The organism is Pseudomonas sp. LBUM920 (assembly GCF_003852315.1).
Taxonomy (GTDB): Bacteria; Pseudomonadota; Gammaproteobacteria; order Pseudomonadales; family Pseudomonadaceae; genus Aquipseudomonas.
This window is the reverse complement of the sequence record NZ_CP027762.1, coordinates 2,554,619-2,612,151: the sequence shown is the minus strand read 5'-3', so window position 1 is coordinate 2,612,151 and position 57,533 is coordinate 2,554,619. Positions and strand designations below refer to the sequence as shown.

At 61.3% G+C, this 57,533-nt stretch carries 51 protein-coding genes and 4 pseudogenes (1 of these 55 cut by a window edge); 28 read left to right on the top strand and 27 right to left on the bottom strand.

The window, feature by feature from the left end; translation table 11 throughout:
- Positions 1-458, top strand: the 3' portion of a protein-coding gene (locus C4J83_RS12255) for a DUF934 domain-containing protein (protein ID WP_106578725.1). It extends 37 nt beyond the left edge of the window; 458 of the gene's 495 nt are visible here — the last part of the coding sequence; its start codon lies off the left edge, out of view; it ends in the stop codon at positions 456-458.
- 215 nt (positions 459-673) lie between these two features.
- Positions 674-2,398, top strand: coding sequence for a ubiquinone-dependent pyruvate dehydrogenase (poxB, locus tag C4J83_RS12250; RefSeq protein ID WP_124417148.1), 1,725 nt, complete (start codon positions 674-676; stop codon positions 2,396-2,398).
- 19 nt (positions 2,399-2,417) lie between these two features.
- Here poxB and C4J83_RS12245 read toward each other — a convergent pair whose 3' ends face one another.
- Positions 2,418-3,272 carry a LysR substrate-binding domain-containing protein gene (locus tag C4J83_RS12245; protein WP_106578742.1) on the bottom strand — a complete coding sequence of 285 codons (855 nt, stop codon included), beginning with the start codon at positions 3,270-3,272 and terminating at the stop codon, positions 2,418-2,420.
- Between the two features lie 94 nt (positions 3,273-3,366).
- Between C4J83_RS12245 and C4J83_RS12240 the strand changes: the two genes are divergently transcribed.
- Complete coding sequence (locus tag C4J83_RS12240; protein WP_119741608.1) at positions 3,367-3,996, top strand: FMN-dependent NADH-azoreductase; 630 nt, start codon at positions 3,367-3,369, stop codon at positions 3,994-3,996.
- Positions 3,997-4,095: 99 nt separating this feature from the next.
- On the opposite strand, the gene C4J83_RS12235 is transcribed toward C4J83_RS12240, so the two are convergent.
- Entirely contained in the window at positions 4,096-4,653 is a 558-nt protein-coding gene (locus C4J83_RS12235; protein ID WP_119741607.1) for an NADPH-dependent FMN reductase, read from the bottom strand.
- Positions 4,654-4,880: 227 nt separating this feature from the next.
- Between C4J83_RS12235 and C4J83_RS12230 the strand changes: the two genes are divergently transcribed.
- A complete protein-coding gene (locus C4J83_RS12230; RefSeq protein WP_106578721.1) occupies positions 4,881-5,117 on the top strand; it encodes a hypothetical protein in 237 nt (78 codons plus the stop codon).
- Positions 5,118-5,177: 60 nt separating this feature from the next.
- Here C4J83_RS12230 and C4J83_RS12225 read toward each other — a convergent pair whose 3' ends face one another.
- Positions 5,178-5,522 carry a hypothetical protein gene (locus tag C4J83_RS12225; RefSeq protein ID WP_124417147.1) on the bottom strand — a complete coding sequence of 115 codons (345 nt, stop codon included), beginning with the start codon at positions 5,520-5,522 and terminating at the stop codon, positions 5,178-5,180.
- A gap of 85 nt (positions 5,523-5,607) precedes the next feature.
- Entirely contained in the window at positions 5,608-6,057 is a 450-nt protein-coding gene (gene gspG / locus C4J83_RS12220; RefSeq protein WP_119741605.1) for a type II secretion system major pseudopilin GspG, read from the bottom strand.
- A 156-nt stretch (positions 6,058-6,213) separates the two neighbouring features.
- On the opposite strand from gspG, the gene C4J83_RS12215 reads away from it, so the two are divergent.
- Entirely contained in the window at positions 6,214-7,107 is an 894-nt protein-coding gene (locus C4J83_RS12215) for a LysR substrate-binding domain-containing protein (protein ID WP_119741604.1), read from the top strand.
- On the opposite strand, the gene C4J83_RS12210 is transcribed toward C4J83_RS12215, so the two are convergent.
- From C4J83_RS12210 to C4J83_RS12190, 5 genes are all read right to left on the bottom strand, one after another.
- Positions 7,104-7,685, bottom strand: coding sequence for a GNAT family N-acetyltransferase (locus C4J83_RS12210; RefSeq protein WP_119741603.1), 582 nt, complete (start codon positions 7,683-7,685; stop codon positions 7,104-7,106). The genes C4J83_RS12215 and C4J83_RS12210 overlap by 4 nt on opposite strands.
- A 9-nt stretch (positions 7,686-7,694) precedes the next feature.
- Positions 7,695-9,950, bottom strand: coding sequence for an Orn/Lys/Arg family decarboxylase (locus C4J83_RS12205; protein WP_124417146.1), 2,256 nt, complete (start codon positions 9,948-9,950; stop codon positions 7,695-7,697).
- Positions 9,951-10,153: 203 nt separating this feature from the next.
- Positions 10,154-10,894 carry a DNA polymerase III subunit epsilon gene (dnaQ, locus tag C4J83_RS12200; protein ID WP_164487980.1) on the bottom strand — a complete coding sequence of 247 codons (741 nt, stop codon included), beginning with the start codon at positions 10,892-10,894 and terminating at the stop codon, positions 10,154-10,156.
- A gap of 79 nt (positions 10,895-10,973) precedes the next feature.
- Complete coding sequence (gene rnhA, locus C4J83_RS12195; RefSeq protein ID WP_029291380.1) at positions 10,974-11,426, bottom strand: ribonuclease HI; 453 nt, start codon at positions 11,424-11,426, stop codon at positions 10,974-10,976.
- Positions 11,427-11,511: 85 nt separating this feature from the next.
- Complete coding sequence (locus C4J83_RS12190) at positions 11,512-12,270, bottom strand: class I SAM-dependent methyltransferase (protein WP_106578714.1); 759 nt, start codon at positions 12,268-12,270, stop codon at positions 11,512-11,514.
- A 65-nt stretch (positions 12,271-12,335) separates the two neighbouring features.
- Here C4J83_RS12190 and gloB point away from each other — a divergent pair, with 65 nt between their 5' ends.
- The 18 genes from gloB to C4J83_RS12095 all read left to right on the top strand — a co-directional run bounded on the left by gloB (position 12,336) and on the right by C4J83_RS12095 (position 38,384).
- Positions 12,336-13,103: a hydroxyacylglutathione hydrolase gene (gene gloB, locus C4J83_RS12185; protein WP_124417145.1), complete on the top strand. Its 768-nt coding sequence runs from the start codon at positions 12,336-12,338 to the stop codon at positions 13,101-13,103.
- Positions 13,104-13,201: 98 nt separating this feature from the next.
- The gene (locus C4J83_RS12180) at positions 13,202-14,614 is read left to right on the top strand and encodes a transglycosylase SLT domain-containing protein (RefSeq protein ID WP_106578712.1); all 1,413 of its coding nucleotides are present in this window, start codon (positions 13,202-13,204) and stop codon (positions 14,612-14,614) included.
- A gap of 237 nt (positions 14,615-14,851) precedes the next feature.
- Positions 14,852-16,681: an extracellular solute-binding protein gene (locus C4J83_RS12175; protein ID WP_124417144.1), complete on the top strand. Its 1,830-nt coding sequence runs from the start codon at positions 14,852-14,854 to the stop codon at positions 16,679-16,681.
- Entirely contained in the window at positions 16,678-18,510 is a 1,833-nt protein-coding gene (locus C4J83_RS12170; protein ID WP_124417143.1) for an extracellular solute-binding protein, read from the top strand. The genes C4J83_RS12175 and C4J83_RS12170 overlap by 4 nt, the downstream gene beginning before the upstream one ends.
- Complete coding sequence (locus tag C4J83_RS12165; RefSeq protein ID WP_119741592.1) at positions 18,511-19,584, top strand: microcin C ABC transporter permease YejB; 1,074 nt, start codon at positions 18,511-18,513, stop codon at positions 19,582-19,584.
- A gap of 1 nt (position 19,585) precedes the next feature.
- Positions 19,586-20,605, top strand: a complete 1,020-nt coding sequence (locus C4J83_RS12160) for an ABC transporter permease (protein WP_106578708.1) — start codon at positions 19,586-19,588, stop codon at positions 20,603-20,605.
- A 1-nt stretch (position 20,606) separates the two neighbouring features.
- Entirely contained in the window at positions 20,607-22,220 is a 1,614-nt protein-coding gene (locus C4J83_RS12155) for an ABC transporter ATP-binding protein (protein WP_119741590.1), read from the top strand.
- 1,091 nt (positions 22,221-23,311) lie between these two features.
- Positions 23,312-23,593: a peptidylprolyl isomerase gene (locus tag C4J83_RS12145; protein WP_010210937.1), complete on the top strand. Its 282-nt coding sequence runs from the start codon at positions 23,312-23,314 to the stop codon at positions 23,591-23,593.
- A 130-nt stretch (positions 23,594-23,723) separates the two neighbouring features.
- On the top strand, positions 23,724-25,586 hold the full coding sequence (locus C4J83_RS12140) for an extracellular solute-binding protein (RefSeq protein ID WP_119735356.1): 1,863 nt from the start codon (positions 23,724-23,726) through the stop codon (positions 25,584-25,586).
- On the top strand, positions 25,586-26,644 hold the full coding sequence (locus tag C4J83_RS12135; RefSeq protein WP_106580113.1) for a microcin C ABC transporter permease YejB: 1,059 nt from the start codon (positions 25,586-25,588) through the stop codon (positions 26,642-26,644). Before C4J83_RS12140 ends, C4J83_RS12135 begins: the two co-directional genes overlap by 1 nt.
- Positions 26,644-27,666 carry an ABC transporter permease gene (locus tag C4J83_RS12130; RefSeq protein WP_164487925.1) on the top strand — a complete coding sequence of 341 codons (1,023 nt, stop codon included), beginning with the start codon at positions 26,644-26,646 and terminating at the stop codon, positions 27,664-27,666. The genes C4J83_RS12135 and C4J83_RS12130 overlap by 1 nt, the downstream gene beginning before the upstream one ends.
- Before the next feature lie 10 nt (positions 27,667-27,676).
- Positions 27,677-29,248 (top strand): ABC transporter ATP-binding protein, encoded by a 1,572-nt coding sequence (locus tag C4J83_RS12125; protein ID WP_124417142.1) that lies wholly within the window; start codon positions 27,677-27,679, stop codon positions 29,246-29,248.
- Between the two features lie 147 nt (positions 29,249-29,395).
- Positions 29,396-30,802, top strand: a complete 1,407-nt coding sequence (locus tag C4J83_RS12120) for a sigma-54 interaction domain-containing protein (protein ID WP_119735359.1) — start codon at positions 29,396-29,398, stop codon at positions 30,800-30,802.
- Positions 30,803-31,090: 288 nt separating this feature from the next.
- A complete protein-coding gene (locus C4J83_RS12115; protein WP_124417141.1) occupies positions 31,091-32,482 on the top strand; it encodes a GntP family permease in 1,392 nt (463 codons plus the stop codon).
- Between the two features lie 7 nt (positions 32,483-32,489).
- On the top strand, positions 32,490-33,263 hold the full coding sequence (locus tag C4J83_RS12110) for a 3-hydroxybutyrate dehydrogenase (RefSeq protein WP_119735360.1): 774 nt from the start codon (positions 32,490-32,492) through the stop codon (positions 33,261-33,263).
- A 161-nt stretch (positions 33,264-33,424) separates the two neighbouring features.
- The gene (locus C4J83_RS12105; RefSeq protein ID WP_124417140.1) at positions 33,425-35,380 is read left to right on the top strand and encodes an acetoacetate--CoA ligase; all 1,956 of its coding nucleotides are present in this window, start codon (positions 33,425-33,427) and stop codon (positions 35,378-35,380) included.
- Between the two features lie 140 nt (positions 35,381-35,520).
- Positions 35,521-38,058 (top strand): PAS domain-containing sensor histidine kinase, encoded by a 2,538-nt coding sequence (locus tag C4J83_RS12100; RefSeq protein ID WP_124417139.1) that lies wholly within the window; start codon positions 35,521-35,523, stop codon positions 38,056-38,058.
- 50 nt (positions 38,059-38,108) lie between these two features.
- Positions 38,109-38,384 carry a peptidylprolyl isomerase gene (locus C4J83_RS12095; RefSeq protein ID WP_003174397.1) on the top strand — a complete coding sequence of 92 codons (276 nt, stop codon included), beginning with the start codon at positions 38,109-38,111 and terminating at the stop codon, positions 38,382-38,384.
- A gap of 163 nt (positions 38,385-38,547) precedes the next feature.
- Here C4J83_RS12095 and C4J83_RS12090 read toward each other — a convergent pair.
- The 11 genes and pseudogenes from C4J83_RS12090 to C4J83_RS12035 all read right to left on the bottom strand — a co-directional run.
- Positions 38,548-38,652, bottom strand: a pseudogene (locus tag C4J83_RS12090) (sugar kinase); the annotation flags it as partial.
- A 125-nt stretch (positions 38,653-38,777) separates the two neighbouring features.
- Positions 38,778-38,882, bottom strand: a pseudogene (locus C4J83_RS12085) (sugar kinase); the annotation flags it as partial.
- 125 nt (positions 38,883-39,007) lie between these two features.
- Positions 39,008-39,112: pseudogene (locus tag C4J83_RS12080) on the bottom strand (sugar kinase); the annotation flags it as partial.
- A 355-nt stretch (positions 39,113-39,467) separates the two neighbouring features.
- Positions 39,468-40,373 (bottom strand): sugar kinase, encoded by a 906-nt coding sequence (locus tag C4J83_RS12070; RefSeq protein ID WP_124417138.1) that lies wholly within the window; start codon positions 40,371-40,373, stop codon positions 39,468-39,470.
- Positions 40,374-40,488: 115 nt separating this feature from the next.
- Entirely contained in the window at positions 40,489-41,697 is a 1,209-nt protein-coding gene (locus C4J83_RS12065; RefSeq protein ID WP_124417137.1) for an amino acid deaminase, read from the bottom strand.
- Between the two features lie 8 nt (positions 41,698-41,705).
- Entirely contained in the window at positions 41,706-42,470 is a 765-nt protein-coding gene (locus tag C4J83_RS12060; protein WP_106580124.1) for an IclR family transcriptional regulator, read from the bottom strand.
- 167 nt (positions 42,471-42,637) lie between these two features.
- The gene (locus C4J83_RS12055; RefSeq protein ID WP_106580125.1) at positions 42,638-43,027 is read right to left on the bottom strand and encodes a RidA family protein; all 390 of its coding nucleotides are present in this window, start codon (positions 43,025-43,027) and stop codon (positions 42,638-42,640) included.
- Positions 43,028-43,042: 15 nt separating this feature from the next.
- Complete coding sequence (locus C4J83_RS12050) at positions 43,043-43,825, bottom strand: amino acid ABC transporter ATP-binding protein (RefSeq protein WP_119735365.1); 783 nt, start codon at positions 43,823-43,825, stop codon at positions 43,043-43,045.
- Positions 43,822-44,484: an amino acid ABC transporter permease gene (locus tag C4J83_RS12045; RefSeq protein WP_025857548.1), complete on the bottom strand. Its 663-nt coding sequence runs from the start codon at positions 44,482-44,484 to the stop codon at positions 43,822-43,824. Before C4J83_RS12045 ends, C4J83_RS12050 begins: the two co-directional genes overlap by 4 nt.
- Positions 44,485-44,496: 12 nt before the next feature.
- Positions 44,497-45,159: an amino acid ABC transporter permease gene (locus C4J83_RS12040; protein ID WP_106580127.1), complete on the bottom strand. Its 663-nt coding sequence runs from the start codon at positions 45,157-45,159 to the stop codon at positions 44,497-44,499.
- A 52-nt stretch (positions 45,160-45,211) separates the two neighbouring features.
- A complete protein-coding gene (locus tag C4J83_RS12035) occupies positions 45,212-46,060 on the bottom strand; it encodes a transporter substrate-binding protein (protein ID WP_065929539.1) in 849 nt (282 codons plus the stop codon).
- A 694-nt stretch (positions 46,061-46,754) separates the two neighbouring features.
- On the opposite strand from C4J83_RS12035, the gene C4J83_RS12030 reads away from it, so the two are divergent.
- A complete protein-coding gene (locus C4J83_RS12030) occupies positions 46,755-47,003 on the top strand; it encodes a hypothetical protein (protein WP_106580129.1) in 249 nt (82 codons plus the stop codon).
- Between the two features lie 96 nt (positions 47,004-47,099).
- The gene (locus C4J83_RS12025) at positions 47,100-47,432 is read left to right on the top strand and encodes a thioredoxin family protein (RefSeq protein ID WP_106580130.1); all 333 of its coding nucleotides are present in this window, start codon (positions 47,100-47,102) and stop codon (positions 47,430-47,432) included.
- On the opposite strand, the gene C4J83_RS12020 is transcribed toward C4J83_RS12025, so the two are convergent.
- From C4J83_RS12020 to C4J83_RS12010, 3 genes and pseudogenes are all read right to left on the bottom strand, one after another.
- Positions 47,413-48,978, bottom strand: coding sequence for a TerC family protein (locus C4J83_RS12020; protein WP_124417136.1), 1,566 nt, complete (start codon positions 48,976-48,978; stop codon positions 47,413-47,415). The genes C4J83_RS12025 and C4J83_RS12020 overlap by 20 nt on opposite strands.
- Positions 48,979-49,361: 383 nt before the next feature.
- A pseudogene (locus C4J83_RS12015) lies at positions 49,362-49,631 on the bottom strand (sugar-binding domain-containing protein); the annotation flags it as partial.
- A gap of 31 nt (positions 49,632-49,662) precedes the next feature.
- On the bottom strand, positions 49,663-50,544 hold the full coding sequence (locus C4J83_RS12010) for a LysR family transcriptional regulator (RefSeq protein ID WP_124417135.1): 882 nt from the start codon (positions 50,542-50,544) through the stop codon (positions 49,663-49,665).
- Between the two features lie 150 nt (positions 50,545-50,694).
- Between C4J83_RS12010 and C4J83_RS12005 the strand changes: the two genes are divergently transcribed.
- Positions 50,695-52,212 (top strand): MFS transporter, encoded by a 1,518-nt coding sequence (locus tag C4J83_RS12005; protein WP_124417134.1) that lies wholly within the window; start codon positions 50,695-50,697, stop codon positions 52,210-52,212.
- Positions 52,213-52,324: 112 nt separating this feature from the next.
- Here C4J83_RS12005 and sohB read toward each other — a convergent pair whose 3' ends face one another.
- Positions 52,325-53,350, bottom strand: a complete 1,026-nt coding sequence (sohB, locus tag C4J83_RS12000) for a protease SohB (RefSeq protein WP_124417133.1) — start codon at positions 53,348-53,350, stop codon at positions 52,325-52,327.
- A 193-nt stretch (positions 53,351-53,543) separates the two neighbouring features.
- Between sohB and C4J83_RS11995 the strand changes: the two genes are divergently transcribed.
- Both C4J83_RS11995 and C4J83_RS11990 read left to right on the top strand, forming a co-directional pair.
- The gene (locus tag C4J83_RS11995) at positions 53,544-54,254 is read left to right on the top strand and encodes a histidine phosphatase family protein (protein ID WP_124417132.1); all 711 of its coding nucleotides are present in this window, start codon (positions 53,544-53,546) and stop codon (positions 54,252-54,254) included.
- Between the two features lie 56 nt (positions 54,255-54,310).
- A complete protein-coding gene (locus C4J83_RS11990; RefSeq protein WP_016969749.1) occupies positions 54,311-54,625 on the top strand; it encodes an SCP2 sterol-binding domain-containing protein in 315 nt (104 codons plus the stop codon).
- A 103-nt stretch (positions 54,626-54,728) separates the two neighbouring features.
- Here the strand turns inward: C4J83_RS11990 and C4J83_RS11985 are convergent, their stop codons facing one another.
- The 3 genes from C4J83_RS11985 to C4J83_RS11975 all read right to left on the bottom strand — a co-directional run bounded on the left by C4J83_RS11985 (position 54,729) and on the right by C4J83_RS11975 (position 57,451).
- Positions 54,729-55,892: an alpha/beta hydrolase gene (locus C4J83_RS11985; protein ID WP_124417131.1), complete on the bottom strand. Its 1,164-nt coding sequence runs from the start codon at positions 55,890-55,892 to the stop codon at positions 54,729-54,731.
- 6 nt (positions 55,893-55,898) lie between these two features.
- Entirely contained in the window at positions 55,899-56,486 is a 588-nt protein-coding gene (locus C4J83_RS11980; RefSeq protein ID WP_119735374.1) for an NUDIX domain-containing protein, read from the bottom strand.
- 95 nt (positions 56,487-56,581) lie between these two features.
- A complete protein-coding gene (locus C4J83_RS11975) occupies positions 56,582-57,451 on the bottom strand; it encodes an SDR family NAD(P)-dependent oxidoreductase (RefSeq protein WP_124417130.1) in 870 nt (289 codons plus the stop codon).
- Between the last annotated feature and the right edge of the window lie 82 nt (positions 57,452-57,533).

The following is a 57,533-nucleotide window of genomic DNA, read 5'->3' as shown; positions in this document are numbered from 1 at the left end:
AAACCTGGCACCTGCTGCCCAAGGACGCGAGCTTCGACGGCATTTCCAACTGCGACGACCTGATCGTGCCGCTGGCCCTGTGGCGCGAGCACGGCCATGCCCTCAAGGCCCGCGACGGCGGCCTGGGTGTATGGCTGGACGCCGATGAAGAAGCCGAAGAGATCGGCGACGACGTGGAGCACTTCCAGGTCATCGCCCTCAACTTCCCGGCCTTCACCGACGGGCGCAACTACTCCAACGCACGCCTGCTGCGTGACCGCTACGGTTTCAAAGGCGAGCTGCGCGCGATTGGCGACGTGCTGCGCGACCAGCTGTTTTATCTGCACCGTTGCGGGTTCGACGCCTTTGCCTTGCGTGCCGACAAAGACCCGTACGAAGCGCTGGAAAGCCTCAAGGATTTCTCGGTGACGTACCAGGCTGCCACGGATGAGCCGTTGCCGCTGTTTCGTCGCCGTTAAGTTTTCGCGACTGAAAAAGCCCTGGCCTGCCAGGGCTTTTTTTATGGCTTGAGTTTGCTCGGTGCCCGCACCGCCTCAATGACGCCGAGCCACGCCAGGGCGGATATTGCCAGTACCGATGACGTAATCTTCACACTCGCAGGTGAACATCCGCCGTGATCGAGCTGTCCTCTACTGATCAGCAGCTTTTAACTCACTGACGATTGGAGTTCTTCATGGCGAAAATCAACCTGGCCCAGCAATTGGCGACCACCCTTGAACAGGCGGGCATCAAGCGCATCTGGGGCCTGACCGGCGACAGCCTCAATGGCTTGACCGACGCCTTGCGCACCATGGACAGCATCGAGTGGATGCACGTGCGCCACGAAGAGGTGGCTGCGTTTGCCGCCGGTGCCGAAGCCGCCGCCACCGGCGAATTGACGGTGTGCGCCGGCAGCTGCGGGCCGGGCAACCTGCACTTGATCAATGGCCTGTTCGACTGCCATCGCAACCACGTGCCAGTGCTGGCCATTGCTGCGCAAATCCCCTCCTCCGAAATCGGCTTGAACTACTTTCAGGAAACCCATCCCCAGGAACTGTTCAAGGAGTGCAGCCACTTTATCGAGTTGGTGACCAACCCTGCGCAAATGCCTCAAGTGCTGCACCGCGCCATGCGCTCGGCGATTCTTAACCGTGGCGTGGCGGTGGTCGTCATTCCAGGCGACGTGTCGTTGCTGGAAGTGGAGAACACCCTCAAGCCGTGGCCGGCCCTGCATGCGCCGCGCACCTTGCCGGCCGAACAGGACCTGCAACGCCTCAGCGAAATCCTGCAGAGCAGCGAGAAAGTCACCCTGCTGTGCGGCAGCGGCTGCGCCGGTGCCCATGATCAGGTCGTGGCCCTGGCCGATGCCCTTGGCGCGCCGGTGGTGCACGCCTTGCGCGGCAAAGAGCACGTGGAATGGGACAACCCGTTTGACGTGGGCATGACTGGCCTGATCGGGTTCAGCTCGGGTTACCACGCCATGCTCAACTGCGACACGCTGATCATGCTCGGCACCGACTTCCCCTACCGCCAGTTCTACCCGACCGACGCAAAAATCATCCAGGTCGACCGCAATCCGCAGGCGCTCGGGCGTCGGGCCACGCTGGACCTGGGCATTGCCGCCGACGTCAGCGAAACCATCAACGCGCTGCTGCCACGCCTGACGCGCAAAGCCGATCGCAGTTTCCTCGAGACTTCGCTGAAGCATTACGAAAAAGCCCGCCAGGGCCTGGACGACCTGGCAGAACCTTCGAAGGCCGACCGGCCGATCCACCCACAGTACGTCGCACGCTTGCTCAGTGAATTGGCCGACGACGATGCCATCTTCACGGCCGACGTCGGCTCGCCCACCGTGTGGGCCGCGCGCTACCTGAAGATGAACGGCAAACGCCGCTTGATCGGCTCGTTCAATCACGGCTCGATGGCGAATGCGATGCCTCAGGCCATCGGCGCTCAGGCGGCCTTTCCCGGACGCCAGGTGATTTCGATGTCCGGCGACGGCGGCTTCGCCATGCTGATGGGCGATTTCATCTCGTTGGCGCAACTGAAACTGCCGGTCAAAGTCATTGTGTTCGATAACTCATCACTGGGTTTCGTCGCCATGGAAATGAAAGCCGCAGGCTACCTCGACACCGGCACCGAGCTGAAAAACCCGGACTTTGCGGCCATGTCCAACGCCATGGGCATCCTGGGCATCCGCGTGGAGCAGTCCGAAGACCTCGAGCCGGCCTTGCGTCGCGCCCTGGCCCATGACGGCCCGGTGCTGGTGGACGTGGTCACGGCCACGCAGGAGCTGGTCATGCCGCCGAGCATCAAGCTGGAACAGGCCAAGGGTTTCAGCCTGTACATGCTCAAGGCTGTGATGAGCGGGCGTGGCGACGAGGTGATCGAGCTGGCGCGTACCAACTGGTTGCGCTGAGCTTCCGTCGCAAGGTGTTTCAGTGGCGCCGGGCCGCGCCATAGCGGACCACCACCTGGGTGACGACCTCGACCATGCGCGGGTCGGCATCCGGCGCGCTGAACAGGCGAAACTCGGCATCGGGCAACGCGGGCAACCCGTGCTCGGCGCCGAGGACCGCCAAGCCTGGGCCCACTTGGCTTTGCGCCATCGGGGCCACGGCAAAACCGGCCGATGCCGCGGCGTGCAACGCCGCATAGCTGGCGCACTGCATGGCGGTACGCTGAGCAATTCCAGCTTGGGCAAGCCGTGACAGCGCCGCCTCGCGGTACGGACAGGGCTCGGGGAACAAGGCCAGTGGCAACGGCGTCGGCAATGCCGCCAGCGGTTGCGCCGACCAGGCCCACACCAACGGCTCGCGCCATAACGCCAGGCCCGGTTCGCTGGACTCGCACAACGAACCCACCACCACATCCAGCTCGCCTTGTTTCATCAAACTCAGCAACGAACCGGGAATGCCCACTTGCACGCTGATATGCAGGCCAGGGTACTGCGCGGCAACGTCCTGTAGCTCGCGCAGCAAACGCGCCTCTGCGAACTCCTCCGACACGCCTACACGTAGGCTTCCTTCAAACGCCGAACGCGTCAGTTCTGCCCAGGCATCACGATGCAGCGCCAGGATGCCGCGCGCGTAGGCGATCAATCGCTGACCGTCCGGCGTCAACTGTTGGGAACGCGTGGTGCGCGTCAGCAGTGGCTTGCCGACCTGTTCTTCGAGGCGGCGCAAATGCCCGCTGACGGCCGACTGCGTCAGGTGCAGGCGCTCACCGGCGCGACTGAAGCCGCCTTCGTCCACGACCGCGACGAAGGTCTTGAGTAGCAAGGCGTCAAACATATTCTGATAGGTGATCAATAGGCGATGGAAATACGATTTATATTTCATCGAGCGCTATGTTGCAATGTTCAGGTCATCATTCCTGAGGCCTGCCATGACCACTCTTCTGCATATTGAATGCTCGCCGCGCAAACAGCGCTCTGCGTCGCTGGAAATCGCCCGACAATTTATCGCGCGTTATCAGCACAACGCCCCGGACACCCGCGTGGTGACGCTGGACCTTTGGGCTCTGGACCTGCCGGAGTTTGATGGCCCGATCATGGAGGCCAAATACGCCGGCCTCAGCGGCACGGCATTGACCGAGGAACAGGCGGCGGCCTGGGACTCACTGAGGTCGCTGGCGACCCATCTGCACCAGGCTGATCTGCTGGTGTTCTCGGTGCCGCTGTGGAATTTCGCGCTGCCCTACAAGCTCAAGCACTTTATCGACGTAGTCTCGCAGAAGGGCGTGCTGTTCGAGTTCAGCCCGGAGCATGGTTTGCGCGGGTTGCTGCATGACAAGACGGCGGTCAATGTGTACGCGCGGGGCATGGATTTTTCAGCGCCCGACGCACAGGCGATGGACTTTCAGAAGCCGTACATGGAAGCCTGGCTGGGCTTTATCGGCGTGACCGATGTGCACTCGCTGTCTGTGGAAAAAACTATCCTGGGGCCAGAGGTGGATCAGGCATCTCGCCAGGCAGCCACCGAGCAGGCCCTGGCGCTGGCGGACCGCCTCGCTTGACTGCGGCAGGCGCCAGCTTGCCGGCGAAGGCGATGTGATGAGCAGCGCCAGGCGTGAGGGCCACTCGCCGGCAGGCAGGTTCCTACACAGGCAGACGCATCAGGCGGACAGCTTTTCTACCCACTTGCCGTAGGCGTCGATAAACGCCTGCAGGAACGGCCTGGTCTTTTCCGAAAGTTTTCCTGCGTCATCAAACACGCTGCCCGCGCCCCCCAGGTACGCTTCCGGTTGCTGCATGCACGGCACATCAAGGAATACCAGCGACTGGCGCAGGTGGTGGTTGGCACCAAAGCCGCCAATCGCTCCGGGCGACACGCTAATGACCGCACCCGGCTTGCCGCCCCAGACACTTTGCCCGTAAGGACGAGACCCTACGTCAATGGCATTCTTCAACGGTGCGGGCACGGAACGGTTGTATTCGGGCGTCACAAACAACACCGCGTCGGATGAACGTACTTGCTGACGGAAACTACTGTAGGCTGCGGGCGGCGATGCTCCCTCGAGGTCTTCGTTGTAGAGCGGTAAATCGCCAATTTCCACAATGTTCAATTTGAGAGTGGCAGGGGCCAGTTCGGCCAGTGCCAGGGCGACCTTGCGGTTGATCGACTCTTTTCTCAAGCTGCCAACCAGGACGGCAATCGTGTAGACCTTGCTCATTGAGGTTTTCCCGACGTTTGACTAAGGAGCTTGCAGTTATAAAGTCTTCGCGGCAGGTTCACCAGAAGGTTTTGATAAATCCGCAGACGTTTGCCGAGCAGTGACTTGCGTGGGAAGACTCTGAAAATATCAACGAATAGTATTTTTTTTCCATAGGTAAACTACCCCGCTCCATGACGGTCTACAGAACCGCAAATCGAGTGTTTATCTCCAGAGGTTCTAAACAGATGGCTGCAGTACTTGTCGGACAGTTCCATGCCAGAGACGCGGAAGGACGCGTGTATTCGGTGCATGAGTTCCAGGAATCCAACCCGGTGCAAGGCGACCTGGCTGGCTCGGCGCCTACCACTACCTACAAGCTGGCCATTGGCGATCGTGTAGAGAAACTGGAAGGCGATGAATTCAAATTGATCCAGTCGGGGACCATTATCGTCCGCGAATCGCAAACGACCCTCGCGTCATAAGATCCCGGCTTATCGACCTGCTCAGTCCTGGCCATTGATGGCATTGACTGGGCTGGGTGATCACGGCCGGCGTATCTGCGTCACTTCCACGCCCTGCTCGCCCTCCATCTGCTTGAGCGTTACCATCAAACGCCCCCGCTCGCCTTCAACCGCAAACAACGAACGCTTGTAACCTGGCGCGCCGTTAGCGGAATAGGCCACCACCTGCCTGACCAACACCACCTCCAGCACTGCCCCCACCTGCGCATCCACCTGTTCCTGGGAACGGATAAACGCCTCGAGTGCGCGGCTTTCCGGTGTGTGTTCATCGTGATTATCGAAGAGATAAGCAGCCACGCACCCCACGGTCACCAGCACCAGGAGTTGCTTGGCCGTTACCCCAAAGAAACGTGAGGGAATAGGCATTCGAGACCAGACCTGTTTTTGTTGTATTGGTCGTTATTGATCAGCGCAGCCATTCTAATCAGCTCGATGGCTAATGCCAGATGAATCAGTTGTCGCCGTAGGTAATGTCCTTGTTATCGCCGACCCCGCCCAGCGTACGGTCCTTGCCGAACGAAAACAGGTCGAACGCCGTGTTGGGCTGGGTTGCCGGGTAGTGGTACTGATAGGCAACGCCCCACGGGTCGGTCAACAACTCGTCACTGACATAGGGCCCTTTCCACTGGGCGTCCTGCGCAGGTCGCGTGGTCAGCGCCTCCAGACCTTCCTCATCGGTGGGGTAGCGACCCGTGTCTTGGTGAAACTGCTCAACCGCCTTGCCCAACTCGGCCACCTGGGCCTTGGCCGTCGCGATCTCTGCCAGCGTTACATCACCAAACAAGCGCGGCCCCACCGCCAGGGCCAGCAAGCCAATGATGACCAGTACCACCAGCACCGCCCAGCGTGTAAAACCTTGCTGGGGTTGCGGTTTGCCTGTGACTGCGGTGTATCCGGGCATTGGAAGGGCTCCCTGTTGAACCTCGGTTGATACGCTCTTTATATGACCCGCTCGTTGCAGCGCACGCAAGGTGAACGTTAGACGACGCGCATCAAGGCCCGCGCTGTTTTTTTCCCAGCCATTGAATCCACGCCCCACTGACCCTAGACTCCGGCGATGCGTTTACGTCATATCGAAGTGATTCAGGCCATCTTGCAGACCGGACACCTCGGCACGGCCGCCGAGTGGTTGCAACTTCCCGTGGGCGATGTAGACGCAACGCTCAAGGATGCCGAGCAGCAACTGGGCTTCATGCTGTTTGCCAGTGTGCGCGGGCGTTTGCAAGCGACGCGCGAAACACTCGAACTGCAGGCACACATCAGTCACCTCTATGAGGCGCTGGAGCCGGTGCAACGCCTGGCCAGCCGCTTGAAACTCCACCATGCTCCGGCCTTGCGCGCGCTGTGCACCCCGCCGCTGGCCAATCAGTTGCTGCCGCAAAGCATCGCCGTACTGCGCCGGCGCTTCCAGGACACGCCGTGCAACCTGTCGAGCCAGCCGACCCGCGAGATTGTCAGAAGCCTGCTGCTGCACGAAGCCGATGTGGGCCTGAGCCTGCATGACCCGCAGCACCCGCAAATCCAGAGCAGCGTGTTGGCCGAGGGCAAGTTGCAATTGCTCGCGCCCCATGGCTGGCTGAAACCCAAACAAAAGTACATCGCCCTGCAGGACCTGGCCGGGCAATCGCTGATCGGGCTTGAAGGGCATGACCCCTTGAGCCGCGTGCTGGACGCCAAGCTGCAGGCCCTGCGCCCGCTGCCGGTGGTACAGACGCGGGTGCAGACCTACCAGATGATGCGCAGCATGGTGGAAGCCGGCGAAGGCCTGGCGATTGTCGACCCGTTCACCGCGTCCGGTGCACGCGAGGCTGGGCTGGATGCATGCCCGGTGTCGCCGCCGATCATGGTCAGCCTGTACGCACTGACTCTCAGGGACGCCCAGACGTCACCGGCACTCAATGCGTTGCTGGACATTGTCACGCAGAAGGCCGATAGCCTGCTGGCGAGTTAAACCTGTTCGAGTTCAGTCTTGAACAACCGGTACCAGAAAATCGCCACTTCACGCGTCTGCGGGTCAATACCGCGATAACGCAGCTGATCAATCCCACCCATCACATAGCCGCAACGCTCATACAGACGGCAGGCGCCGAGGTTGTTGTTCTGGGTTTCCAGCATCATGCCCGGCAGGTTTTTCTTGCGACTCCAGAACTGCGCCACGTCCAGCAAGGCCTTGGCCACCCCATGACGGCGCGCAGGCAAGGCCACCGCCAGCTCATCGACGTGGGCAAAGCCATTCCAGTTGGTGCTGACCACGATATGACCCACCGCACGGTCATCCAGATACGCCATGAAGATCGCGCTGTCGGGCGCATCGCGAAAACTGGCGAATTCCTCCGGGTCGATGCCATAACATTTGCGGTACGGCAGGATGCGCTCAACGGCCCACTGGTCGACGCGTTTGCCCATCTCCGGCACGCCGTAGGCACTGACTTCAAAACTGAAATCATTGCCCCACACGTAGGCATCAAAACCTTCGTCGGCGACCCGTACGCTGAGCCCCGGGTACTTCGGGTTCATTACAGCTTGCATAAACATCCTTTACCCTTTGATGCAATCGACGGTGTAACAACGACCACTGCCGTCGTCTTCGTGTTGCAATCCATGAACATCGGCGACAAAACCGGGAAAGCTGCTATCGAACGTCCTCGCGAACGCCAGGTAGTCAATGATCGATCGGGTCGACTCGGTAAAGCGCTCACCCGGCATGATCAACGGAATGCCCGGCGGATAGGGCACCAGCATCACGGCTGCGATGCGACCTGGCAAGGCGTCAATCGACACCGCCTCCACTTCACCCCTGACCAACTGGTCGTAGGCGTCAGCCGGTTTCATCGCGATTTCCGGCAACACCGTGTACATGCGCTTGAGGTGTTTGGCCGTGGCATTGCTGCGATAACAGCCGTGAAGCTGATCACACAGGTCGCGCAAACCGAGGTTCTGATAGCGCGCCGGCCCTTGTTTAAACACCGAGGGCAAGCAACTGGCCAGGCTGACATTGGCGTCGTAATTGCGCTTGAACTCCAGCAGTTCGGTGAGCAAGGTACTCCATTTGCCTTTGGTGATGCCCATGGAAAACAGCACTAGGAAGGAATACAGGCCGGTTTTTTCCACCACCAGCCCACGCTCCCAGAGGAACTTGCTGACCACTGCAGCGGGAATCCCGCAGTCGCTCAAGGCGCCGCCGGCGTTCAGGCCGGGCATCACCAGGGTCACTTTGATCGGGTCAAGCAGCACATAATCTCCGGCCACATCGCCAAAACCGTGCCAGTCGTCCTGCGGATGCAACAGCCAGTCCGCGGTGACAACCCGGTCGATACCCGCTACCGAAGGCGGCTGCCAGATGGAGAACCACCAGTCCTCGGCAGCGATGTGCTGGCGCAGGTTGGCCAGGGCGCGCCGAAAACTCAACGCCTCATCAAACATTTCCTGCAGCAGTGAACGCCCGGCGGGGCCCTCCATCATCGCCGAGGCTACGTCCAGCGATGCGATGATGCTGTACTGCGGCGAGGTCGAGATATGCATCATGAATGCTTCGTTGAAACGGTCACGGTCCAGCTGCCGCGCGCCGCCGTCCTGCACATGAATCATCGAGGCCTGGCTGAAGGCCGCCAGCAGCTTATGGGTTGAGTGCGTGGTAAACACCAGAGGGCTGTCGGGCGTGCGTGAAGTGCCCATGCCGTAACGCCCGGCAAAGAACTCGTGAAACGCCGCGTAGGCGTACCAGGCCTCGTCAAAATGCAACACCTCGACACTGTTGCCCAATTGTTGCTTGATCAGCTCGGCGTTGTAGCACAGGCCGTCATAGGTAGAGTTGGTGACCACCGCCATCTTCACTTTCGGTGGCCGGCCACGCGTCAAAGGGCTGGCTGCGATTTTGGCGCGGATCGACTCGGGGCTGAACTCGCTCAAGGGGATCGGGCCGATGATCCCCAGTTCGTTACGTTCCGGGCACAGGTACAGCGGGATCGCACCGGTCATGATGATCGAGTGCAGCACCGACTTGTGGCAGTTGCGGTCCACCAGCACCAGGTCGTCACGACCGACCATGGAGTGCCAGACGATCTTGTTCGCCGTGGAGGTGCCGTTGATCACAAAGAACGTATGATCGGCGCCAAAGTTACGCGCGGCGCGGGCCTCGGCTTCGGCCAACGGCCCGGTGTGATCGAGCAGCGAGCCGAGTTCCGGCACCGACACGGACAAGTCCGAGCGCAGCGTGTTTTCGCCGAAGAACTGATGAAACGCCTGCCCCACCGGGCTTTTACGATACGCCACGCCGCCGCCATGGCCGGGCGTGTGCCAGGAGTAATTGGAGTCGGCGGTGTGTTGCACCAGGGCTTTGAAGAAAGGCGGCAACAAGCCATCCAGGTAAGCGCGCGCCGCGCGAGCCACTTGTCGGGCCAGAAACGGCACGGTGTCTTCAAACAGATAAAGAATGCCGCGCAACTGGTTGAGCTCACTCATGGCATCGGCGGGCGCGTTTTCCAGCGTGACTTGCTCGCCCAGGGCAAAGATCGGCAGGTTGGGCGCCCGCACCCGCGCCAGGCGGATCAGTTCGACCATGTTTTGCAACAGGTGGGTATTTTCCCCGGCACCTTCAGCGGCGATCAACATACACGCCAGCCCGTGATGGGTAGAAGCCACCAGGCGGCCTTCGGCGTAATCCACTGCAGAAAAAATACTGAAGCCTTCTTGTTCCAGTTCGTGGGCGATACCTCGAACCCGGTCACCGGCAACGGTGTCGGCCTTGATATCACGGTGCACAATCAGAACAGGAAACTTCAGGTCTTTGTACATGAGTGCGGGCAGTCCCCAGGGCTATGTACTCAGGGTAGAAGCTGGGAGCGGATGTGGCGAATGAAGATTTCCAAGGCGCTGCAAATCAACCGTGGGAACTGGCTTGCCTGCGATGGCGATGGCTCAGTCACAGATAGGTTGGCTGGCCTGCCGATATCGCAGGCAAGCCAGCTCCCACATTTTTTAACCGTGTTCGACCGAGGCTATTGCTGGGTCAGCTGCGACCACAACGCCGGCGCACCCGCCGACTTGGCAATCGCTTCCAGACGCGCCGCGTGCTCAGCCAGATCCTGCTCACTGGCACGGATGATGGTGGTCGGCTTGCGATCAGCCGGCAGGCGGCGGATTTCTGAAGGGCGATTACCCGAACCTTCTGCCGAGCCTGTGCCGTCGGAGGCATTACCGGCCAGGGACAGGCTGGTTTGCCCGCCGGTCATGGTCAGGTAAACGTCGGCCAGAATCTCGGAGTCGAGCAAGGCGCCGTGGAGTTCACGGCCGGAGTTGTCGACGCCGTAGCGTTTGCACAAGGCATCCAGGCTGTTGCGCTGGCCTGGGTGACGCTCGCGCGCCATCATCAAGGTGTCGAGGATCGAGCAATGCTGGGAAATATCCGCACGCTCGGTCTGCCCCATCAGGGCAAATTCGTTATTGATGAAGCCGACGTCGAACGCCGCGTTGTGGATGATCAGTTGGGCGCCGTTGATGAATTCGAAAAACTCGTCGGCCACTTCGGCGAAGCGCGGCTTGCCCTTGAGGAACTCATCGGTGATGCCGTGGACGCCGATCGCGCCCTCGTCACTGTCACGGTCCGGTTGCAGGTAGACGTGGAAGTGACGCCCGGTAAGACGGCGACCTATCAATTCGACACAGCCGATTTCGATGATCCGGTGACCATCGGTCACCGGCATGCCGGTGGTTTCGGTATCGAGTACAACAGATCGGATGGCCATCAGGGTTCAGCTCTCAACGGTGGTATGCAGTGTGGTGTGCGTCAAAGGGCGCGATGTTAACACGTCAGTCGGCTCAGCTCTGTTTGTAGCCGCGCACTTCATCCACACCCCGATTGGCCAGCTGGTCGGCGCGCTCGTTGCCGGGGTGACCGATGTGCCCACGCACCCATTTCCAGGTGATGTTATGGCGATTGCATTGCTCATCGAGCAACTGCCAGAGGTCGGCATTCTTCACCGGTTCCTTGGCCGCGGTTTTCCAGCCGCGCTTTTTCCAGTTGACCATCCACTCGTTGATGCCCTTCATCACGTACTGGGAGTCGGTCACCAACAGCACGTCGCAACGGCGCTTGAGCTCTTCCAGGCCACGAATGGCACCCATCAGCTCCATGCGGTTGTTGGTGGTGTTGGCTTCGCCGCCCCACAATTCCTTCTCCACGCCCTTGCACACCAGCAAGGCGCCCCAGCCGCCGGGGCCGGGGTTGCCTTTGCAGGCGCCATCGGTGAAGAGTTCTACGCTATCGGTCATCGGTTGCATCCATCAAAACGGGCTGGCGATCATCGACCGACAGTATCCCGAGGCCGAAAAATTCGGCAGGTCATCAAAAAGAGGTTTACGGTTCGCTTTGCTTGCGATTGACCTTGGCCATCGGCATCGGCACCAGCTTGCCCATGGGCTGGCGCAGCACCTGACGCACCGGCCGCAGCCCGACCACGATCTTGCGCGCGACCAATAAATAGAAGCCGCCACCCGACAATTGCCAGGCGCCCGCCCGGCGCTCCCAGCCCGCCAGACGGCCTTGCCACTTGGCCGACGCAAGCGGCGGACGATAGCACCCGAAGCGGCGTTTCTCCAGCGCAAAGCCCAGCAGGTTCAGCCAATCGCCCACCCGCGACGGCGAGATGCAGCGTGCCTGGCGCAGGCCATCATGGGCAAACACATGGCGAAGGCCCCAGCTGCTCCAGGGGTTGATGCCGACAATCAGCAAATGGCCCCCAGGGCGCACACTGCTCGCGGCTTCGCGCAACAAACCATGGGGCGACAGGCAAAAATCCAGGCCATGCTGCAACACCACGACGTCGGCGGCATGCTCGCTCAAAGGCCAGGCCTGCTCCTCGCAGACGATCTCCACACCCGGCAACGGCGCACCGAGGCGCACATTGCGCTGCACCTGCGGCGCAGAAGGCGGCGTCTGCGCAGACGGGCCGTAATGCACCAGATAGCCACCAAAGAAGCGGCCCAGCTCGTCTTCGAGCATGCGCCGTTCTTCATCCAGCAAAAATTGCCCGATCGGCCCGGACAGCCATTCACGAGCTGCGCCGATCAGGGCCAGCCACTCAGGATCGGCCTGGGCGAACGCTTTATCAGTCATTGCATTCTCCAACTCGCCTAGACGTTCTAAGATGCACCAATGTGTTCAGCTTGGCGAATCGAAGAATGATACAGATCAGTGCCCTACCCGCCTTCACCGACAACTACATCTGGTTGTTACAAGACCCGCACACCCAGCGCTGCGCCGTGGTCGACCCCGGCGATGCCACGCCGGTACTGGCCTGGCTCAAGCAAAATCCGCAGTGGGCCCTCAGCGACATCCTGATCACCCACCATCACCATGATCATGTCGGCGGCGTCGAGCAACTCAAACGTGTGACAAACGCCAAGGTCTACGGCCCGGCAAACGAGAACATCCCGGCGCGGGACGTCGCATTGCAGGACAACGACCGCATCAGCGTACTGGGCCTGGACTTCGACGTTTATAGCGTGCCGGGCCATACCCTCGGCCATATCGCCTTTTACCATCAAGGCCTGCTGTTTTGTGGCGACACGCTGTTTGCCGCCGGTTGCGGCCGTCTGTTCGAAGGCACGCCGCAACAGATGTACACCTCGCTGGAACGCCTCGCCGCCCTGCCAGCCGAGACCCTGGTGTACTGCACCCACGAATACACACAAAGTAACCTCAAATTTGCCCAGGCGGTGGAGCCTGACAACGGCGATATCGCCGAACGGGTCGAACAGGTCAAGCATTTGCGGGCCCGCGGCGAGATGACGCTGCCGTCCAATCTCGCCCTGGAAAAACGTACTAACCCTTTTCTTCGTACCGCCGAAACATCCGTTAAACAAAAAGCGGACGAACGGAATAGGCGCGATAACCGCGCTGGGGCCGAGGTGTTTGCTAGCTTGAGGGCGTGGAAAGATAAGTTCTAAGCGGATGCAATCTGATACGGATTTTCTGAATGGTTGACCGGAACCAAAGCGCTTTCTAGAATCGCCCGACATTTTTGCCCGGAACTTACTTCCAGCCAATGTCGTCATCTATTCGTAAATCCATTTCTTCAGACGCATTGACCCGCCTGGCTCAAGCCGTGGCGGTGGCTGTGTCCGCTACTCTGGCGGGCTGCCAATCGACTCATTTCGCTGCACAATCCACCGTGCAACCCAAACCCAATCTTGCCGCCAAGATCAAGCAAAAACCTATTTGGCTCTCAGAGAAGCCCAGCCCCGAAGTCCCCCAGGATGTCTGGGAACGCATGCGACGGGGCTTTCAATTGCAGGACGGCCTGGGCGTCAACCCGCGCATTGAGCAACAGCGTTTGTGGTTCGCCAGCAACCCGTCCTTTTTGGAGAACGCCGGAGAACGCGGCAGCCTCTACATTCATTACATCGTCGAACGCCTTGAAGAACGCAACATGCCCCTGGAGCTGGCGCTGCTGCCAGTGATTGAAAGTGCCTACAACCCAATGGCCTACTCGCGCAGCGATGCAGTCGGCTTGTGGCAGTTCATTCCCTCCACCGGGCGCTACTTCAACCTGCGCCAGACCCGCGCCTACGACGGGCGCCGCGACATCACCGCCTCCACCACCGCCGCCCTGGACTACCTGACACGCCTGCATGACATGTTCAACGGCGACTGGTTGCTGGCCCTGGCGGCGTACAACGCCGGTGAAGGCACGGTCAGCCGGGCCATCGAGCGTAACGAAAAGCTCGGCCTGCCGACCGACTACTGGAACCTGCCCCTGCCCCAGGAAACCAAGGACTACGTGCCCAAGTTCCTGGCATTGTCCCAGGTGGTGCTGGCCCCCGAGGCCTATGGCGTCAACCTGAACCCGATCGCCAACACCCCGTACTTCGAAGTGGTTGAAGTCAAGCAAAGCATGGACCTGTCACGGGTTGCCGCGCTGGCTGAAATCGATGAAGACGAACTGTTTCAGCTCAACCCTGCCCTGAAACAACGCACCACCCTCGACGGCCCCCAGCACTTGCTGGTGCCGAGCTCCAAGGCGCATCTGCTCACCAGCACGCTTTCGACGATGAAGCCCGAAGAACTGCTGGCCATGCGCCCGAAAAAGCAGGTGTTCGACGAAGTCGAGACCGCGCGCGTAGCCGGGCGCAGCCGCAGCTACAAAGTGCGCAATGGCGACAACCTCACGCTGATCGCCAAGGCGAACAGGGTCGATGTGCATGACCTGCAGCGCTGGAACAAGCTCAACGGCCAGGCCCTCAAGGTCGGCCAGACCCTGGTGATGCAGGACACGCGCAAGCTGGTGGCCAAGGCTGACAGCAAGAAGCCGGTGCAGTACAAGGTCAAAAAAGGCGACTCGCTGTACATCGTCGCCAAGCGCTTCAACGTTGAGATGCAACATCTCAAGCGTTGGAACCCGCGCACGGGCCAGGCACTCAAGCCAGGCCAGATGCTGGTGGTTTCCGGGCCAAGGTAAACCTGCGTAAGCGCTGGCCTGTGTGGGAGCTGGCTTGCCTGCGATGCAAACACCTCGGTGCATCCGTTGCACCGCGTTGATGGCATCGCGGGCAAGCCCGCTCCCACATTTGCTCTGCACACCGTTCAAACCCTTATCGGCCCCTGACCGGGGGCTTTCCAACAGCCTTTTTCCAGCCGGAACAAGCTGTTACTGTACCGATCATAAAGCCCAAGCCGCCTGGATCGGATCTCTGACTTGAAGCGTCCCCTCCTTCTACTAATAAGTCTGGCCTTGAGCTTTGCGGCGAACGCGACAATTACCGAGAGCCACGGTTATACGCAGTTCGGCACGCTCAAGTACCCGGCCAAATTCACCCACTTCGATTGGGTAAACCCTGCAGCGCCAAAAGGCGGGACACTGCGGGTCATGGCATTTGGCACCTTCGATACGCTCAACCCCTACACCTTCAAGGGCTCCAGCCCGGTTTCCACGCCCAATTTCCTGCAATACGGCGTCAATGAGCTGAACGAGCCGTTGATGGTTGGCACCGGCCAGTACGCGCCGTCCGGCGATGAGCCCACCTCCAGCTACGGGCTGATCGCCCAGTCGGTGGAGTACAGCGAGGACCGCAGTTGGGTGGTGTTCAACCTGCGTCCCGAAGCACGTTTCCACGATGGCAAGCCGATCACCGCCTATGACGTGGCGTTTTCCTATCGCACCCTGCTGACCGAAGGCCACCCGCAATACCGTACCAACCTGCAGGAAGTGGCGCGGGTCGATATCCTCAACCGTCATCGCATTCGTTTTGTGTTCAAGCGCGCCGGCAACCCGCTGCTGATCCTGCGCCTGGGCGAACTGCCGGTATTGCCCCAGCACTACTGGAAAAACCACGACTTCAAGGCCACGACCTTCGAGCCACCGTTGGGCAGCGGGCCCTACCGCATCACCAAGGTCACACCTGGCCGGCAGCTGGTGTTCGAACGGGTCAAGGATTACTGGGGCAAAGACCTGCCGGTGAACCAGGGTTTCTACAACTACGATAACGTCGAGGTGGAGTTCTACCGCGACAGCGACGTGGCCTTTGAAGCCTTCAAGGCCGGCGAATTCGATATCTATATCGAGCACCAGGCCAAGAACTGGGCCACCGGCTATAACTTCCCGGCGGTCAACCGCGGCGACGTGATCAAGGCGCAGATCGCCCACCAGATCCCGACCCAGAGCCAGGGTCTGTTCATGAACACACGGCGGCCGACCTTCGCCCAGACCAAGGTGCGCGAGGCCCTGGGGTTGATGTTCGACTTTGAATGGACCAACCGCACCCTGTTCAGCAGCGCCTATAAACGCACCCTGAGTTACTACCCCAACAGCGAGTTTTCCGCGACTGGCGTACCGGTGGGCCATGAGTGGCTGATGCTCTCGCCGTACCGCGACCAGTTGCCGCCCAACCTGTTTACGCAAGCCTTCAGCCTGCCGCAGACCGACGGCCGCGGCATTCCGCGCCAAACCATGCGCCGCGCCCTGGCCTTGCTGGGTGAAGCCGGCTGGAAGCTGTCGGGACAGCGCCTGCTCAACAGTGACGGGCAGCCGCTGCGCTTCGAGATTCTGTTGGTCAACCCGAACCTGGAGCGCATCCTGCAGCCGTATGTCGAGAACCTCATCAGCATCGGCATCGACGCACGCCTGCGTACCGTTGACCGGGCGCAATACAAACAGCGCCTGGATCAGTTCGACTTCGACATGATCCTGATCACCCTCAACCAGACCTTGAGCCCAGGCCTTGAGCAGTGGCAGTACTTCCACTCCAGCCAGGCCAGTATCAAGGGCAGCAAGAACTACGCCGGCATCGCCAACCCGGTGGTCGACCGCCTGCTGGAACAACTGCTGGCGGCGCAGACCCGCGAAGAACAACTGGCCGCCGGCCGCGCCCTTGACCGGGTGCTGCTGTGGCAGCACTACAGCATTCCCAATTGGTACCTCAACTATCATCGCTTGGCGTACCGCAACCGGTTCGCCTTTGTCACCACGCCGCCTTACAGCCTGGGCCTGAGCGCGTGGTGGCTGAAAGCTTCGGAGAAAGCCCAATGATGAAATTGCGCACCGCATTCCTGAGCAGCCTGTTGCTGTGCAGCGCGGTCAACGCCGCGCCGCAACACGCGTTGACCCTCTACAACGAGCCTCCCAAGTACCCCGCCGACTTCAAGCACTTCGACTACGTAAACCCCGAGGCGCCCAAGGGCGGCACCTTTCGCGAATCGAGCATGGGCGGCTTCGACAGCCTCAACCCCTACATCAGCAAGGGCGTGCCCGCAGACAACCTGCCGTTGATCTACGACACCCTGGCCATGCAAAGCCTGGACGAGCCTGTGACTGAATACGGGCTGGTGGCCGGCAAGATCGAAAAGGCCCCGGACAACAGCTGGGTACGGTTCTACCTGCGCCCCGAAGCGCGCTTTCACGATGGGCACCCGATCCGCGCCGAAGACGTCGTCTTCACTTTCCAGACCTTGCTAAAGGACGGCTCGCCGCTCTACCGCACCTACTACGCCGACGTTGATGAAGTGGTGGCCGAAGACCCGCTGCGCGTGCTGTTTAAGTTCAAGCGCACCAACAACCGTGAGTTGCCACTGATCCTCGGCCAGTTGCCGGTATTGCCCAAGCATTTTTGGGCCACCCGTGACTTTGCCAAGGGCAACCTGGAAATACCGCTGGGCAGCGGGCCGTACAAGGTGGCGCAGGTCAAGGCCGGGCGCATGGTTCGCTATGAACGCGTCAAGGATTACTGGGCCAAGGACCTGCCGGTCACCCAGGGTTTCTACAATTTCGATAACCGCATCACTGACTATTACCGCGACAGCACCGTGGCGCTCGAAGCCTTGAAAGCCGGGCAATTCGACTACTGGCTGGAATTCAGCGCGAAGAACTGGGCCAACGCCTACAACATCCCGGCCGTCACCGAAGGAAGGCTGATCAAGGAAGAAATCCCCAACGGCAACCCCACCGGCATGCAGGGTTTTGTGTTCAACACACGCAAGCCGATGTTTCAGGATGTGCGGGTGCGCAAGGCGATCAGCCTGCTGCTGGATTTCGAGTGGAGCAACAAACAGCTGTTCAACGGCGCCTACACGCGTACCCGCAGTTACTTTGAAAACTCGGAAATGGCCGCCACCGGCCTGCCCGGGCCGGATGAAACGGCAATCCTGGAACCGTTTCGCGACAAGCTCCCCGCCGAAGTCTTCACCCAGGCGTTCGCGCCTGCCAAAACCGACGGCAGCGGCATGATCCGAACCCAGCAGCGCGAGGCTTACCAGTTGCTGCAAGAAGCCGGCTGGAAGATCGTCGACGACAAGATGGTCGACACCACCGGCACACCGGTGACCATCGAGTTTCTGCTGACCCAGACCGACTTCGAACGCGTATTGCTGCCGTTCAAACGCAACCTGGCGGACCTGGGCATCAATCTGGTGATCCGCCGCGTTGACGTCTCGCAGTACATCAACCGCTTGCGCTCACGCGACTTCGACATGCTGGTGGGCAGCTTCCCGCAGTCGACCTCACCGGGTAACGAACAACGCGAATTCTGGGCGTCTTCCAGTGCCGACAAACCCGGAAGCCGCAATTACATGGGCCTCAAGGACCCGGTCATCGACCAACTGGTCGAAGAGCTGATCGATGCAGACTCGCGTAAAAGTCTGGTGGCCCACGCCAAAGCCCTCGACCGGGTATTGCAGTTCGGCTACTACGTGATCCCCGACTGGCACATCAAAACCTTCCGTGTGGCCTATTGGGATCACCTGGGCCACCCCAAAGTCTCGCCACGCTACGACGTCGGCACCGCGACCTGGTGGGCCAAACCTGACGTAAAACCAGCCGTAACCCTGGACACAAGCGCCGATCCGGCGAGCGGAGGCGATTAAATGCTGGCTTATATTGTTCGCCGTCTGTTGCTGATCATCCCCACGCTGTTCGGGATTTTGCTGATCAACTTCATCATCATCCAGGCCGCTCCCGGGGGGCCGGTGGAACAGATGATCGCCAAACTCGAAGGGTTTGAAGGCGCCACCAGCCGCATCGCCGGCGGCGGTGCCGAAGTGTCGGTGGCCGGTTCCAGCTACCGCGGCGCCCAGGGCCTGGACCCGGCGCTGATCAAGGAAATCGAGAAGATGTACGGCTTCGACAAATCGGCGCCGGAACGGTTGTGGATCATGGTCAAAAACTACGCCCGACTGGATTTCGGCGACAGCTTTTTTCGTGACGCCAAAGTCATCGACCTGATCAAGGAAAAGATGCCGGTGTCCATTTCCCTCGGGTTATGGAGCACGCTGATCATGTACCTGGTGTCGATTCCGCTGGGGATCGCCAAGGCCACGCGCCACGGCAGTCACTTCGACGTGTGGACCAGTTCGGCGATCATCGTCGGTTATGCGATCCCGGCGTTCCTGTTTGCGATCCTGCTGATCGTGGTGTTTGCCGGCGGCAGTTACCTGGACTGGTTCCCCTTGCGCGGGCTCACCTCGAACAATTTCGACGAACTGAGCTGGAGCGGCAAGATCCTCGATTACTTCTGGCATTTGGCCCTGCCCGTCACAGCGCTGGTGATCGGCAACTTTGCGACCATGACGCTACTGACCAAAAACAGCTTCCTTGACGAGATCAACAAACAGTACGTGGTGACCGCCAAGGCCAAAGGCCTGACTCACCACCGCGTGCTCTACGGCCACGTGTTTCGCAACGCGATGCTGTTGGTGATTGCCGGTTTCCCGTCCGCCTTTATCGGCATCTTCTTCACCGGCTCGTTGCTGGTGGAAGTGATCTTCTCCCTCGACGGCCTGGGCCTGATGAGCTTTGAAGCAGCGATCAACCGCGACTACCCGGTGGTGTTCGGCACGCTGTTTATCTTCACCTTGCTGGGGCTGGTGGTGAAACTGATCGGCGACCTCACTTACACCCTGGTCGATCCGCGTATCGACTTTGCCAGCCGGGAGCATTGAGATGAACCTGTCCCCCCTCAATCGCCGTCGGTTCGAGCGTTTCAAGGCCAACAAGCGTGGCTGGTGGTCGCTGTGGCTGTTCCTGATCCTCTTCGTACTGAGCCTGGGCGCGGAGTTGATCGCCAACGACAAGCCATTGGCCGTGCACTTCGACGGTGACTGGTACTTCCCGGCACTCAAGCGCTACCCGGAAACCGCCTTTGGCGGCGAATTCCCGCTGGAGGCCAACTACAAGAGCCCGTACATCCAGGAACTGCTCAAGGCCAAGGACGCCTGGACGCTGTGGGCGCCGATCCCGTTCAGCTACCAGAGCATCAACTACGACCTGAAAGTGCCGGCCCCCGCCCCGCCCTCTTCGGTCAACCTGCTGGGCACCGATGACCAGGGCCGCGATGTTTTGGCGCGAGTGATCTACGGGTTCCGCGTGTCGGTGCTGTTCGCCCTGACCCTCACCGTGCTCAGCTCGATCATCGGCGTGATCGCCGGCGCCTTGCAGGGGTTCTACGGTGGCTGGGTCGACCTCGCCGGGCAGCGCTTTCTGGAGATCTGGTCCGGCTTGCCGGTGCTGTACTTGTTGATCATCCTCGCCAGCTTTGTGCAGCCCAACTTCTGGTGGCTGCTGGGGATCATGCTGCTGTTTTCGTGGATGAGCCTGGTCGATGTGGTGCGTGCCGAATTCCTGCGCGGGCGCAACCTCGAATACGTGCGCGCGGCCCGCGCGCTGGGGATGCAGAACGGCGCGATCATGTTCCGGCACATCCTGCCCAATGCCATGGTGTCGACCATGACCTTCATGCCGTTCATCCTCACCGGCGCCATCGGCACCCTCACCGCACTGGATTTTCTCGGCTTCGGCCTGCCAGCCGGCTCGCCGTCGCTGGGCGAACTGGTGGCCCAGGGCAAATCCAACCTGCAAGCGCCGTGGCTGGGCATCAGTGCCTTTGCCGTGCTGGCGATCATGTTGAGTTTGCTGGTGTTTATCGGCGAGTCCGCTCGCGATGCCTTCGACCCGAGGAAATGAGATGAATCAGGACAATCTGATCGAAGTCCGCGACCTGTGTGTCGAGTTCGTCACCGGCGACCATCACCACCGGGTGGTCAATAACGTCAATTTCGATATCAAACGCGGCGAAACCCTCGCCCTGGTCGGCGAAAGCGGCTCGGGCAAATCGGTCACTGCCCACTCGATCCTGCGCCTGCTGCCCTACCCGCTGGCCCGCCACCCGGCCGGCACCATCACCTATTCCGGGCAGGACCTGCTGACGCTCAAAGAAAAAACCATCCGGCATATTCGCGGCAACCGTATTGCGATGATCTTCCAGGAGCCGATGACCTCGTTGAACCCGCTGCATTCGATTGAAAAGCAGATCAACGAAGTGCTCGGCCTGCACAAGGGGCTCACTGGCAAGGTCGCCACCCGGCGCACCCTGGAATTGCTTGAGCTGGTGGGCATTCCCGAGCCGCACAAGCGCCTCAAGGCCTTGCCCCACGAGCTGTCCGGCGGCCAGCGGCAGCGGGTGATGATCGCGATGGCCCTGGCCAACGAACCAGAGTTATTGATCGCGGATGAACCGACCACAGCCCTCGACGTGACGGTGCAGTTGAAGATTCTTGAGCTGCTCAAGGAATTGCAGGCGCGCCTTGGCATGGCGTTGTTGCTGATCAGCCATGACTTGAACCTGGTGCGGCGCATCGCCCACCGCGTGTGCGTGATGCAGAAGGGTTGCATCGTCGAGCAGGCTGACTGCGAGACGCTGTTCCAGGCGCCTCAGCACCCTTACACCCAGGAGTTGCTGGCGGCGGAACCCAGTGGCGGGCCGGCGACCAATGACGTCGGGCCGCCCTTGCTGGAGGTTGATGACCTGAGGGTGTGGTTTCCGATCAAGAAGGGCTTTTTGCGTAACACCGTGGATTACGTCAAGGCGGTGGACGGTATCAATTTCAGCCTGCCCCAAGGGCAAACCCTGGGCATTGTCGGCGAGAGCGGTTCGGGCAAATCCACCTTGGGCCTGGCAATTCTGCGTTTGATTGCCAGCAAAGGTGGGATTCGTTTTGAGGGCCAGCAGCTGGACCGGCTGACTCAGCAGCAGGTGCGCCCGTTGCGGCGGGAAATGCAGGTGGTGTTTCAGGACCCGTTTGGCAGCTTGAGCCCGCGGATGAGTGTCAGCGAGATTGTTGGCGAGGGGTTGCGGATTCACAAGATGGGCACGGCTGTTGAGCAGGAGGCCGCGATTATTGCGGCGCTGCGTGAGGTTGGGCTGGATCCGGAGTCGCGGCATCGTTATCCGCATGAGTTTTCCGGGGGGCAGCGGCAGCGGATTGCTATCGCCCGGGCGTTGGTGCTCAAGCCACGCCTGATTTTGCTGGATGAGCCGACGTCGGCGCTGGACCGTACGGTGCAGCGGCAGGTGGTGGAGTTGTTGCGCAGTTTGCAGGCCAAGTACAACCTCACTTACCTGTTTATCAGCCATGATTTGGCGGTGGTGAAGGCGTTGAGTCACCAGTTGATGGTGGTCAAGCATGGGCAGGTGGTGGAACAGGGGGAGGCTTCGGCGATTTTTGCTGAGCCGCAGCATGTTTATACGCGGCAGTTGTTGGAGGCGGCGTTTTTGGTGCCCGCTGGGGTACGGGCGTGACGGGGTGTATATCCGTTATTGCGTGATGGCTGAGATGGGTTCCGCCCTTACGGCGGGTCACTTTGGAAAAGCCCCAAAGTAACCAAAGGGCTCTTGCCCCACCACTCGGCACCTCGCCTGGGCTCGGTGTGCCCTCACTCCGGCTTGAATCCGTGGGCCGCCGTGACGGGCCATCCATGGCCCAACACGGCTAACCCGGCGTCCTGCCGGGTTACCCACGAATTCAAGCCTGCGTTCGGCCAGCGTGGTTTAACGGGGCGCCTAAGATCAAAGTCAAAAGCAGATCAAGATCAAAAGCAGAGCACGGCGGCCTGGTAGCCGACCTGAGTGGTTAGATCAAAAGCGCAAGCGAGGCGGCCTGACAGCCGACCTGGTTCTTGAAGATGAACTCAATCAAAGGTGGGAGCTGGCTTGCCTGCGATGCCATCGACTGGGTGTTACTGATACACCGAGTTGTCTGCATCGCAGGCAAGCCAGCTCCCACAGAAAAGCCAAGCAGTGCGGTGCTGGCGGTCTGTACTCGGTCAAACTGTGGGAGCGGGCTTGCTCGCGAAGGGGGTGGGTCAGTCAACTCATGTGTAGCTGACACACCGCCTTCGCGAGCAAGCCCGCTCCCACATTTGGATCGCAGTGCATCAGATAGAGATGTGCTGCTGTGCTGTTGCCATGCTTTTGCTTCAACCACTCAGGTCGGCTACTAGGCCGCCGTGCTCTGCTTTTGATCTGCTTTTGATCTTGATCTGAGAGGCCCCGTCAACCACGCTGGCCGAACGCAGGCTTGAATCCGTGGGTAACCCGGCAGGACGCCGGGTTAGCCGCGTTGGGCCATGGATGGCCCGTCGCGGCGGCCCACGGATTCAAGCCGGAGTGAGGGCACACCGAGCCCAGGCGAGGTGCCGAGTGGTGGGGCAAAGACCTTTTGGTTACTTTTGGGGGCGTTTGCCAAAAGTGACCCGCTGTAAGAGCGGAACCCTAAGCGGCCCTGACCGCAGCAACGGATATACCCCCCACCCAAACCCAACGGAACTTTGCCAACAAATAACCGCCTGAATCCGGTACGCTCACCCTTTTTATTCAAGGAGTTATTCCCCATGGCCAAAGCCACCGCCCGTCACATCCTCGTGTCCACTGAAGACAAGTGCAACGAACTCAAAGCCCAGATCGAAGGCGGCGCCGATTTCGCAGAAATCGCCAAAGCCAACTCCAGCTGCCCGTCCAGCCGCGACGGCGGCAACCTCGGTTCGTTCGGCCCAGGCCAGATGGTCAAAGAATTCGACACCGTCGTCTTCAGCGCCCCGGTCAACACCGTGCAAGGCCCGGTCAAGACCCAGTTCGGCTACCACCTGCTGGAAGTCACCAGCCGCCAGGACTGATCCAGTCTGTGCTGATGCTATAAACAACGGCCCGCCTTTTGGTGGGCCGTTGTGCATGTGATGACTGGCAAGGCTTAAGCCGATAACGTACACATCTCTATTCTTCTTCACCCGGCGCTCAAGGCTGACAATGCGATTGGCTTTTTCCATAAAATTCTGCAGCTCCGCCCTGGCCCTGCTGCTGGCCAGCACCGCTGTGATCGCGGCCCCGCAGACCTACCTCACGGTCTACGGCGAACCGGCCAAGTACCCCGCCGGCTTCACCCATTTCGACTACGCCAACCCCAACGCCCCCAAAGGCGGCAGCCTGCGGCGCTCGGCCATCGAGATCGGGCGTTTTGACCATGTGCTGCCGTACATCGACAAAGGCATTGGCGTCTCTCAGGTCGACGGCTGGCTCTACGCCCCGCTGGCCCAGCGTTCCCTGGATGAGCCCTACACCGTCTACGGCCTGGTCGCCGAGAAGATGGAGCGCGCCGACGACGGCCTGTCCCTGCGCTTCTACCTGAACCCCAAGGCGCGCTTCGCCGACGGCAAGCCGATCACCGCCGAAGACGTGCGCTACAGCTTCGACCTGCTGATGACCCAGGGCAGCCTGCGCTTTCGCACCCTGTTCGCCGACGTCAAGCACGTCGAAGTCGAAAACGAGCGCCAGGTGCGCTTCGATTTTTCCAGCAATGAAAACCGCACCCTGCCGCTGGATATCGCCACCTTGCCGGTGTTTCCCGAGCACTGGTGGAAAACCCGCGACTTCGCCAACGGCGGCGGCTACGAAGCCCCGCTCGGCAGCGGCCCGTATAAAGTCAGCAAGATCGACTCCGGCAGCACCATCACCTTCACCCGCGACCCGGACTGGTGGGGCAAGGACTTGCCCGTCAGCCGTGGCCTGTACAACTTCGATCACCTGAGCCTGGAGTACTTCGGCGATACCGAAGTGGCCCGTCAGGTGCTGCGCGGCGGTGCCTACGATTTCAACCGTGAGTTCTCCGCCACCGGCTATTCCATCGGCTACAACGGCCCGGCGCTGGACGACGGCCGCCTGCAACGTGCGCACCTGGCCAAAGAGATGCCGCAACCGGCCCAGGGCTATGTGTTCAACGTGCAGAAGCCGATGTTCAAGGACCGCCGCGTGCGCCAGGCCCTGGCGATGCTGTGGGATTTTGAATGGGCCAACCGGCAGATGATGCGCAACCTGTACATTCGCCAGCAGAGCTATTTTTCCAACAGCCCGCTGGCCGCCAGCCAGCTGCCAACCCAGGAAGAACTGGCCATTCTTGAACCGTTGCGCGACCAAGTGCCCGCTGAGGTGTTCACCCAGGTGTTCAAGGCGCCGGTCACCGACGGCAGCGGCATGATTCGCGACAAACAGTTGCAAGCCCTGGCACTGCTGGAAGCGGCAGGCTGGAAACCCAAGGGTGACAAGCTGGTCAACGCCGACGGCGAGCCGCTGGAATTCACTTTCCTCAATGCCCAGCCCGGCCTGGAACGCCTGCTGTTGCCGTACAAGCGCAACCTGGCACAGATCGGCATCACCCTGAATATCCGCCGCATTGACTCCTCGCAGTATGTGAACCGCATGATGGCCCGTGATTACGACATGATCGTCGTGGGCTTCCCGGTCACCACCTCGCCGGGCCTGGAGCTGTACAACTACTTCGGCTCGCAGGCGGCCTACGACCCCGGCGCCAATAACTACATGGTGCTCAAAGACCCGGCCGTCGACACGCTGATCAGCGGCCTGGTCAAGGCCACCACCCAGGCGCAGATGCTCACCTACGCCCATGCCCTGGACCGTGTGCTGCAATGGAATTACCTGTGGATCCCAAACTATTACCCGCCCGGCACCTCGGCCGCGTGGTGGAACCGCTTCGGCCGGCCGGCGATCGAGGCCAAGAACGACGAAGCCCTGGAAACCTGGTGGGAAATCAGCCCCACACCACTGACCAATGAACAAATGAACGCCGAGTTGAAAAAACGTGGAGGGGCCCGCTGATGTTTGCCTATATCGTGCGGCGCCTGCTGCTGATCATTCCGACGCTGGTGATCATCCTGCTGGTCAACTTCGTCATCGTGCAGGCCGCACCCGGCGGCCCGGTTGAACAGGCCATCGCGCACTTGCAAGGGATTGGCGGCGGCGGCATCGGCGGCGGCTCCGGCGAAAGTATCAGCGGCTCCCGCGCCAGCCGCGGCCTGGACCCGAAACTGATCAAGGACATCGAAAAACAATACGGCTTCGACAAGCCCGCCCCGGAACGCCTGTGGCTGATGCTCAAGAATTATGCGCAGCTGGACTTCGGCAACAGCTTCTTTCGCGGCTCGACGGTAATCGACCTGATCCTGGAAAAGATGCCGGTGACGATTTCCCTCGGCCTGTGGGCCACGTTGATCACCTACCTGGTGTCGATCCCCTTGGGAATTCGCAAGGCGGTGCGCCACGGCAGCAGTTTTGACGTGTGGAGCAGCACCGCCATCGTCATCGGTTACGCAATGCCGGCGTTCCTGTTTGCGATGTTCCTGATTGTGGTGTTCGCCGGCGGTACGTCGCTGAACTGGTTCCCGGTGCGCGGGCTGGTCTCGGAGAATTTCGAAGAGCTGAGCACCGTGGGCAAGATTGCCGACTACTTCTGGCACCTGGTGCTGCCGGTCACCGCGCTGGTGATCGGCGGGTTCGCCACGCTGACCATCCTGACCAAAAACTCTTTCCTGAATGAAATTACCCGCCAATACGTGGTCACTGCGCGCGCCAAGGGTTTAAGCGAACGGCGCGTGCTGTATGGCCACGTATTTCGCAATGCCATGCTGCTGGTGATCTCGGGGATTCCCCAGGCGTTCATCAGCGTGTTTTTCGCCGGCTCCCTGCTCATCGAGGTGATTTTCTCCCTCGACGGCCTGGGCCGCATGAGCTATGAAGCCGCCGTGTCCCGTGACTACCCGGTGGTGTTCGGCTCGCTGTTTATCTTCACCCTGTTTGGCCTCTTGATAAAACTCATCGGTGACCTCTGCTACACCCTGGTGGACCCGCGTATCGACTTCGCCGCGAGGAACGCCTGATGCTTGATTTGTCTCCGGTGGCGCGTCGGCGTTTCGAGCGCTTCAAGAAAAACCGTCGTGGCTGGTGGTCGCTGTGGCTGTTTATCGGCCTGTTTATCCTGACCCTGGGCGGCGAGCTGATCGCCAACGACAAGCCCTTGGTGCTCAGTTTCAAAAACGAGCTGTATTTCCCGGTGTTCAAGCGTTACACCGAGCAGCAGTTCGGCGGGCAATTGCCGTTCCAGGCCGACTACCGCAGTGACTACGTGCAAAAGCTGATCAAGCAGGACGGCGGCTGGATGCTGTTCCCGCCGATCCCGTTCAGCGATGACACGCCCAATTACGAACTGAGCCGCCCTGCCCCCAGCCCGCCCTCGGCGGTGAACTGGCTGGGCACCGATGATCAGTCGCGCGATGTGCTGGCGCGGGTGATCTTTGGCGCGCGCGTGTCGATCCTGTTCGCGTTGGCGCTCACCGCCATCAGCGCAGCCATCGGCATTGCCGCCGGCGCTTTGCAGGGTTATTACGGCGGCTGGGTGGACTTGCTGGGCCAGCGCGTCCTGGAAGTCTGGTCCGGGCTGCCGGTGCTGTACCTGCTGATCATCCTGTCAGGGTTCGTCGAGCCGAATTTCTGGTGGCTGCTGGGGATCATGGCGCTGTTTTCCTGGCTGGCACTGGTGGACGTGGTGCGCGCCGAGTTCCTGCGCGGGCGCAACCTGGAATACGTCAAGGCCGCACGTGCCCTGGGCCTGGGCGATGGCAAAATCATTCGCCGGCATATCCTGCCCAATGCCATGACCGCCACCTTGAGCTACCTGCCGTTTATTTTGACCGGGGCGATTTCCACCTTGAGCGCCCTGGATTTTCTCGGGTTCGGCATGCCGGCAGGCAGCGCGTCGCTGGGCGAACTGATCGCCCAGGGCAAGCAGAACCTGCAGGCGCCCTGGCTGGGCCTGACGGCGTTCTTCACCTTGGCGCTGATCCTGTCGTTGCTGGTCTTTATCGGCGAGGCATTGCGTGATGCCTTCGACCCCCGCTCATGAGTGACTGCCTATGAACCTCATTGAAATCCGCGACCTCAGTGTCGCCTTCAGCGGCCAGACCGTGGTGCGCAACCTGTGCCTGGACGTGCGCCAGGGCGAATGCCTGGCGCTGGTCGGCGAGTCGGGCTCGGGCAAGTCGGTGACGGCCCATTCGATCCTGCAACTGCTGCCCGAAGCCGGTACGCACACCACGGGCTCGGTGAAGTATCGCGGCCAGGAGCTGATCGGCGCGTCGGCGGCGACCCTGCAAAAGCTGCGCGGCAACCGCATTGCGATGATCTTCCAGGAGCCGATGACCTCGCTCAACCCGCTGCACAGCATTGAAAAACAGATCGGCGAAACCCTGCTGCTGCACAAGGGCCTGGGGGGCAAGGCGGCGCAGGCGCGCATCCTTGAATTGCTTGAGCTGGTGGGTATCCAGAAGCCCAGGGAGCGCCTCAAGGCCTATCCGCATCAGCTCTCCGGCGGCCAGCGCCAGCGCGTCATGATCGCCATGGCCCTGGCGTGTGAGCCTGAACTGTTGATCGCCGATGAACCGACCACCGCGCTGGACGTGACCGTGCAGCGCAAGATCCTGCTGCTGCTCAAATCCTTGCAACAACGCCTGGGCATGTCGCTGCTGCTGATCAGCCATGACCTTAACCTGGTGCGCAGCATTGCCCAGCGCGTGTGCGTGATGCGCGCCGGGGAGATTGTCGAGCAGGCCGACTGCCAGACGCTGTTCAACGCACCGCAACACCCTTACAGCCGCCTGTTGCTGGATGCCGAACCTGCCGGCGATGCGCTGTGCAGTGATGAACGCGAAACGGTGCTGCAGGTCGATGACCTGACGGTGCAGTTCCCCCTCAGCGGCGGGCTGTTTCGGCGCAAGACCTACCTGCGCGCGGTGGACGGCATCAGCCTCAGCGTGCAGCGCGGCAAGACCCTGGGGATTGTCGGCGAGTCGGGTTCGGGCAAATCGACCCTGGGCCAGGCGATCCTGCGTCTGCTCGACTCCACCGGCAGCATCCGCTTCCAGGGTGAAGCGCTCGACCCGCTGAACAATCAGCAAATGCGCCCGTGGCGCAAGCAGATGCAGGTGGTGTTCCAGGACCCTTACGGCAGCCTCAGCCCACGTATGTCGGTTGAGCAGATCATCAGCGAAGGCCTGGAAGTGCACGCGCCGTGCAGCTTGGCCGAGCGCGATGCGCAAGTGGTGCAAGTGCTCAAGGACGTGGGCCTCGACCCCGCCAGCCGCCACCGCTACCCCCACGAATTTTCCGGCGGCCAGCGCCAACGCATCGCCATCGCCCGCGCGCTGGTGCTCAAGCCGGCACTGATGCTGCTGGACGAACCGACCTCGGCGCTGGACCGCACGGTGCAAAAGCAGGTGGTGGCGTTGCTGCGTGAGTTGCAGGAGAAATACGGCCTGACCTACCTGTTTATCAGCCATGACCTGGCCGTGGTGCGCGCCATGGCCCATGACATGATTGTGGTCAAGGACGGCAAGGTGGTGGAACGTGGCGCGAGCCATAGCGTGTTCGAATCGCCACAGCATCCGTACACCAAAGAACTGCTGGCGGCGGCGCACATCCCCTTGTAGGAGCACGCTCTCCCCTGTGGGAGCGGGCTTGCTCGCGAAGGCGGCGTGTCAGGCAATACCTGCGGCACTGCTACAGCGCTTTTTCGCGAGCAAGCCCGCTCCCACAGGGTTGCGACTCCACCCTCCATTTGTGTTGACGGCATAAATATGAACATCAGCGACAGCCTCAAGGACTACCAACAGGTTCGCGGCCTGGCCATCCAGTCGCTGTTCGAAATCATCGAGCAGTCCAGCGAAGGCACGGTGATTGTCGATCGCGACGCCAATATCGTGTGGATGAACGAGCGTTACGCCAAGCGCTTCGGCCTCAAACGCGCCGACGAAGCCATCGGCCAACCGTGCGAGCAGGTGATCTCCAATAGCCTGCTCCGCCAGGTGGTGCGCAACGACCAGCCGATTTTGCTGGACATCCAGGACACGCCCAAAGGCCCGCTGGTGGTGATGCGCCTGCCCATTCACGATGACGCCGGCGCGGTGATCGGCGCGATTGGCTTTGCGCTGTTCGACGAGTTGCGCAACCTCTCGCCACTGATCGAGCGCTACCTGAGCATGCAGCAGGAGCTGGCGTCCACCCGCTCGCTGCTGCGCTCGCGGCAGAGCAAATACAACTTTGCGCATTTTATCGGCACCAGCGCGGCCAGCCTGGACGTTAAACGCCGGGCGCGGCGCAGTGCGAATGCCCAGTCGCCAGTGTTGCTGCTGGGTGAAACCGGTACCGGCAAGGAATTGCTGGCCCAGGCGATTCACGGCGCCTCGCCGCGTGCACACAAAGCTTTTGTCAGCATCAACAGCGCGGCGATTCCCGCGGATCTGCTTGAAGCCGAATTCTTCGGCACTGCGCCGGGGGCCTTTACCGGCGCCGACCGCAAAGGCCGTCCCGGCAAACTGCAGATTGCCCAGGGCGGCACGCTGTTTCTCGACGAGATCGGCGACATGCCCCTGCCGCTGCAAAGCAAACTGCTGCGGGTGTTGCAGGAAAAGGAATACGAGCCGGTAGGTTCCAACGAAATGCTGCACAGCGATGTGCGGGTGATTGCGGCCACGTCCATGGACCTGGAAGCGGCAATCAAGCGTGGCGAGTTTCGCGCGGATTTGTATTACCGGCTGAATGTGCTGCCGATCCAGGTGCCGCCGTTGCGCGAACGCCTGGATGACATCCCGGCGTTGAGCGAGGCGATTCTGGAGGAGCTGCGCAGCCAGCATGAACTGAACCGCGAGGCCCTGGCGTTGCTGGCGCAGCATGCGTGGCCGGGGAATATCCGCGAGCTGCGCAATGTGCTGGAGCGCGCGGCGTTGTTGAGTGATGACCTGGTGTTGGATGCCAACGAGATTCGCGCCGCGATTGGCACGTTCAGCCCGGTGGCGCGTGGCGCCGTAGCAACCGTCGAGGGCGAGACGTTTGCGGCGGCGCGCGAGCGGTTTGATCGGCAGGTGATTGAGGCAGCATTGGCGGCGTGTGAAGGCAACGTCGTGGAGGCAGCCAAGCGGTTGGGCCTGGGCAGGTCGACGCTGTACAAAAAGATGGTGGCGCTCGGCATTGCCCAGTCTCAATAAAGAGACACGATTCTCACTATAAAGACACTCTGATGTGGGAGCGGGCTTGCTCGCCAAAGCGGTGGTTCAGCAACTCATGAGCCGACTGATACGCCGCTTTCGCGAGCAAGCCCGCTACCACATTGGGTATTTACCTGTCTCTAAATAGAGATTAATTTCAGAATTACCGATCACAAATCAAAAAATATACTTATATTTCAACGAGTTAATAAACTGGCACACATCTAGCTATAGCCCCTCTCCAACGCATCACCCCACAAAAATAACAATTCGATCTGGAGACACACCATGAGTGTGATCATTGCCCTGGCAGCCCTCGCGCTGCTGATGCTGGCTGCCTACCGTGGCTACAGCGTGATCCTGTTTGCCCCCATCGCCGCCCTCGGCGCCGTACTGCTCACCGACCCGTCCGCCGTCGCCCCTGCGTTTACCGGGGTGTTCATGGAGAAAATGGTCGGTTTCATCAAACTGTATTTCCCGGTGTTCCTGCTCGGCGCGGTGTTCGGCAAGCTGATCGAGCTGTCGGGCTTTTCGCGTTCGATTGTGGCCGCCGCCATCGGTTTGCTCGGCACGCGCCAGGCGATGCTGGTGATTGTGCTGGTCTGCGCCCTGCTCACCTACGGTGGCGTGTCGCTGTTTGTGGTGGTGTTTGCGGTGTACCCGTTTGCGGCAGAGATGTTTCGCCAGAGCAATATTCCCAAGCGCCTGATTCCGGCGACCATCGCCCTCGGCGCGTTTTCGTTCACCATGGACGCCCTGCCGGGTACGCCGCAAATCCAGAACATCATCCCCAGCACCTTCTTCAACACCACCGCCTGGGCCGCGCCGTGGCTGGGCCTGATCGGCACGGTGTTCGTGTTCTGCACCGGCATGCTCTACCTGGCGCGCCAGCGCAACAAGGCCCAGCGTGCCGGCGAAGGCTATGGCACCGAGCTGCGCAACGAGCCGGAAACCGCGGACAACCTGGCGCTGCCCAACCCATGGATCGCGCTGTCGCCGCTGCTGCTGGTGGGCGTGATGAACTTGCTGTTCACCCACTGGATTCCGCAGTGGTACGGCAAGACTCACAGCCTCAGCCTGCCGGGCATGAGCGCGCCGGTGACCACCGAGATCGCCAAGCTCACCGCGATCTGGGCCGTGCAGGCGGCGTTGCTGGTGGGCATCGTCATGGTGCTGGTGTTCGGCTGGTCGGCGATCAAAAGCAAGCTTGCCGAAGGCAGCAAAAGCGCGGTCAGCGGCGCGCTGCTGGCGGCGATGAACACCGCGTCGGAATACGGTTTTGGCGCGGTGATCGCCTCGCTGCCGGGCTTTCTGGTGCTGGCGGACTGGCTCAAGGGCATCCCCAACCCGCTGGTCAACGAGGCGATCACCGTAACCCTGCTGGCCGGCATCACCGGTTCTGCGTCGGGCGGCATGAGCATCGCCCTGGCAGCGATGTCCGAGAGCTTTATTTCGGCGGCCCATGCGGCCAATATCCCCCTTGAAGTGCTGCACCGGGTCGCGGCCATGGCCAGCGGCGGCATGGACACTCTGCCCCACAACGGCGCGGTGATCACGCTGCTGGCGGTGACCGGGCTGACGCACCGCGAAGCCTACAAAGACATTTTCGGCATCACGATTATCAAGACCCTTGCGGTGTTCGTGGTGATCGGTACTTTCTACGCCACCGGCATTGTGTGAGGTTTTCATGACGACATTGAACGGCAAGACCGCCCTGGTTACCGGCTCCACCAGCGGCATCGGTTTGGGCATCGCGCTGAGCCTGGCAGAGGCCGGCGCCAACCTGATCCTCAACGGCTTCGGCGACGCCAGCGCGGTGATCGCCCAGGTACAGGCATTGGGCGGCAAGGTCGGCCATCACCCGGCGGACGTCAGCGACCCGGCGCAGATCGCCGACATGATCGCCTACGCCGAGCGCGAGTTCGGCGGCGTCGACATTCTGGTCAACAACGCCGGCATTCAGCATGTGTCGGCGGTGGAGGACTTCCCGGCCGAGCGTTGGGACGCGATTATCGCGATCAACCTGTCGTCGGTGTTCCACAGCACCCGCTTGAGCTTGCCGGGCATGAAAGCCAAGGGTTGGGGGCGCATCGTCAACATTGCCTCGGTGCATGGCCTGGTCGGCTCGGTGGGCAAGGCGGCCTATGTGGCGGCCAAGCACGGCGTGATCGGCCTGACCAAGGTGGTGGGCCTGGAGACCGCCACCAGCAACGTCACCTGCAACGCCATCTGCCCAGGCTGGGTGCTGACGCCGTTGGTGCAACAGCAGATTGATGACCGCGCAGCCAAAGGCGTGGACCCGCAGCAGGCGCAGCACGACTTGCTCGCGGAAAAACAGCCATCGCTGGCGTTTGTGACGCCGCCGCAGCTGGGTGAGTTGGTGCTGTTTTTGTGCAGTGAGGCGGGTGCCCAGGTGCGCGGTGCCGCGTGGAACATCGACGGCGGCTGGCTGGCCCAATAAAAACAGACACTGAAGATCGAATGTGGGCGCTGGCTTGCCTGCAATAGCGGTGGGCCAGCTGGCTCATTTGTCACAGATACACTGCTATCGCAGGCAAGCCAGCCCCCACAGTTTCGACCTGTGTTGGCTGCAAGATTTGTACAAGAACAAGAGACTTCCTCATGTCCGACATCCTCTGGCAACCCTCCCCCGAGCGCATCCGCAACACGCGGATGGACCAGTTCCGGCGCTTCATCAATCAACGCCACAGCCTGCAGCTGGCCGACTACCCCGCCCTGCACCAGTGGAGCATCGACCAGCGTCCCGACTTCTGGCAGGCCATCGTCGCGTTCTTCGACGTGCAGTTTCGCAGCCCGCCCACCGCGACGCTGATCGAAGGCACTCAGATGCCCAGCGCTCAGTGGTTTCCCGGCGCCACCCTGAACTTTGCCGAACACCTGCTGCGCCGTCGCGACGGTCACCCGGCGGTGGTCGCGATCAGCGAGGATGGCCAGCGCGAACAACTGACCTACGCCGAAGTGGCCGAACACGTCGCCGGCCTGCAACACAGCCTGCGCGCGGCCGGTGTCGGCGTGGGCGACCGCGTGGCCGCGTGCATTCCCAACACCTGGCAAACCCTGGTGGGCATGCTCGCCACCACCAGCCTCGGCGCGATCTGGTCATGCTCATCGCCGGACTTCGGCACCCAGGGCGTGATCGACCGTTTTGGTCAGATCGAACCCAAGGTGTTGATCACCTGCGCGGGGTATCGCTACGCCGGCAAGGGCATCGACCAAACGGCCAAACTGAATGAAATCCTCGCGCGCCTGCCGTCCCTCGAACAATTGATTATCGTGCCTTACGCGCGGCCTCAAGCGCGCGTCGCGGACTATCAGACCCAGGCCAGGGTGGCGCTGTGGGATGACTTCTACACCCCCGGCGGCGAGCCTGAATTTGTCGCGGTGCCATTCGATCACCCGCTGTACATCCTTTATTCCAGCGGCACCACCGGCGTGCCCAAATGCATCATCCACGGCACCGGCGGCGTGCTGCTCACCCACCTCAAGGAACACGGCCTGCACGCCGACCTGTCGCGCGAAGATTGCCTGTTCTACTACACCACCTGCGGCTGGATGATGTGGAATTGGCTGGTGTCGGTGCTGGCCCTCGGTGCCACGGCGGTGCTGTACGACGGCTCACCGTTTCACCCCGGGCCGGAACGCTTGATCGACCTGATCGACGCCGAGAAAATCAGCGTGTTCGGCACCAGCCCCAAATTCCTCGCCACCCTGGAAAAAGCCGGCGCGCAGCCGCGCCTGAGTCACTCGCTGAACAGCCTCAAAGGCCTGATCTCGACGGGCTCGCCGCTCTCGCCGCATAGCTACGACTACGTGTACCGCCAGATCAAGCGGGAGCTGTGCCTGTCGTCGATGTCCGGCGGCACCGATATCGTCTCCTGCTTTGTGATCGGCAACCCGGTGCTGCCGGTACGTCGCGGGCAGATGCAGTGCAAGAGCCTGGCGATGGCCATCGAAGTATGGAACGAGCAGGGCAAAGCGGTGATCGGCGAAAAAGGCGAACTGGTGTGCACCCGGCACTTTCCGGCCATGCCGATTGGCCTGTGGAACGACCCGCAGCTGGTCAAACTGCGCGCCTCGTACTTCAGCCAGTTTCCCGGCGTGTGGGCCCAGGGCGACTACGCCGAGCAATGCCCGACTGGTAGCTGGCTGATTCACGGCCGCTCCGACGCGGTGCTCAACCCCGGTGGCGTGCGCATCGGCACGGCGGAGATTTATCGCCAGGTGGAAAAAGTCCCGCAGGTGCTGGAAAGCCTGGCCATCGGCCAACGCTGGCAGGATGACGTGCGCGTGGTGCTGTTCGTGCGCCTTACAGACGGTATCGAGCTGGATCAGGCCCTGGAGCAGCAGATTCGCCAGGTGATTCGCGCCAACACCACGCCGCGCCACGTGCCGGCGAAGATCCTCGCCGTCACCGATATTCCGCGCACCATCAGCGGCAAGATTGTCGAGTTGGCGGTGCGCAATGTGGTGCACGGTGAGCCGGTGAAGAACACCGACGCCCTGGCGAATCCGCAAGCGCTGGAGCAGTTTCGCCAGCGCCCTGAGCTGGCCGAATGATGAAAGGTTTCAGCGCAAAAGCACTCAATTGAAGACAAAGTCCCAATGCATGCTATTTTTCGAGGGGTAGTCAGCCGCTCCCGTCTCGCGGGATAATCGGCTTTTGTTGTACTTCAAAGTGTCAGGTGTAGGGCTTTTTCATGAATGGAACATCCACCGGTAGTGAAGCCGCTGCATTGATTGCGCGGCTGGACTGGGCGCAAAGCCCCCTCGGTGAGGCCAACGACTGGCCGCAAAGTCTACGCACAGCGGTCGACATCGTGGTCCACTCACCGATGCCAATGCTGCTGCTGTGGGGCCCCCTGCTCACGCAGCTTTACAACGACGGCTTTGCGCGGCTTGCGGGCAACAAGCACCCTGGCGCGTTGGGCCAGCCGGCGCATGAGACCTGGCCGGAATTGGCCAGCTTCACCGCGCCTGTCTACGACGCCGTGCTGAGCGGCCAGGTGCGCACGTTCAGCGAGCAACGCTTTGTGCTGCAACGCAACCACCGCGATACCGAGATCTGGCTCGACCTGACCTACAGCCCGGTCCGCGATGAAAGCGGGACGGTGGCCGGTATCCTGGTCACCGCCATCGAAACCAACGAACGGCGCAGCAAAGCCCTCGAGCTGCAGCAGCGCTCCGAAGACAGCCTCAAGGCCCAGCACAGCACCGAGCAACGCCTGCAACTGGCGCTGGCGGCAACGGATGCGGTCGGCACCTGGGACTGGGACATCGGCGAAGACCGCTTTATTGCCGACGCCCACTTCGCCCACCTGCACGGCGTCGACCCGAGTGACGCCGGCCTGCTGCCCATCAGCGACTACCTGCAAGGCGTACACCCCGAAGACCGTGGCATGGTGGCGCGCAGCATCAAGCATTGCATCACCTTCGGCACCGAGTACGCCGAGGAATACCGCCTGCTGCAAGCCGACGGCCAGGTGCGCTGGGTGTTCGCGCGCGGGCGCTGTTACAAGGATCATCAAGGCCGCCCGGCACGCTTTTTAGGCGCAGCGCTGGACCTGACCGAACGCAAACACACCGAGCAGGCCCTGCGCCAAAGCCAGACCGAACTGCAGTTGATCATCAACGCCATGCCGGTGCTGATCGGTTACGTCGACCACGAACAACGTTTTCGCCTGAACAACAGCGCTTACCTCGACTGGTACGGCATGACGCCCCAGGAGTTGTACGGCAAGAGCATCCGCGAAGTGCTCGGCGATGAGGTGTATGCCGGGCGCGAAGACAAGATCGCGGCCGCGCTCAAGGGCAAGGCGTGCAGCTTCATGACCGTGACGCCCCACCACGACGGCCGACCGCGCCATGCACTGATGAAGTACTTGCCGCGCTTTAGCAATGACGGCTCGGTGAATGGCTTTTACATCTTCGTGATCGACGAGACCGAACGCAAACTCACCGAAGAAGCCCTGCGCCACCTCAACGAGAACCTCGAAGAACGCGTGGCCCAGCGCACCCAGGCGCTGGCCGAGGCCAACCAGCGCCTGCAAAACGAGATGTTCGAACGCGAGCGCGCCGAGGATGCGTTGCGCCATGCGCAGAAGATGGAAGCGGTGGGTCAGCTCACTGGCGGCATCGCCCATGATTTCAACAACATGCTCACCGGGATTATCGGCAGCCTGGACCTGATGCAGCGCTACATCGCCGCAGGGCGCAGCGACGAGATCGGCCGGTTTACCGACGCGGCGGTCTCCTCCGCTCACCGTGCGGCCGCCCTCACCCACCGGCTGCTGGCGTTCTCCCGGCGCCAGTCGCTCGACCGCCGCCCGCTGGACCCGAACACGCTGGTGGCGTCGCTGGAAGACTTGTTCCGCCGCACCAAAGGCGCGCATATCTCACTCAAGGTGCAGTTGGGCAAGGACATCTGGCCGGTGAATACCGATGCCAGCCAGTTGGAAAACGCCCTGCTGAACCTGGTGATCAACGCGCGCGACGCAATGCCCGACGGCGGCGAATTGGTGATTGAAACCGCCAACAGCTACCTGGACGGCACCGACATCACCACCCTCGAGCCGGTCAAGGCCGGCGACTACGTGATGCTCGGCGTGAGTGACAACGGCAGCGGCATGGCGCCGAAGATTCTGGCCAAGGCCTTCGACCCGTTCTTCACCACCAAGCCTATCGGCCAGGGCACCGGCCTGGGGCTGTCGATGATCTACGGGTTTGCCCAGCAATCGGGTGGCCACGTAACCATTCAAAGTGAACCCGGCCAGGGCACCTGCGTGCGCCTGTACCTGCCGCGCCTGCATGGCACCGCGCTGGAAAGCAACCTCCCGCAGCACCTGAGTGAAGCGCCGCTGGCACTGGCCGGTGAAGCGGTGGTCGTCGTCGAGGATGACCCCGCGGTGCGCATGCTGGTGGTCAATGTGCTGGCTGAACTGGGCTACACCGCCCACCAGGCGGCGGATTCACGCACGGCACTGCCGCTGCTGGAGTCGGATTTGCGCGTGGACCTGCTGGTGACCGACGTCGGCCTGCCGGGCATGAACGGCCGCCAATTGGCAGAAATCGCCCGCCAGCACCGGCCCGGCCTGCGCGTGTTGTTCATGACCGGTTACGCCGAAAAAGCCGCCGAGCGCCAGGGCTTCCTGGAGGACGGCATGGACATGGTGGCCAAGCCATTCTCGGTTGAGCTGCTGGCGACCAAAATCCGCAGCATGATCAGCGTCGATGAATGAGTTCAGGCATAATCGCGCGCCCTTACGTTTGACCGTTGCCAGGTAACAACATGAAAGCCCAAGCCCGTCACATCCTGGTGAAAACCAGTGAAGAAGCCGAACAGCTCAAGCAGCGTATCGCCAAGGGCGAAGCGTTTGATGTGCTGGCCAAGAAATACTCGACTTGCCCGTCCGGCAAGCGCGGCGGTGATTTGGGTGAAGTGCGGCCAGGGCAGATGGTCGGGGCAATTGACGCGGTGATCTTCAAGAAGCCGGTGAAGGTGGTGCATGGGCCGATCAAGAGCAAGTTTGGCTATCACCTGGTGCAGGTGTTTTACCGGGATTAAGTGTTTGGCTTGAGACCGCTATCGCAGGCAAGCCAGCTCCCACACTTGACCGCATTTCAACTCAAGAATGCAGCCTGCTGAAGGAATGCAGCCTGCTGAAGGAGTGCAGTCAACTGTGGGAGCCGGGCTTGCCCGCGAACCGCCGCAGGCGGCCATGTACCCGCTACTTCGGAATCAGTGCCCCCGGCACCTGGATGACCCGGCTCGCCAACCGATGCCCAGCCAACGCTGCCTCTTGCGGCGACTCACCCTTCAGCCGACTGGCCAATCGCAGGCAAGCCAGCTCCCACACTTGGCTGCATTTCCACTGAAGGAATGCAGCCTGCTGAAGGAATGCAGTCAACGGTGGGAGCCGGGCTTGCCCGCGAACCGCCGCAGGCGGCCATGTACCCGCTACTTCGGAATCAGTGCCCCCGGCACCTGGATAACCCGGCTCGCCAACCGATGCCCAGCCAACGCTGCCTCTTGCGGCGGCTCACCCTTCAGCCGACTGGCCAATCGCAGGCAAGCCAGCTCCCACACTTGGCTGCATTTCCACTGAAGGAATGCAGCCTGCTGAAGGAATGCAGTCAACGGTGGGAGCCGGGCTTGCCCGCGAACCGCCGCAGGCGGCCATGTACCCGCTACTTCGGAATCAGTGCCCCCGGCACCTGGATAACCCGGCTCGCCAACCGATGCCCAGCCAACGCTGCCTCTTGCGGCGGCCCACCCTTTAGCCGACTGGCCAATCGCAGGCAAGCCAGCTCCCACACTTGGCTGCATTTCCACTGAAGGAGTGCAGCCTGCTGAAGGAGTGCAGTCAACGGTGGGAGCCGGGCTTGCCCGCGAACCGCCGCAGGCGGCCATGTACCCGCTACTTCGGAATCAGTGCCCCCGGCACCTGGATGACCCGGCTCGCCAACCGATGACCAGCCAACGCTGCCTCTAGCGGCGACTCACCCTTCAGCCGACTGGCCAATCGCAGGCAAGCCGGCTCCCACACTTGGCTGCATTTCCACTGAAGGAATGCAGCCTGCTGAAGGAATGCAGTCAACGGTGGGAGCCGGGCTTGCCCGCGAACCGCCGCAGGCGGCCATGTACCCGCTACCTCGGAATCAGTGCCCCCGGCACCTGGATGACCCGGCTCGCCAACCGATGACCAGCCAACGCTGCCTCTTGCGGCGGCTCACCCTTCAGCCGACTGGCCAGATACGCTGCACTGAACGAATCCCCCGCCGCCGTCGTGTCCACCACCTTCTCGACCTTCAACGCCGGCACGGCAAAGCGCTCGCCAGCACAACGGATCAAACATTCATCCGCACCGCGCTTGAGCACCACCTCTGCAATCGCCGGATACGCCGCAAACACCTGCTCGCTGTCGGCATACCCAAACAACGCACGCTCGTCGTCCTCGGTCAGCAAGGCAATATCCACCTCGGCCAACACGGCGTGGTACGCCGCGCGCGCCGCCTCGACGCTGGCCCATAAACGCGGCCGGTAGTTGTTGTCGAAGACTACCTTGCCACCGCGCTTGCGCGTTTCGATCAAGGTTTGCAGTAACCGCGTACGCCCGATTTCTCCCAGCACTGCCAGGGTAATACCGCTGAAATACACCACGTCATAACCCGGCAAAGCCGCCAGGATCGGCTCGGCGGCCGGGGTGGTGAAGCAGTCGCGCACGGCGGCTTCGTTGCGCCAGTAGAGGAATTTGCGTTCACCGTTGGCGTCCGTCTGGATGCAGTACAACCCCGGTAACCGCCCGGGCAGGCGTTGGACCCTGCCCAGGCCCAGGCCCTCTTCGGTCCAGTGCTTGCACATGGCGTCGCTGAAACTGTCATCGCCCAGGGCGGTGACGTAATCGACCGTGCCAATGTCGCCCAGCTCGCGGCGCAGGTACACCGCTGCGTTCAGGGTGTCGCCGCCAAAGCTTTGTTGGAGGCTGCCGTCGGCGCGGTGTTGGAGTTCGATCATGCATTCGCCGATCAGGGCGATGCGCGGTTGTGGGTTCATGCCTTGGTCTCTCGCTGTTCTGGAGGGCCTCTTCGCGGGCAAGCCCGCTCCCACATTTGGACGTGTTCACAATCCAATGTGGGAGCGGGCTTGCCCGCGATAGGCGCGACGTGGTCTAGAAGCAGGTATGCAGCGACTCGATCACCTGCAACTGCTCATCCACCAGGCAGCCCACTTGCCACTTGTCGAAGGTCAGGCAAGGGTGCGAGGTGCCGAACGAGATGATGTCGCCGATGCGCAACTCAACCCCCGGTGCCACCGTCATGAACGCATGCTGGTCCATCACCGCCGTCACGATGCAGGCGGTGACGTCATCGCCTTCGGCCGGCACAATTCCAGCCCGGTAGCGCTTGAGCGGCACTGGCAAACCGGCGTCGTAGGCCACGTCGCGCTTGCCCAGGGCGATCACCGCAAAGCCTGGCTCGGGCATCGACTGCACGTGCGCCCAGACTTCCAGCGCCGGGCGCAGGCCTTCGTTGAGGTCGCTGCGACGGTCAAGCACGCAGCATTGCGCTTCTTTGTAGATGCCGTGGTCGTGGGCCACATAGCTGCCAGGTCGCAGCACGCTGAGGAAGCGGCCGGCGGCGTTTTGTTCTTCAAAGGACTCGGCGATCAGGTCGTACCAGGCCGAACCCGAGGCGGTAATGATCGGTTTGGGCAGGTCGAAAGAGCCGTTGTTTTGCAGGTCGACCGCCAGGCGCACCAGGCTGGCGGCAAAGTCGCGGATGCCGCTGATGGCGTGCTCGCCATGGATCACGCCTTCGTAGCCTTCAATGCCGGTGAGGGCCAGCGCCGGTTGGGCCTTGATCGCCTTGGCCAACTCGCGCACTTCCTGCTCGCTGCGGCAGCCGCAACGGCCGCCGACCACGCCGTACTCGATCATCACGTTCAAGCGCAGGCCACGGGCGGCGAAAAACAGCCCCAGGTCGGCGACGTTGTCCGGGTGATCGACCATGCAATGGAAGTCGAAGTCTTTGTCGGCCAGCAGATCAGCAATCAACGCCATGTTCGGCGCGCCGACCAATTGGTTGGCCATCAATACGCGACGCACGCCCCCGGCATAGGCGGCGCGGGTCTGCACCGCATTGGCCAGGGTGATGCCCCAGGCGCCCGCCTCGATCTGGCGCTGAAACAACGCCGGCATCATGCTGGTTTTGCCATGGGGCGCCAGTTCTGCGCCGCTGTTGCTGACGAAGTCCTGCATCCAGCGAATGTTGTGTTCCAGGGCTTCGCGGTGCAGCACCAGGGCCGGCAGGCTGACGTCGCGGACCAGGTGGGCGCCAACGGCGGCGGCGCCTTTTTCAACGGCGTTGAGGGCAGTCATAAAAACTCCTATTCGTTGATGCGTCGGGCCAGGTTGTTGGCGCTGTCGATCAACACCCGGCGATAGTCGTTGTAGTTTTTGATCGCGTCGGCCCGTGGGGCAACGATGCACAAGGTCGCAATGCTGATGCCCTGCGCGTCCCGCACCGGGGCGGCGAAGCAATGGGTGAAGGTGTCGGCCACGCTGTCGAAGGAGAAGAACCCATCGAGCGTAGCCTGGCGGATCTGCGCCAGAAACGTCTCCAGCGGCAGGCGTTGGCCGTCTGGCAGGATGAAATCGTCGTAGTCGATCAGGTCGATAATCTGCTGGTCGCTCAGGTGCCCCAGCAACAGGCGCCCGGAAGCCGTCCACGGGATCGGTGCGTTTTCGCCGATGTCCGACGAGATGCGGAAATGCCGCTCGCCCTCGCGCATCAGCGCCACCGTGTATTTGCGCCCGTTGAGCAGGCACATCTGCGCGGTTTCGTGGGTCTGGCTGACGATTTCCTGCAGGGCGTGATCGGCCTCGCGGGTCAGGTCGAAGTGGCGCAGATGCGCCTGGCCGAGGAAATACAGTTGGCGGCCGAGGTAGACGTGGCCGTCCTTGCCCACGGTTTCGAGGATGCGCCGCTCAAGCAACGAGGCGACCAATTCGTAGACCGTGGATTTTGGGCTGCCGATGCCGCTGGCAATATCATTCGGGCGCAGGGGCTGGCCGATTTCCTTGAGAAAATCGAGGATATCGAATGCACGGTCCAGTCCTTTGGCGCGGCGTTTGATGGTGTCTTCGGTCATGGCAGTTCGGTCCGGTCGAAATTCTAGGGTCTGGCAGAGATCCCCTGTGGGAGAAGGCTTGCCCCCGATTGCAGTGTGTCAGTCAATACAGGTGTTGCTGATACACCGCTATCGGGGGCAAGCCCCCTCCCACATTTGATCTTCAGTGGATTTCAAGAGAGGGGCATTTAGCCTTTTTTCTTGTAGGCCACGCAATCAATCTCAACCTTGCAGTCGACCATCATGTTGGCCTGCACACAGGCGCGTGCCGGGGCGTGTTCGGGGGTGAAATACTCGCCGAACACCTTGTTGAAACTCCAGAAGTCGCGCGGGTCTTCCAGCCATACACCAACGCGCACCACGTCCTTCAACTCGTAACCGGCCTCTTCCAGAATGGCCACCACGTTGCGCAGGGTCTGGCGGGTTTGTTCGATGATGCCGCCGTTGATGATTTCACCGTCCACCGCTGGCACCTGGCCCGAGACGTAAAGCCAGCCGTCCGCTTCCACTGCACGTGCGAAAGGACGCGGTTGGCCACCGCCGGCGGTGCTGCCGGTGCCGTAACGAGTAATGCTCATAAAGTTGCTCCTGATTTAAAAACGAATGTTCTTCAAAAATTCCGCCAGGCGCGGCGATTGTGGGCGTTCGAAGATGTCCTTCGCGCTGCCCTGCTCTTCAATGCGGCCCTGGTTCATGAATACGATTTTGTCCGACACTTCATAGGCAAAGCGCATTTCGTGGGTGACCAGCAACATGGTCATGCCCTCTTCCGCCAGACCCTTGATCACGCTGAGCACCTCGCCCACCAACTCCGGGTCAAGGGCCGAGGTGACTTCGTCGAAGAGCATCAAGCTGGGGTTCATCGCAATCGCCCGGGCAATCGCCACGCGCTGTTGCTGACCGCCGGACAACTGGCCGGGGAAGTGATTGCGCCGTTCCAGCAGGCCGACGCGGTCCAGCCATTTTTCGGCCAGGGCCACGGCTTCGTCCTTGCCCATCTTCTTGACCTTGAGCAGGCCAAGGGTGACGTTTTGCAACGCGGTGAGGTGCGGAAACAGGTTGAACTGCTGGAACGCCATGCCGGTCATCGCGCGGTGCTGGGCAATCACCCGCTCGGGGTGGCGCACACGCTTGCCGGCGATTTCGCTGTAGCCGATGGACTCGCCGTCCAGGGTGATCTGCCCGCCCTGGAATTCTTCCAGCAGGTTGACGCAGCGCAGCAGCGTGGTTTTGCCCGAGCCGCTGGAGCCGATCAACGTCACCACGTTGCCGCGCTGCATGGACAGGTCGACACCCTTGAGCACTTCGACCTGGCCGTACTGTTTACGCAGGCCGCGAATGTTCAAAAGCGGTTGGTTGGTTTGAGGTTGGTTCATGGCAAGGCCACCCGCTTTTCAATGTAGCGCCCGAATAACTCGATGGCGTAGTTGATGACAAAGAACAGAAACCCGGCGAACAGGTAGAACTCCAGGGTCATGAAGGTGCGCGCGATCACTTGCTGGGTGCTCAGCAGCAGCTCGGCCACGCCGATCACCGAGAGCAAGGTCGAGGCCTTGACGATTTCCGTGGAGGAATTGACCCAGGTCGGCAGGATCTGGCGCAACGCCTGAGGCAACAGCACGTAACCCAGCGACTGGTAGAACGTCAGGCCAATCGCCTTGCCCGCTTCCAGTTGCCCACGGGGAATGGCTTGCAGCGCACCGCGCACGATTTCCGACACGTGAGAGCCGCAGAACAGCGTCAGCCCGACGGCGCCGGCCTGGAATGCGGTGATCTGCCAACCGAGCGCCGGCAGCATGTAGAAACACGCCAGCACCAGCACAAACACCGGCGTGCCACGGATCAGGTCGACATACAGACGAAACGGCGCGCGCATCCAGAATTTGCCGTAGGTCAGGATCAACCCGGCGACGATGCCGATCAGCGTACCGAAAATAATCGCAAGCGCAGACACATACACGCTGGCCTGAAAGCCCGCCCACAGGGTGTCCCGGGCGATCCACAACTCATGCAGCCAGCTGGGGGACTCGTACATGGAAACCCTCCTTTAACGACGGATCGCCAGACGCTGTTCCAGGTAACGGAGCAGCATGGCAATGAGGTAACAGGCAGCCACGTAGAGCGCGGTCGTGACCATCCAGGTTTCAATCACCCGGTAGCTTTCGACGTTGATCTTGCGGGCGTAATAGGTCAGCTCCGGCACGGCTATCGCCGCGGCCAGCGAGGTGTCCTTGAACAGCGAAATGAAGTTGTTCGACAACGCCGGCAAGACGTTGCGCAGCATCACCGGCACGGTGATGTAGGCGCGGATACGCCACTCACCCAGGCCGATGGCCAAGCCGGCTTCCCGCAAACCCTTGGGAATATTCAGCAGCCCGGCGCGAAACACTTCGGTGAGGTAGGCACCGGCGTACAACGACAGCGTGATGATGAAGGACGGGATTTTGTCGAGACGAATCCCCAGTGACGGCAGTGCAAAGTAGATCAACAGGATCAGCACCAGAATCGGCGTATTGCGGATCACCGTCACGTACACCGAGGCGATGATGCGCAACGCGCGGTGTCTGGACAGCATGGCGAACGCCATCATCAGGCCGATCACGCAGCCAATCGCGATCGACAGCAGCGCCAGCTCAAGGCCCAGGCCGAGCCCCGCCAGCAAGCTGGGGAAATCACGCCACACGGCGGCAAAGTTCAACTGATAGTTCATGGTCGGCAGTACCTGATTGGGGCGCCGTCAGCGACGCCCCAGGGTTTACGATTTACTTGAACTCAACCGGGAAACCGATCGCTGGCTCTGGCAAATCCACGCCGAACCACTGCTTGAACGAGGCCTTGTAGGTCGGGAATTCCACGCCGGTCATGGCTTCATGCAGCGCGGTGTTGACGAAGTTCAGCCAGTCCTGGTCGCCACGCTTGACCGCGCACGCGTAGGTTTGCGGGCTCCAGGCGTAAGTGGGGCTGCGATAGCGGCCTGGGTTTTGCACCATCAGGTACTTGACCGACGACTGGTCGGTGGCGGCAGCATCGGCGCGGCCGGAGTTCACGGCCTGGTACATCAGGTCGACGCTGTCGTACTGGTCAACCTTGGCCTTGGGCAGCGCCTGGTGCACCAGCTCTTCGGCGTAGACGTTTTGCAGCACGGCCACAGTGACGCCGTCGCCGGCGGCTTGCAGGTCTTCGATTTCCTTGTACTTGCTGTTGTTCGGCAACAGCAGGCCCACGCCTTCGCGGTAATACGGCAAGGTAAAGGCAACCTGCTGCGCACGGCTGGCGGTAACGGTAATGAACTGGCAACTCATGTCGACCTTGTCGGTCAGCAGGTTGGGAATACGTGCGTCGGAAGACTGCACCACAAACTCGACCTTGCTCGGGTCGTTGAACAAGCCTTTGGCGACAATGCGGCCGATGTCGATATCAAAACCCTGCAACTTGCCATCCGCTCCCTGGAAGTGCCACGGCGCATTGGTACTGCCTGTACCCACGATGAGATGCCCACGCTTGAGCACATCATCGAGCTTGCTGTCCGCCGCGTGCACAACGCTTGCGAGGGAAGCCGATGCGGCGAAGAGAAAAACACACGCTTTAAACACGGAAGGTCGGTGATGCATGACAAGCACTCCAGGAGTTGTGTATTCCGCTATACCGGAACTTAGTATGTAACAACGGAATAGACAGCAGAAAGTGTGCCACACGCAGTTGCAGAAAAACATGACGCGGGTAAAGTTGTTTTAAATCAATTGGATAGATATTGAGCTGGGGTAAGGCGCTATGCCAGCAGCCTGGAAGGTGTTGCTACGCAAGGCCACACACGGCGGTGACAGTTGGATGCGGTGCACCACGGTAGCGTTACCGTGCACCGTGGCGGTGCTAGGGCGTGGGTGTTTTCTGTGGCAAGCGGGCTTGGTGTGGCAGGCGGGCGTGTGATGGCAGACGGGCTTCTTATGGTGGCAAGCGGGCTTCTGGTGGTGGCAAGCGGGCTTCTTGTGGCGAGCGGGCTTGCCCCGCGTTGGGCTGCGAAGCGGCCCCAAAACCTGGCGACGCGGTTTTTCAGGTATAGCGCGGCGGCTGGCTTGGGAGCGCTTCGCACTCCAACGCGGGGCAAGCCCGCTCGCCACAGGAAGCTTGCTCACTACAGCTAGCCTGTTTGCCACGACTGGCCCGTTTGTCACATGGCCCATCTGCCACAAGTCGCCCGTCTGCCATGGCAGGTCTGCTCGTCACCAGCGTTTCTTGGCGAGGCTCTGGTTGTTTTTTTGTGCTGGGCTAGGCTGGTGGGAGGTCTGTGTACGGGAGCGTGGCGTGATGAAGGTAAGCCTAATGGTGGTGTTGCTGGGCTGTCTGGCGGCCGGTACGGCTTCGGCCAGTAATGATCGCCGTGAATGCAAGGAAGAACTTCAGAAGCTCAAGGAAGCCTTCAGCACTGATTACACCAGCCAGAACCACCATGGCTATCGTCGGGCGAAGGCGTCCAGGGACAATGAGGAATACAAGAAATGCGCGAGCCAGGCGCGCAAGGCGCGTGAACGAACCGAGCGTGCCGACGATGCATGAGCCTGTCTACCTGTGAAGGTTGACAGTAGACGGTGGTGATCTCGCGATCTAGCGTACCCGGCAGGCCCCCTCGGCCAGGTGCACAAGGAGATCATCATGGGTGCTGCCAATGCGGTGATTGATACCCTCAGCGACTACCAGCAGGTTCTGAATCAGCACCCGCTGGTCATCGTGCTGTTTACTTCCCAGTCCTGCCAGGCGTGCCTGGGAGTTCACCCACGCTTTAATAGCATCGCCGAAAAATACGCCGGCCGAGTGAAGAGCATGATCCTGGACACCGCCCGGACGCCGAGAATCGAAGGCGTGGACGGCACCCCCACTCTGGTGGTCTACAAAAATGCCCTTGAGGTCGAAAACCTCAAGGGCATTGGCGCGCCGGATGAACAGGAAGCACTTCTGGATCAGGTGTTCAAAGACTACGCGCCGTAGGTATCAGCAGCACCTGCGTCACCCGCCGCTCCTCCACTGCCGCCACCGTCAGGTGCCAGCCTTCGTGCTCCAGGCTGTCGCCCACTCGCGGCAAGCGGTCCAGCAGACTCATCACCAAACCTGCGAGCGTCTGGTAATCGTCGGTGGCCACGGCCTTGAAGCCGGTGCGCTGGCGCACCTGGTTAAGGGTCAAGGCGCCATTGGCGCGAAAGCCTGCGCCCTCCTCGACGATATCCGGCCCTTCGATTTCGCTGGCATCCGGCAATTCACCAGCGATGGATTCAAGGATGTCGGTCATGCTCAGCACGCCGATGAAATCACCGAATTCGTTGATCACAAACGCAATATGGGTGGATGCCTGGCGCATCTGCTCCAGGGCGTTGAGAATCGAAAAGCTCTCCAGCAGGTTGACCGCGCGGCGCGCCAGGTGCTCCAGGTTCGGCTCGTGGCCGGCCAGGTATTCTTTGAGCAACTCCTTCTTGTGCACAAAGCCCAATGGCTCATCGACAGCACCGTTGCGGATCAACGGCAGCCGGGAGTAGGACGAATGCATCAATTTACGGCGGATAGTGTCGGCATCGTCCGCTAGATCGATACAGTCGACCTTGGCCCGCGGCGTCATCAAGCTGCGGATCGGGCGCTCGGCCAACTGCAACACGCCACTGATCATCACGCGCTCGCGTCGGTCAAACAGCGGGCCCTGGGTCGCATCCGGCTCGCCCATCAAGTCGGCAACGTCGTCATCCATGCCCTCCACGGCCAGACTGCGCCCCCCCAGTAAACGCATCACCGCATGCGCAGTGCGTTGGCGCACCGGCAACGTGCCCTGTACCGACTTTTTGCGACGGGCGCGGGCAAGCTGGTTGAACAGCTCCACCACAATCGAGAAGCCCATCGCCGCGTACAAGTACCCCTTGGGCACGTGGAAACCCAAGCCTTCGGCAGTCAGCACCAGGCCGATCATCATCAGGAAACTCAGGCACAGCATGATCACCGTCGGGTGCGCGTTGACGAAACGGGTCAGCGGCTTGCTCGCGACAATCATCAGGCCGATGGACACGATCACTGCGATCATCATCACCGCCAGCTCATCGACCATGCCCACGGCGGTCACCACCGCGTCGAGGGAGAACACCGCGTCGAGCACCACAATCTGCGCGACGATCGGCCAGAACATCGCATAGGTGGCATTGCCGGCCCGCTGGGCGACGTGACCTTCGAGGCGCTCGTGCAATTCCATAGTGGCCTTGAACAACAGGAACACACCGCCAAACAACATGATCAGGTCACGGCCGGAAAACCCCTTGCCGAAAACCTCGAACAGCGGCTGAGTAAGGGTGACCATCCAGGAAATACTCGCCAGCAGGCCCAGGCGCATCAGCAACGCCAGGGACAACCCGATCAACCGCGCCCGGTCGCGCTGCTCCGGCGGCAGCTTGTCCGCCAGGATCGCGATAAACACCAGGTTGTCGATGCCCAGTACCAGTTCCAGCACAATCAAGGTCAACAGGCCGAGCCAGGCCGTTGGATCCGCTAACCATTCCATTTATAGAGCCTCGTTATAGATGTCTGAATGCCGGACACGGCAAGGCGCGGTCAGTGGACCGGGACAAGGGCAGCCATCGAATACGGGGTGCTTCAGCGGGAACAGCAACAGCGGATGTCTTGGGGAAAGACGACTGGGAGGCTCCGAGAGGGTGTTCATGCAAGTCCTGCAGTGGAAAAGGACCTGAATCGTACAATCGAAACCTAAATTTCCTACAACGCAAAACTATTACAAAATCTGTACACAAACCAACACAAAACCCATGTGGGAGCTGGCTTGCCTGCGACACAGGCAACTCGATGCGTCAGTCAAACCGAGGTGACGCTATCGCAGGCAAGCCAGCTCCCACACAAGCCCGCTCCCACAGGTTGCTCTGCGTCGTGTCAGCTTTTACGCGTCGCACCATCCAGCGCCAAAATCGTATGCGCATTCGTCACCATGGTTGCAAGGGTATTAATCACCCCCGAGCGCAACGCGCCAAGCGTCGCCGCCGCCTTGGTGTTCTCACTGGCAATCGCCACCACGTCCGGGATGCGAAACAGCGCCTGCACCGTCAGGCCGATCACCCGCCCCTGGATGGCGTTGACCGCCGGCTGCCCGTGTATGTCGATAAAGTCATAACCCATCATGTCGCCCACCGTACCGGACACACGGTTAGCCCGCACAGCCTCCAACCCGCCGCGATCAAGCATCCAGCTTAGTCATCTGCTTGACCTGCTCGATATACCGCACCACCGCCGGTGCTTTTTCAAAGCGCCGGTGTATCAGCGACAGCCACGACGAGGCCTCGCTGCCCTTGATGCTGCGGTAGACCACGCCCGGCAAACTCACATGCCCGACCATCGACGCCGGCACGACCGCCACGCCCTGCCCTAACGACACCAACGCCATCACCGCCACCAAGCCACCCGGCTGTGGCCCCAGGCGCGGGGCAAAACCGCCCTTTGCAGCGACGTGCAAGGTGCCGCTGATTTGTTCCGGCAGAATAAAGGTCTCGTTTTGCAGGTGTTCACAGCCAATGGCTTTGAGCCCCAGCAGCCAGGAATCCTGCGGCAGCGCCAACACAAAGCCTTCGCTGGCCAGGCGCACGGCGTCCACGCCATCGGGCAGGGTCATGGGCGAGCGGATATAGCCGATGTCATAGCGCCCGTCCGCCACCGCGCTCGGCAATGTCGCCATCGCCCATTCGCGCACGTTCACGCTCACATCGGGAAATGCCTGGCTGAACGCGCGCATCTGGCGCTGCAACACGCCGGAGTACACCGCTGAGGCCACGTAGCCCAGCTCGATATGACCGATCTCGCCGCGCCCGGCGCGCTGGGCACTGCGCTGGGCGAATTCGAATTGGCGCACCGTGGCTTCGGCTTCAACCAGCAACGCCGCACCGGCTTCGGTGAGGCTGACTTCGCGCTGCTGGCGGACAAACAAGCGGGTGCCCAGGCTGGCTTCCATGTCCTGGATTTGCCGGCTCAAGGTCGGCGGGGCGATGCCTAACTGCTCGGCGGCGCGGCTGAAGTTGCGCTGACGGGCGACGGCGAGGAAGTAGCGGAAATGGCGGATGTCCATTGCAGGATTAGCTCAAAGGTAATGAAGTGCTTCAGGCAAGCTAACAAGACCGGTCTTCGCCGGCGATAAGCTCACAGCACCTCAACACTAGAGAGCCTACGCGATGATCGTCAACTGCCTTTTCCTTATTGCCTGCAGGGTAATTCAGCCATGAGCCGGGTCAGTCCGCGCTTGACGCTGCTCACGGCGTCCGGCGTTTGTGCGCTGATCGTGCTCGACACCAATATCGTCGCCGTGACCCTGCCGAGCATCGCCCGTGACCTGGGCGCCAATTTTGCTGACATCGAGTGGGTGGTCAGCGCCTATATGCTCGCGTTTGCCGCGTTGTTATTGCCGGCCGGCAGCCTCGCCGACCGCTTTGGGCGCAAGAAGACCCTGGTCTGGGGCTTGAGCATTTTCATCCTGGCCTCCCTGGGCTGTGGCGCCGCACCGAATGCGCTGTTTCTGGACATCGCCCGCGCCGTCAAAGGCGTCGGCGCGGCGTTACTGCTAACCTCCGCCCTGGCCTCCATCGGCCATACGTTTCATGATGAAGTGGAGCGCGCCAAAGCCTGGGCGTTCTGGGGCGCGTGCATGGGCGTGGCGATGACCGCCGCGCCGACCTTGGGGGGCTTGATCACTCAGTACCTGGGCTGGCGCTGGATTTTCTACCTCAACCTGCCCGTGGGCCTGGGGCTGATGGCGCTGGTGCTGCGTGCGATTGCAGAGTCCCGCGATACCCAATCGGCGCGGCTTGATCCGTGGGGCAGCCTGGCCTTCAGTGCCAGCCTGTTGTGCCTGATCTGGGGATTGATCGAGGCCAATCGCATCGGCTGGAACAACCCGCTGACCTATGCGCGGCTTATTGGCGGCGCCGTGCTGCTGGGTGTGTTTGTGCTCGCCGAGCGCGTGCAGCGACGGCCCATGGTGGACCTGCAGCTGTTTCGCCACCCGCGCTTTATCGGCGCGTTGCTGGGGATGTTTGCCTATGCCGGCTGCGCCCAGGTGATGATGACGCTGTTGCCGTTCTACCTGCAAAACGGTTTGGGCTTCTGTGCGGTTGCCTCGGGCCTGGGGATGCTGCCGTTTGCGCTGACCATGCTGATTTGCCCACGGATCGGCGCTCGCCTGGCCGGGCGCTTCGCACCGGCGACCATGATGGCGAGCGGTTTGGCGTTGGTCGGTTGCGGCAACCTGCTGAGCGCCTGGGCGGTCAATGTGGGTGGCTACGTGCCCTTCGCCCTGGCAATTGCCGTGACCGGCGCCGGCGCGGGCCTGCTCAATGGCGATACGCAGAAAAACATCATGGCTTGCGTGCCTCGGGACCGCGCGGGCATGGCATCAGGCATGAGTACCACGATGCGCTTCAGCGCGATCATGTTGGCTATCGGCGTGTACGGGGCATTGCTGAGCAGCCACAGCGAGCAGTTGCTGCGCGCAAGTATCGAGCCGCAGTGGCAGGCGCAGGCAGCGGCGATTGCCTCGCGCGTAGTAGCCGGTGATATGCAGGCAGCGATGGGTGTGTTGCCGCAGACGGCACGGGCGGTGGTGCAACCGCTGGCACGGCAAGCGTTTGTGGGTGGGTTCAGCGCGGTGTTGTGGGTGGCGGGGGTGTTGGGATTGCTGGGGGCGTTGGTGGTGGGAATGCTGATGCGAAAGCCGATTCCCGTTGTGCTAGCGCAGAACTGAATGTGGGAGCGGGCTTGCTCGCGAATGCGCTGTGTCAGTCAACACATCTGAACTGAAACACCGCATTCGCGAGCAAGCCCTCTCCCACAAGGGGTTGACCTGCAGTCTGGAATTACCAGAACCGCTGCTGGGTCAACCGGCTCCACCAGGTCAGCAGCACTCGGTCCACCGAACCGCTGGCCGCCAGGCCGACCCGCTCTTGCAGGCTTTTACGCTCGGCATAGTGCAGGTGGAACACCTCGGCGGTCTTGGCCTTGGTGGCCAGGTATTCGTCGCTGGTTTGCAGCTCGTCGACCAGTTGCTTGTCGAGGGCGGCAACGCCCAGCCACACTTCCCCGGTCGCGACATCATCGATTGCCAGCTGAGGGCGATAGCGCGACACGAAGTTCTTGAACAGCTGATGGGTGATGTCCAGGTCTTCCTGGAACTTCTCGCGGCCCTTCTCGGTGTTTTCGCCAAACACGGTGAGGGTGCGTTTGTATTCACCAGCCGTCAGCACCTCGAAATCGATGTCATGTTTTTTCAGCAGGCGGTTGACGTTGGGCAACTGCGCTACCACGCCAATCGAACCAAGGATGGCGAACGGTGCGCTGATGATCTTCTCGCCGATGCACGCCATCATGTAGCCGCCGCTGGCCGCGACCTTGTCGATGCACACGGTCAATGGCACGCCCGCCTGGCGGATACGCGCCAGCTGGGATGAGGCCAGGCCGTAGCTGTGGACCATGCCGCCGCCGCTTTCCAGGCGCAGCACCACTTCGTCTTTCGGCGTGGCCAGGCTCAGCAGTGCGGTGATTTCATGGCGCAGGCTCTCGGTGGCCGAGGCCTTGATGTCGCCGTCGAAATCCAGCACAAACACCCGTGGCTTGGCCTCGGATTTCTTCTTGCCATTCTTTTTTTCGGTTTTGCTTTCGGCTTTGCGCAGGGCCTTGAGCTGGTCCTTGTCGAGCAGGCTCGATTCCAGGCGCTCACGCAGGCCCTTGTAGAAATCATTGAGCTTGCTGACCTGCAATTGGCCGGCGGACTTGCGACGGCCTTTGCTGCGCAGCGCCGCGAAACTGATCAGTACCACCAGAATAGCGACCACCAGGGTGACGGTCTTCGCCAGAAAGCTCGCGTATTCGGCCAGAAAATCCATATGTCTCCTTAAAAATGCACTGCGCCAGGCGCGGATGGGCCCAGCATACCGACGGCACCGCGTTCGAGCCAGTGATCAAACCGCCAGCAAGCGGGCTCTAACGGGCTTTTAAAACAAGCGTATGTTTTTTCATTGACAGCTCTCCGGCATCCTCATAACCTCGCCAGACTTTCAACGTACCGGGAAAACGGACGTGGGCAGCATTTATCTGATTCGACATGGCCAGGCCTCTTTCGGTGCAGACGACTATGACGTCCTGTCGCCCGTCGGCGTGGAACAAGCGCAAGTGCTCGGACGCCATCTGGCAGACCTGGGCCTTACGTTCGATCGCTGTATAGCGGGCGACCTGCACCGCCAGCAGCACACCGCCACGTCCGTACTCGATCAATATGCAGCCCGTGGCCTGCCGGTACCTTCGCTGGACATCGACAGCGCCTTCAACGAATTCGACGCCGACGCGATCATCCGCGCCCTGCTCCCCGACCTGCTGACCACCGAGCCCGAAGCCCTGGAGATCCTGCGCAATGCGGCGCACAACCGCAGCGAATTCCAGCGCATCTTTGCGTTGATCATCGAGCGTTGGCTGGCCGGCACCTATGACCCACCGGGGCTGGAAAGCTGGCTGGGGTTTGTCGAACGCGTACAAGGCGGCCTGCAACGGATTCTCGAAACCGCCGAGAACACTGACAAGATCGCCGTGTTCACCTCCGGCGGCACGATCACCGCCCTGCTTCACTTGATTACCCGCATGCCTGCCGCCCAGGCGTTCGAGCTCAATTGGCAAATTGTTAACACCTCGCTCAACCAGCTGAAATTCCGTGGACGCGAGGTGGCGCTGGCTTCCTTCAACAGTCATACCCACTTGCAACTGTTGAAGGCGCCGCAGCTCATCACTTTCCGATGAACTGCGGCCAACCGTGACCCCAAGGTCACTGGACTCTACCCTTAAGGATCGAAACCATGACTGACGTAGCCAAAGCTGTAGAAGCAATGAAAGCCAAATTCAACCCAGCCGCTGCCGACGGCCTGGACCTGGTGTTCGGTTTCCGTATCGACGACACCCAGAACTTCTCGCTGGTGGTCAAGAACAACACCTGCGAACTGCTCGAAGGCGAAAACCCTGACGCCCAGGTCACGCTGGTCACCGACGGCGAAACCATGGAAGGCATCGTCAGCGGCGACACCGATGGCATGCAGGCCTTCATGAGCGGCAAACTGCGCACCGAAGGCGACATGATGCTGGCAATGAAGCTGAGCGAGCTGTTCCCGGCTTGATCACGCTGATTGTGTAGCGCGCTTTACCCCGACAAATCCCGCCACATGGCGGGATTTGTTGTTTGCGGGAGCGGCAAACAGCCGTGACCACCATCCCCACCACTCATCGCCCACAATTGCCCTTGATTGCCTCGCCCGCAAACGCCCGCCGAACAAACCCTATCGAATCACCCAAAGACCCATTCACCGCCCCGGAGTGATCCAGCGCTGGATAGAAATGCCATTCCACCCGATCCCCTGCCTTACAGGCGTCCCGGACCAAGGCTTGTTGGCCCGGCACAAACACATCTCGGTCTTTACCGCCAGTGCCGAGAAACACCGGAATATCGGTTTTCAACGTGGGATAAGCCGCTTCACGCCCCACCCGATCCAACGCTGCCTTGGGCGATCGCTTGAAGCTGTTATTGAAGGTCAACCCGTCAGCCACCACCCGCTGCTCGATGGCATGCAAGCACTCATCCTGACTCGCCCTGAAGGCCGGCAGCGCCCGCTCAGCCAGGTAATCGGCGGGCACGAACGAAGGGTCCAGCAACGCCACCGTACTGAGGCGCAACAGGTTATAGGCAAACGTCGGCACCACCGAACGGCGTGCGTTTTCAAGTTCTGGGCTGCGACCCTGGGCGTGCGCAGAGGCATAAGGCGTACCGGTCGCCACCACCCCGACAACCTCCACATCCGGCGCATAGTCCTTGGCCATTACCGCCGTGGCGAACGCCGCGCGGCCACCCTGGGATTGCCCGAACACCACTGCCCGCTTGGACACGTTGACAGGCGCAGCGCTGACCGCACGGATGCTGTCCAGCACGCCATACGCCAAGGGACGCGTCAGCCCATAAGGGTGCAACCCGGGCGTGCCCAGCCCCTGGTAATCAGTGGCAACAATCGCATAGCCCTGCTCGAGCCAGTGATTGAGATAGCGCGTATCCCGTGGACTGCGCTGATTCAGCGAAGGCGCGCAACGATCAGCACTGCCGACCGTGCCGTGAGCCCATGCCATCAGTGGCCAGCCACCCGCAGGCGCTGGGCCCTTGGGCACGAACAACGCACCGGAGACCGCGACAGGCGTGAGGTTGTCGAGCCCATCGGTGGAGGAATACAGGATCCGCAGGTTCAGCCCGGCCGACGCCAGGCTCTGCTGCGGCGTCAATGCTTCACTGCGCAGCAGTTTGCCGGGCATTGGCGGCACAGGGTCCGCCCAGGTGTAGAACGCGTCAGCGGCGCTGCTACTGCCGGCCGCCAGTACCCATAGCAACGCCCACGCGCGCATCGCGCATCACCACCCTTCTTTCAACATGCGCAATTCCAGGTGCTGCAACAGCATGATGGTTTTGCCATCGACAATCTCACCGCTCTGCACCATGGCCAGCGCCTGTTCAAAGCTCAGCTCCAGCACTTCGATGTCTTCACCCTCGTCGATCAGCCCGCCGCCCTCGCCGACCCGGTCTGCTGCCTGGTACTCGCCGATAAAGAAGTGAATGCGCTCGGTCACCGAACCGGGGCTCATGAACGCCGCGTAGATTTTCTCCACGGAGCCGACGCGGTAGCCGGTTTCTTCTTCGGCTTCGAGGCGAATGCGCTCTTCGGGGGTGGCGTTGTCCAACAGGCCGGCGGCCGCTTCGATCAAGTAGCCGGGGTAATCGTTGACGAACGTGGGCATGCGGAACTGGCGAATCAGCAGCACGGTGCGCTGTGCGCGGTTGTACAGCAGAATCGTTGCACCGTTGCCGCGGTCGTACACCTCACGGGTCTGGGCTTGCCAACTGCCATCCTGGCGGCGCAGGTCGAAGGTGTATTTTTTCAGAAGATACCAATTGTTCGACAGGGTTTCTTCGGCGGTGATGCGAACGGGGCTGTTGTCCATGGTCTGGCCTCTGCTCAAAGGAGCGCGAGCATGTCGCGGCGCCAATGTCAGCGTCAAGCGAATCGCTTGTGCAAACAGGCGCGCGGGGTATCGGTTCAGGAAGCAGTCACGGCCTGAGCGAGCGGTTGCTTGATGCGCGGCCACGCGGCCGCAACTTCCTCAGCGCTGGCGGCCTTGATCCGTGCCAGATCGCGCGGGTAATCCACCCCAGGGTTCTCAGTGAACCGCGTCGCCGTGAATTGGCCATTGCTGGCCCGCAGGATGTATCCCGTGTCCTGGCAGTGCTGCGAGGCAAGAAACAGCACACCCGGCGTCACCCATTCTGGCTTGAGTTCGTCCGGTTCCCCGGTCACGCCCCACATGCGCGTCTTGGCCACCGGCGAAATCGCATTGACCTTGATGCCGGCTTCGGCGCCTTCATGGCTCAGGGCATTCATGATGCCCAGTTGCGCCATCTTGCCGGCGCTATAGGCTACCAGGCCGGTCTGCTCGTATTGCGCGTACAGGGCGCGGTCGGAGGTGGTCAGGATGATGCGCGGCGCCGATGAGCGCAGCAGGTGCGGCCACGCATGCTTGCACAACCACAGCGGCGCGTAGAGGTTGATGTCCATGGCGCGCTGGAGGAACGCGGCATCCAGGTCTTCGATGTTCTGATAACCCACCCATCCGGCGTTGTGGATCAGGATATCGAGTTGACCGAACGCCTCGATAGCGAACCCGATCAGTTGCCGGCACCCCTCGGGCGTAGACAAGTCGCCGCCATGCCCCAGCACCTTGAGCCCTTGCGCCTGCAACTGCTGCGCCGCATTGAGCACCACCGAGCCATCGCTGCCGGCGCCGTTACTGTCGGCACCGATATCGCTGATCACTACCCGCGCGCCACGGGTCGCCAACGCCCGTGCATAGCTCAGACCCAGCCCGCGTGCGCCACCGGTGACAATGGCGGTTTTGCCTGTGAAATCCATGTGCATACTCTCCTGTTAAGCCCGCCACCCTAACAACCCAGGCATGCGTTGTTCAATGCTGTAACACTTTGCAAGTAATCCC

Coding starts and splice junctions, on each gene's coding strand:
- sohB (WP_124417133.1), bottom strand. CDS start 53,350: ATGGATTTTCTGGCCGAATACGCGAGCTTTCTGGCGAAGACCGTCACC.
- C4J83_RS12135 (WP_106580113.1), top strand. CDS start 25,586: ATGTTTGCCTATATCGTGCGGCGCCTGCTGCTGATCATTCCGACGCTG.
- C4J83_RS12120 (WP_119735359.1), top strand. CDS start 29,396: ATGAACATCAGCGACAGCCTCAAGGACTACCAACAGGTTCGCGGCCTG.
- C4J83_RS12060 (WP_106580124.1), bottom strand. CDS start 42,470: ATGACCGAAGACACCATCAAACGCCGCGCCAAAGGACTGGACCGTGCA.
- C4J83_RS12160 (WP_106578708.1), top strand. CDS start 19,586: ATGAACCTGTCCCCCCTCAATCGCCGTCGGTTCGAGCGTTTCAAGGCC.
- C4J83_RS12140 (WP_119735356.1), top strand. CDS start 23,724: ATGCGATTGGCTTTTTCCATAAAATTCTGCAGCTCCGCCCTGGCCCTG.
- C4J83_RS12070 (WP_124417138.1), bottom strand. CDS start 40,373: ATGAACCCACAACCGCGCATCGCCCTGATCGGCGAATGCATGATCGAA.
- C4J83_RS12065 (WP_124417137.1), bottom strand. CDS start 41,697: ATGACTGCCCTCAACGCCGTTGAAAAAGGCGCCGCCGCCGTTGGCGCC.
- C4J83_RS12005 (WP_124417134.1), top strand. CDS start 50,695: ATGAGCCGGGTCAGTCCGCGCTTGACGCTGCTCACGGCGTCCGGCGTT.
- C4J83_RS12110 (WP_119735360.1), top strand. CDS start 32,490: ATGACGACATTGAACGGCAAGACCGCCCTGGTTACCGGCTCCACCAGC.
- gloB (WP_124417145.1), top strand. CDS start 12,336: ATGATACAGATCAGTGCCCTACCCGCCTTCACCGACAACTACATCTGG.
- C4J83_RS12215 (WP_119741604.1), top strand. CDS start 6,214: ATGCGTTTACGTCATATCGAAGTGATTCAGGCCATCTTGCAGACCGGA.
- C4J83_RS12145 (WP_010210937.1), top strand. CDS start 23,312: ATGGCCAAAGCCACCGCCCGTCACATCCTCGTGTCCACTGAAGACAAG.
- C4J83_RS12020 (WP_124417136.1), bottom strand. CDS start 48,978: ATGGAATGGTTAGCGGATCCAACGGCCTGGCTCGGCCTGTTGACCTTG.
- gspG (WP_119741605.1), bottom strand. CDS start 6,057: ATGCCCGGATACACCGCAGTCACAGGCAAACCGCAACCCCAGCAAGGT.
- C4J83_RS12010 (WP_124417135.1), bottom strand. CDS start 50,544: ATGGACATCCGCCATTTCCGCTACTTCCTCGCCGTCGCCCGTCAGCGC.
- C4J83_RS12105 (WP_124417140.1), top strand. CDS start 33,425: ATGTCCGACATCCTCTGGCAACCCTCCCCCGAGCGCATCCGCAACACG.
- C4J83_RS12130 (WP_164487925.1), top strand. CDS start 26,644: ATGCTTGATTTGTCTCCGGTGGCGCGTCGGCGTTTCGAGCGCTTCAAG.
- C4J83_RS11990 (WP_016969749.1), top strand. CDS start 54,311: ATGACTGACGTAGCCAAAGCTGTAGAAGCAATGAAAGCCAAATTCAAC.
- C4J83_RS12040 (WP_106580127.1), bottom strand. CDS start 45,159: ATGAACTATCAGTTGAACTTTGCCGCCGTGTGGCGTGATTTCCCCAGC.
- C4J83_RS12055 (WP_106580125.1), bottom strand. CDS start 43,027: ATGAGCATTACTCGTTACGGCACCGGCAGCACCGCCGGCGGTGGCCAA.
- C4J83_RS12180 (WP_106578712.1), top strand. CDS start 13,202: ATGTCGTCATCTATTCGTAAATCCATTTCTTCAGACGCATTGACCCGC.
- C4J83_RS12025 (WP_106580130.1), top strand. CDS start 47,100: ATGGGTGCTGCCAATGCGGTGATTGATACCCTCAGCGACTACCAGCAG.
- C4J83_RS12050 (WP_119735365.1), bottom strand. CDS start 43,825: ATGAACCAACCTCAAACCAACCAACCGCTTTTGAACATTCGCGGCCTG.
- C4J83_RS12125 (WP_124417142.1), top strand. CDS start 27,677: ATGAACCTCATTGAAATCCGCGACCTCAGTGTCGCCTTCAGCGGCCAG.
- poxB (WP_124417148.1), top strand. CDS start 674: ATGGCGAAAATCAACCTGGCCCAGCAATTGGCGACCACCCTTGAACAG.
- C4J83_RS12100 (WP_124417139.1), top strand. CDS start 35,521: ATGAATGGAACATCCACCGGTAGTGAAGCCGCTGCATTGATTGCGCGG.
- rnhA (WP_029291380.1), bottom strand. CDS start 11,426: ATGACCGATAGCGTAGAACTCTTCACCGATGGCGCCTGCAAAGGCAAC.
- C4J83_RS12210 (WP_119741603.1), bottom strand. CDS start 7,685: ATGCAAGCTGTAATGAACCCGAAGTACCCGGGGCTCAGCGTACGGGTC.
- C4J83_RS12170 (WP_124417143.1), top strand. CDS start 16,678: ATGATGAAATTGCGCACCGCATTCCTGAGCAGCCTGTTGCTGTGCAGC.
- C4J83_RS12155 (WP_119741590.1), top strand. CDS start 20,607: ATGAATCAGGACAATCTGATCGAAGTCCGCGACCTGTGTGTCGAGTTC.
- C4J83_RS12235 (WP_119741607.1), bottom strand. CDS start 4,653: ATGAGCAAGGTCTACACGATTGCCGTCCTGGTTGGCAGCTTGAGAAAA.
- C4J83_RS12240 (WP_119741608.1), top strand. CDS start 3,367: ATGACCACTCTTCTGCATATTGAATGCTCGCCGCGCAAACAGCGCTCT.
- C4J83_RS12245 (WP_106578742.1), bottom strand. CDS start 3,272: ATGTTTGACGCCTTGCTACTCAAGACCTTCGTCGCGGTCGTGGACGAA.
- C4J83_RS12165 (WP_119741592.1), top strand. CDS start 18,511: ATGCTGGCTTATATTGTTCGCCGTCTGTTGCTGATCATCCCCACGCTG.
- C4J83_RS12095 (WP_003174397.1), top strand. CDS start 38,109: ATGAAAGCCCAAGCCCGTCACATCCTGGTGAAAACCAGTGAAGAAGCC.
- C4J83_RS12205 (WP_124417146.1), bottom strand. CDS start 9,950: ATGTACAAAGACCTGAAGTTTCCTGTTCTGATTGTGCACCGTGATATC.
- C4J83_RS12230 (WP_106578721.1), top strand. CDS start 4,881: ATGGCTGCAGTACTTGTCGGACAGTTCCATGCCAGAGACGCGGAAGGA.
- C4J83_RS12030 (WP_106580129.1), top strand. CDS start 46,755: ATGAAGGTAAGCCTAATGGTGGTGTTGCTGGGCTGTCTGGCGGCCGGT.
- C4J83_RS11975 (WP_124417130.1), bottom strand. CDS start 57,451: ATGGATTTCACAGGCAAAACCGCCATTGTCACCGGTGGCGCACGCGGG.
- C4J83_RS12225 (WP_124417147.1), bottom strand. CDS start 5,522: ATGCCTATTCCCTCACGTTTCTTTGGGGTAACGGCCAAGCAACTCCTG.
- C4J83_RS12035 (WP_065929539.1), bottom strand. CDS start 46,060: ATGCATCACCGACCTTCCGTGTTTAAAGCGTGTGTTTTTCTCTTCGCC.
- C4J83_RS11980 (WP_119735374.1), bottom strand. CDS start 56,486: ATGGACAACAGCCCCGTTCGCATCACCGCCGAAGAAACCCTGTCGAAC.
- C4J83_RS12045 (WP_025857548.1), bottom strand. CDS start 44,484: ATGTACGAGTCCCCCAGCTGGCTGCATGAGTTGTGGATCGCCCGGGAC.
- C4J83_RS11985 (WP_124417131.1), bottom strand. CDS start 55,892: ATGCGCGCGTGGGCGTTGCTATGGGTACTGGCGGCCGGCAGTAGCAGC.
- C4J83_RS12190 (WP_106578714.1), bottom strand. CDS start 12,270: ATGACTGATAAAGCGTTCGCCCAGGCCGATCCTGAGTGGCTGGCCCTG.
- C4J83_RS12115 (WP_124417141.1), top strand. CDS start 31,091: ATGAGTGTGATCATTGCCCTGGCAGCCCTCGCGCTGCTGATGCTGGCT.